The 57,671-nt window shown below is 41.2% G+C and carries 46 protein-coding genes and 2 tRNA genes (2 of these 48 cut by a window edge); 33 read left to right on the top strand and 15 right to left on the bottom strand.

Going from position 1 to position 57,671, the window contains the following annotated elements; genetic code table 11:
• Together B3E92_RS18245 and B3E92_RS18240 are read left to right on the top strand one after the other, a co-directional pair.
• A protein-coding gene (locus B3E92_RS18245; protein WP_070560995.1) for a DUF5686 family protein crosses the window boundary here: on the top strand, positions 1 to 265 show its 3' portion. The gene continues 2,210 nt to the left of window position 1, outside the view; only the last 265 of its 2,475 coding nucleotides appear in the window; its start codon lies off the left edge, out of view; its stop codon occupies positions 263 to 265.
• A 5-nt stretch (positions 266 to 270) separates the two neighbouring features.
• A complete protein-coding gene (locus B3E92_RS18240) occupies positions 271 to 1,050 on the top strand; it encodes an enoyl-CoA hydratase/isomerase family protein (protein WP_286897830.1) in 780 nt (259 codons plus the stop codon).
• Positions 1,051 to 1,215: 165 nt separating this feature from the next.
• Here the strand turns inward: B3E92_RS18240 and B3E92_RS18235 are convergent, their stop codons facing one another.
• On the bottom strand, positions 1,216 to 2,109 hold the full coding sequence (locus B3E92_RS18235; protein WP_070560999.1) for an AraC family transcriptional regulator: 894 nt from the start codon (positions 2,107 to 2,109) through the stop codon (positions 1,216 to 1,218).
• A 129-nt stretch (positions 2,110 to 2,238) separates the two neighbouring features.
• Here B3E92_RS18235 and B3E92_RS18230 point away from each other — a divergent pair, with 129 nt between their 5' ends.
• From B3E92_RS18230 to B3E92_RS18195, 8 genes are all read left to right on the top strand, one after another.
• On the top strand, positions 2,239 to 3,615 hold the full coding sequence (locus B3E92_RS18230) for a sugar porter family MFS transporter (protein WP_070561001.1): 1,377 nt from the start codon (positions 2,239 to 2,241) through the stop codon (positions 3,613 to 3,615).
• A gap of 63 nt (positions 3,616 to 3,678) precedes the next feature.
• On the top strand, positions 3,679 to 7,047 hold the full coding sequence (locus tag B3E92_RS18225) for a DUF5107 domain-containing protein (RefSeq protein ID WP_286897829.1): 3,369 nt from the start codon (positions 3,679 to 3,681) through the stop codon (positions 7,045 to 7,047).
• A gap of 6 nt (positions 7,048 to 7,053) precedes the next feature.
• Positions 7,054 to 9,837, top strand: a complete 2,784-nt coding sequence (locus tag B3E92_RS18220) for a sugar-binding domain-containing protein (RefSeq protein ID WP_286897828.1) — start codon at positions 7,054 to 7,056, stop codon at positions 9,835 to 9,837.
• 131 nt (positions 9,838 to 9,968) lie between these two features.
• Entirely contained in the window at positions 9,969 to 10,547 is a 579-nt protein-coding gene (locus B3E92_RS18215; RefSeq protein WP_112375096.1) for an RNA polymerase sigma factor, read from the top strand.
• Positions 10,548 to 10,751: 204 nt separating this feature from the next.
• Positions 10,752 to 11,924 (top strand): FecR family protein, encoded by a 1,173-nt coding sequence (locus B3E92_RS18210; RefSeq protein WP_286897827.1) that lies wholly within the window; start codon positions 10,752 to 10,754, stop codon positions 11,922 to 11,924.
• Between the two features lie 180 nt (positions 11,925 to 12,104).
• Positions 12,105 to 15,422, top strand: coding sequence for a TonB-dependent receptor (locus B3E92_RS18205; RefSeq protein ID WP_286752812.1), 3,318 nt, complete (start codon positions 12,105 to 12,107; stop codon positions 15,420 to 15,422).
• 11 nt (positions 15,423 to 15,433) lie between these two features.
• Entirely contained in the window at positions 15,434 to 17,275 is a 1,842-nt protein-coding gene (locus B3E92_RS18200) for a RagB/SusD family nutrient uptake outer membrane protein (protein WP_286834681.1), read from the top strand.
• 22 nt (positions 17,276 to 17,297) lie between these two features.
• Positions 17,298 to 18,644 carry a BT_3987 domain-containing protein gene (locus B3E92_RS18195; RefSeq protein ID WP_286897826.1) on the top strand — a complete coding sequence of 449 codons (1,347 nt, stop codon included), beginning with the start codon at positions 17,298 to 17,300 and terminating at the stop codon, positions 18,642 to 18,644.
• 155 nt (positions 18,645 to 18,799) lie between these two features.
• Here B3E92_RS18195 and B3E92_RS18190 read toward each other — a convergent pair.
• Both B3E92_RS18190 and B3E92_RS18185 read right to left on the bottom strand, forming a co-directional pair.
• Positions 18,800 to 18,871 (bottom strand) — tRNA-Glu (locus tag B3E92_RS18190).
• A 110-nt stretch (positions 18,872 to 18,981) separates the two neighbouring features.
• On the bottom strand, positions 18,982 to 19,623 hold the full coding sequence (locus B3E92_RS18185) for a 4'-phosphopantetheinyl transferase family protein (RefSeq protein WP_286897825.1): 642 nt from the start codon (positions 19,621 to 19,623) through the stop codon (positions 18,982 to 18,984).
• A 119-nt stretch (positions 19,624 to 19,742) separates the two neighbouring features.
• On the opposite strand from B3E92_RS18185, the gene dcd reads away from it, so the two are divergent.
• Positions 19,743 to 20,279 (top strand): dCTP deaminase, encoded by a 537-nt coding sequence (gene dcd, locus B3E92_RS18180; protein ID WP_046673098.1) that lies wholly within the window; start codon positions 19,743 to 19,745, stop codon positions 20,277 to 20,279.
• Positions 20,279 to 21,388 carry an MBL fold metallo-hydrolase gene (locus B3E92_RS18175; protein WP_286897824.1) on the top strand — a complete coding sequence of 370 codons (1,110 nt, stop codon included), beginning with the start codon at positions 20,279 to 20,281 and terminating at the stop codon, positions 21,386 to 21,388. Before dcd ends, B3E92_RS18175 begins: the two co-directional genes overlap by 1 nt.
• A 4-nt stretch (positions 21,389 to 21,392) precedes the next feature.
• Here B3E92_RS18175 and B3E92_RS18170 read toward each other — a convergent pair whose 3' ends face one another.
• A complete protein-coding gene (locus B3E92_RS18170; RefSeq protein ID WP_286897823.1) occupies positions 21,393 to 22,628 on the bottom strand; it encodes a glycosyltransferase family 4 protein in 1,236 nt (411 codons plus the stop codon).
• Positions 22,629 to 22,752: 124 nt separating this feature from the next.
• On the opposite strand from B3E92_RS18170, the gene B3E92_RS18165 reads away from it, so the two are divergent.
• From B3E92_RS18165 to B3E92_RS18140, 6 genes are all read left to right on the top strand, one after another.
• Positions 22,753 to 25,347: a phosphatidylglycerol lysyltransferase domain-containing protein gene (locus B3E92_RS18165; RefSeq protein WP_286897822.1), complete on the top strand. Its 2,595-nt coding sequence runs from the start codon at positions 22,753 to 22,755 to the stop codon at positions 25,345 to 25,347.
• A 21-nt stretch (positions 25,348 to 25,368) separates the two neighbouring features.
• Complete coding sequence (locus B3E92_RS18160; protein ID WP_112375090.1) at positions 25,369 to 26,037, top strand: AcvB/VirJ family lysyl-phosphatidylglycerol hydrolase; 669 nt, start codon at positions 25,369 to 25,371, stop codon at positions 26,035 to 26,037.
• 171 nt (positions 26,038 to 26,208) lie between these two features.
• Positions 26,209 to 27,249 (top strand): Atu2307/SP_0267 family LLM class monooxygenase, encoded by a 1,041-nt coding sequence (locus B3E92_RS18155; protein WP_201639991.1) that lies wholly within the window; start codon positions 26,209 to 26,211, stop codon positions 27,247 to 27,249.
• 71 nt (positions 27,250 to 27,320) lie between these two features.
• Positions 27,321 to 27,902 carry a tRNA-(ms[2]io[6]A)-hydroxylase gene (locus B3E92_RS18150; protein ID WP_046673102.1) on the top strand — a complete coding sequence of 194 codons (582 nt, stop codon included), beginning with the start codon at positions 27,321 to 27,323 and terminating at the stop codon, positions 27,900 to 27,902.
• 74 nt (positions 27,903 to 27,976) lie between these two features.
• Positions 27,977 to 29,077 carry a 23S rRNA (adenine(2503)-C(2))-methyltransferase RlmN gene (rlmN, locus tag B3E92_RS18145; protein WP_376781281.1) on the top strand — a complete coding sequence of 367 codons (1,101 nt, stop codon included), beginning with the start codon at positions 27,977 to 27,979 and terminating at the stop codon, positions 29,075 to 29,077.
• 41 nt (positions 29,078 to 29,118) lie between these two features.
• Positions 29,119 to 29,817, top strand: a complete 699-nt coding sequence (locus B3E92_RS18140; RefSeq protein ID WP_112375087.1) for a ComF family protein — start codon at positions 29,119 to 29,121, stop codon at positions 29,815 to 29,817.
• Positions 29,818 to 29,947: 130 nt separating this feature from the next.
• Here the strand turns inward: B3E92_RS18140 and B3E92_RS18135 are convergent, their stop codons facing one another.
• Positions 29,948 to 30,334, bottom strand: coding sequence for a VanZ family protein (locus tag B3E92_RS18135; RefSeq protein WP_083295776.1), 387 nt, complete (start codon positions 30,332 to 30,334; stop codon positions 29,948 to 29,950).
• A 154-nt stretch (positions 30,335 to 30,488) separates the two neighbouring features.
• Between B3E92_RS18135 and B3E92_RS18130 the strand changes: the two genes are divergently transcribed.
• From B3E92_RS18130 to B3E92_RS18120, 3 genes are all read left to right on the top strand, one after another.
• The gene (locus B3E92_RS18130) at positions 30,489 to 30,860 is read left to right on the top strand and encodes a PadR family transcriptional regulator (RefSeq protein WP_046673104.1); all 372 of its coding nucleotides are present in this window, start codon (positions 30,489 to 30,491) and stop codon (positions 30,858 to 30,860) included.
• Positions 30,853 to 32,523 carry a PspC domain-containing protein gene (locus B3E92_RS18125; protein WP_286897821.1) on the top strand — a complete coding sequence of 557 codons (1,671 nt, stop codon included), beginning with the start codon at positions 30,853 to 30,855 and terminating at the stop codon, positions 32,521 to 32,523. The genes B3E92_RS18130 and B3E92_RS18125 overlap by 8 nt, the downstream gene beginning before the upstream one ends.
• 138 nt (positions 32,524 to 32,661) lie before the next feature.
• Complete coding sequence (locus B3E92_RS18120) at positions 32,662 to 35,070, top strand: outer membrane beta-barrel family protein (protein ID WP_286897819.1); 2,409 nt, start codon at positions 32,662 to 32,664, stop codon at positions 35,068 to 35,070.
• Positions 35,071 to 35,153: 83 nt separating this feature from the next.
• Here B3E92_RS18120 and B3E92_RS18115 read toward each other — a convergent pair whose 3' ends face one another.
• The 5 genes from B3E92_RS18115 to uxaC all read right to left on the bottom strand — a co-directional run bounded on the left by B3E92_RS18115 (position 35,154) and on the right by uxaC (position 41,479).
• Complete coding sequence (locus B3E92_RS18115; RefSeq protein WP_204990872.1) at positions 35,154 to 36,773, bottom strand: NADP-dependent glyceraldehyde-3-phosphate dehydrogenase; 1,620 nt, start codon at positions 36,771 to 36,773, stop codon at positions 35,154 to 35,156.
• A gap of 71 nt (positions 36,774 to 36,844) precedes the next feature.
• Positions 36,845 to 38,287, bottom strand: coding sequence for an MFS transporter (locus tag B3E92_RS18110; RefSeq protein WP_376781282.1), 1,443 nt, complete (start codon positions 38,285 to 38,287; stop codon positions 36,845 to 36,847).
• 115 nt (positions 38,288 to 38,402) lie between these two features.
• Positions 38,403 to 39,047 (bottom strand): bifunctional 4-hydroxy-2-oxoglutarate aldolase/2-dehydro-3-deoxy-phosphogluconate aldolase, encoded by a 645-nt coding sequence (locus B3E92_RS18105; RefSeq protein WP_070561479.1) that lies wholly within the window; start codon positions 39,045 to 39,047, stop codon positions 38,403 to 38,405.
• Complete coding sequence (locus B3E92_RS18100) at positions 39,044 to 40,069, bottom strand: sugar kinase (protein WP_286897818.1); 1,026 nt, start codon at positions 40,067 to 40,069, stop codon at positions 39,044 to 39,046. The genes B3E92_RS18105 and B3E92_RS18100 overlap by 4 nt, the downstream gene beginning before the upstream one ends.
• 9 nt (positions 40,070 to 40,078) lie before the next feature.
• Positions 40,079 to 41,479: a glucuronate isomerase gene (gene uxaC, locus B3E92_RS18095; protein ID WP_070561475.1), complete on the bottom strand. Its 1,401-nt coding sequence runs from the start codon at positions 41,477 to 41,479 to the stop codon at positions 40,079 to 40,081.
• A 384-nt stretch (positions 41,480 to 41,863) separates the two neighbouring features.
• On the opposite strand from uxaC, the gene B3E92_RS18090 reads away from it, so the two are divergent.
• The 3 genes from B3E92_RS18090 to B3E92_RS18080 all read left to right on the top strand — a co-directional run bounded on the left by B3E92_RS18090 (position 41,864) and on the right by B3E92_RS18080 (position 46,023).
• Positions 41,864 to 43,165, top strand: coding sequence for a UDP-N-acetylmuramoyl-tripeptide--D-alanyl-D-alanine ligase (locus B3E92_RS18090; protein ID WP_112375083.1), 1,302 nt, complete (start codon positions 41,864 to 41,866; stop codon positions 43,163 to 43,165).
• Between the two features lie 330 nt (positions 43,166 to 43,495).
• Complete coding sequence (truA, locus tag B3E92_RS18085; protein WP_286897817.1) at positions 43,496 to 44,251, top strand: tRNA pseudouridine(38-40) synthase TruA; 756 nt, start codon at positions 43,496 to 43,498, stop codon at positions 44,249 to 44,251.
• 8 nt (positions 44,252 to 44,259) lie between these two features.
• On the top strand, positions 44,260 to 46,023 hold the full coding sequence (locus tag B3E92_RS18080) for an ABC transporter ATP-binding protein (protein WP_286897816.1): 1,764 nt from the start codon (positions 44,260 to 44,262) through the stop codon (positions 46,021 to 46,023).
• Here the strand turns inward: B3E92_RS18080 and B3E92_RS18075 are convergent, their stop codons facing one another.
• Positions 46,024 to 46,545, bottom strand: a complete 522-nt coding sequence (locus B3E92_RS18075) for a hypothetical protein (protein ID WP_286897815.1) — start codon at positions 46,543 to 46,545, stop codon at positions 46,024 to 46,026.
• A gap of 193 nt (positions 46,546 to 46,738) precedes the next feature.
• On the opposite strand from B3E92_RS18075, the gene B3E92_RS18070 reads away from it, so the two are divergent.
• Together B3E92_RS18070 and B3E92_RS18065 are read left to right on the top strand one after the other, a co-directional pair.
• The gene (locus B3E92_RS18070; RefSeq protein WP_286897813.1) at positions 46,739 to 47,221 is read left to right on the top strand and encodes a DUF4293 domain-containing protein; all 483 of its coding nucleotides are present in this window, start codon (positions 46,739 to 46,741) and stop codon (positions 47,219 to 47,221) included.
• Between the two features lie 67 nt (positions 47,222 to 47,288).
• Positions 47,289 to 47,753 carry a hypothetical protein gene (locus B3E92_RS18065; RefSeq protein ID WP_070561465.1) on the top strand — a complete coding sequence of 155 codons (465 nt, stop codon included), beginning with the start codon at positions 47,289 to 47,291 and terminating at the stop codon, positions 47,751 to 47,753.
• A gap of 68 nt (positions 47,754 to 47,821) precedes the next feature.
• On the opposite strand, the gene B3E92_RS18060 is transcribed toward B3E92_RS18065, so the two are convergent.
• Positions 47,822 to 48,361, bottom strand: a complete 540-nt coding sequence (locus B3E92_RS18060) for a DUF2892 domain-containing protein (protein ID WP_286897811.1) — start codon at positions 48,359 to 48,361, stop codon at positions 47,822 to 47,824.
• A 228-nt stretch (positions 48,362 to 48,589) separates the two neighbouring features.
• On the opposite strand from B3E92_RS18060, the gene ung reads away from it, so the two are divergent.
• Positions 48,590 to 49,264 (top strand): uracil-DNA glycosylase, encoded by a 675-nt coding sequence (ung, locus tag B3E92_RS18055; RefSeq protein WP_286752799.1) that lies wholly within the window; start codon positions 48,590 to 48,592, stop codon positions 49,262 to 49,264.
• 149 nt (positions 49,265 to 49,413) lie between these two features.
• Here ung and B3E92_RS18050 read toward each other — a convergent pair whose 3' ends face one another.
• Complete coding sequence (locus tag B3E92_RS18050) at positions 49,414 to 49,884, bottom strand: Lrp/AsnC family transcriptional regulator (protein WP_046673117.1); 471 nt, start codon at positions 49,882 to 49,884, stop codon at positions 49,414 to 49,416.
• Positions 49,885 to 50,216: 332 nt separating this feature from the next.
• Between B3E92_RS18050 and sufB the strand changes: the two genes are divergently transcribed.
• The 3 genes from sufB to sufD all read left to right on the top strand — a co-directional run bounded on the left by sufB (position 50,217) and on the right by sufD (position 53,856).
• A complete protein-coding gene (sufB, locus tag B3E92_RS18045) occupies positions 50,217 to 51,668 on the top strand; it encodes a Fe-S cluster assembly protein SufB (protein WP_046673118.1) in 1,452 nt (483 codons plus the stop codon).
• Positions 51,669 to 51,730: 62 nt separating this feature from the next.
• Positions 51,731 to 52,489 (top strand): Fe-S cluster assembly ATPase SufC, encoded by a 759-nt coding sequence (gene sufC / locus B3E92_RS18040; protein ID WP_046673119.1) that lies wholly within the window; start codon positions 51,731 to 51,733, stop codon positions 52,487 to 52,489.
• A 59-nt stretch (positions 52,490 to 52,548) separates the two neighbouring features.
• A complete protein-coding gene (sufD, locus tag B3E92_RS18035) occupies positions 52,549 to 53,856 on the top strand; it encodes a Fe-S cluster assembly protein SufD (RefSeq protein ID WP_201639994.1) in 1,308 nt (435 codons plus the stop codon).
• Between the two features lie 518 nt (positions 53,857 to 54,374).
• On the opposite strand, the gene B3E92_RS18030 is transcribed toward sufD, so the two are convergent.
• Both B3E92_RS18030 and B3E92_RS18025 read right to left on the bottom strand, forming a co-directional pair.
• Positions 54,375 to 54,447, bottom strand: a tRNA-Gly gene (locus tag B3E92_RS18030).
• A 59-nt stretch (positions 54,448 to 54,506) separates the two neighbouring features.
• Positions 54,507 to 56,051 (bottom strand): NAD(P)/FAD-dependent oxidoreductase, encoded by a 1,545-nt coding sequence (locus B3E92_RS18025; RefSeq protein ID WP_286897809.1) that lies wholly within the window; start codon positions 56,049 to 56,051, stop codon positions 54,507 to 54,509.
• Positions 56,052 to 56,216: 165 nt separating this feature from the next.
• Here B3E92_RS18025 and B3E92_RS18020 point away from each other — a divergent pair, with 165 nt between their 5' ends.
• The 3 genes from B3E92_RS18020 to B3E92_RS18010 all read left to right on the top strand — a co-directional run.
• Positions 56,217 to 56,795: a LemA family protein gene (locus tag B3E92_RS18020; RefSeq protein WP_046673163.1), complete on the top strand. Its 579-nt coding sequence runs from the start codon at positions 56,217 to 56,219 to the stop codon at positions 56,793 to 56,795.
• A gap of 155 nt (positions 56,796 to 56,950) precedes the next feature.
• Positions 56,951 to 57,379: a TPM domain-containing protein gene (locus B3E92_RS18015; protein WP_070561453.1), complete on the top strand. Its 429-nt coding sequence runs from the start codon at positions 56,951 to 56,953 to the stop codon at positions 57,377 to 57,379.
• A gap of 199 nt (positions 57,380 to 57,578) precedes the next feature.
• On the top strand, positions 57,579 to 57,671 hold the beginning of the coding sequence (locus tag B3E92_RS18010; RefSeq protein WP_286897844.1) for a TPM domain-containing protein. 657 nt of this gene lie beyond the right edge of the window; only the first 93 of its 750 coding nucleotides appear in the window; the start codon lies at positions 57,579 to 57,581; the stop codon falls past the right edge of the window.

Genomic DNA, 57,671 nt, shown 5'->3' with positions numbered 1-57,671 from the left:
AGTGACGGGATTTAAGGCTTTTTATGGAAAGTTAAGCGATGCCAACAACCCCTTTGTAACGCCCGAAAATATTCAGTTTGAAGCGGACAAAAATGGTATTATCCAAACAAAAGCAGTGCGTAACAAACCGTATGTAGAAGGGCTAGTGGGGGTGGATAATATCTTTAAATTGATTAGATTAGAGTATAAAAAGAGATTAAGCTATAGTGGTGGTGAAGGCATACCTTCTGATACCTTTACAGCATCCTTACATTTTAATTTTTAGCAATTATGGTCCAATATTCAAATTTAAATTATGTGATTAAAGATAGCATCGGCTATGTTATCATTAATCGCGAACCCCAGCTGAATGCGTTGAATCAGGAAACCCTTGACGAATTGCAAGATATCTTCATGCATTTCAATGCCGATGACCACGTAAGAGGTATTATCCTGACAGGCGCTGGGCTTAAAGCATTCGCTGCAGGGGCAGACATTAAGGAATTTATGGATTTATCTGTAATTCAAGCACGGTGGCTCAGTGAACGAGGACATATTATTTTTTCGGACCTTATTGAAGGTTCTCCGAAGCCAGTTATTGCTGCAATAAATGGGTATGCTTTAGGCGGAGGGCTGGAGATGGCTTTAGCCTGCCATATTCGTATAGCGTCTGACAATGCAAAAATGGGACTACCGGAGGTTTCTTTGGGACTGATTCCGGGTTATGGTGGTACGCAGCGTTTACCCAAGTTGATCGGAAAAGGACAGGCTATTCAAATGATTTTAACGGGTGATATGATTGACGCGCAGCGAGCCTATGAACTAGGATTGGTCAATGAGGTGATCGCACAGGATAAACTAATTGCCCGTGCGGAGGAAATACTCCATAAGATATTTACGCGCTCTCGCGTTGCAGTGGCAAATGCTATTACTGCTATTAACGCTGCTGAAGATAAACAACAAAACGGGAGTAAGGTGGAAATGGATGCTTTCGGACATCTGTTCGGAACAGAAGATTTCAAAGAAGGTGTTTCCGCATTTTTAGCGAAAAGGACACCCAATTTTGAATAATACCGCAGCATTTCGCTAAATGCTATATTGCCGTGTATTGTCAGGTTTGAGTATCGATGAAGAGGTAAAATAAGACCAAGAAAGGAGGTTCGGATTGAGCGCCAATCGTTTTGCGGCATTGGTTAAGATGGCTCATGAATCTGAATCAGAAAGCTTTAACCGACATTATTTTTGATATTTTTTGCGATATTCCTGTGGCGACATTTTCATTTCCCGTGTAAACGCTTTTGAAAAATGAAAGGGGTCATAAAAATGGAGTTTGAATGCGATTTCTTTAATCTTAAGTAGGGTAAATTGCAGATAGGAGCAAGCCCTTTGCATACGGAGTTGATTGTAATACACCATGGGTGGGTAAGATGTTTTCTGCTTGAACAAGTTAATAAGATGTGACTTGGAATAGTTGAAATGTGCTGAAATATCATCCAAGTTGATATTGTTTTCCAGATTGTCTTTCATAAATATAATGATGTCCTGTATGATATTATCTACTTGAATTCGGTTACCTTCTCTAAACTGAGCCTGATATTGAATGGACGCTAAAAAATATTGAAAGCAAAAACTCGTATACTCCAAATTTTCTGGACTATACCCCATTTCCAGGTTTTTGTAGATGCTCTCGAAGAGCTGGATGCGGTTGGCATGTTTGTTTGAATCCGCGTCATCTATATGAATCACTTCGCCCATGATATGTTGAAAAAGAACTGCATCTGTGCCGTCGAAATGAATCCAATAGATGCTCCAGGGATCATTTGATTTTGCTCCATAGCAATGAGCGCTATCTCTCGGGATAATGTATATATCGTTTCTTTTAAGGTTGTGCGTTGTTTCATCCTGTTTTATCCAACCGCTTCCATCTTCGCAATAAATCAGAATATATTCCTTACATCCTTCTTGACGATCACGGTAGTGTTTTTTAGCATTGGGATAATAGCCGATATGTGTGATGTGTAATTTTGATGTGATGTTGTTGCCTGTCAGGTAATTGCATACGGCATAGGGAAGGACAATCGCCTTTTCTCCTTTGAATCCTTCAGCGATGACATCTTGGTTTTGTTTCATAGATCGAGCTTATTTTTGGTTATTCGTATAAAAATAGTAATATTTTACATGTTTATCGTGTTCACTTACATGATTCTCCCCAAGTATTCCATTAATTTTACCTAAGTAAATCTAAATATGTAAACTCTTATGCAAAAGACTGCGACGACCTATCTGCTATTGATCACTTTTGTGGCTGCTATCGGTGGATTTCTATTTGGGTATGATTGGGTAGTTATTGGTGGTGCAAAGCCATTTTACGAGGCTTATTTTCATTTGGAGTCCGATCCTGCCTTGCAGGGGTGGGCCATGTCTTCGGCGATTGTGGGAAGCTTCGTTGGTGTACTACTCTCGGGGGGATTGGCCGATCGCTATGGCAGAAAACCGCTGATTTATACTGCTGCAATTTTATTTATAATGTCTGCAGTGGGAACCGGTATGGCGTCCGAACTGGACACTTTTATTATCTATCGGATTTTGGGCGGGATAGGTATTGGTGTAGCCTCCAATTTGGCACCGATGTATATTGCTGAGATCGCCCCTGCAGAAAGTCGAGGGAAATTTGTATCGATCAATCAGTTGACCATTGTACTGGGCATCCTTGCAGCACAAGTGGTCAATTGGCTCATTGCAAAGCCGGTTTTAGCCGGAGAATCTATGCTAGAAACCTGGAATGCGCAAGAGGGGTGGAGATGGATGTTTTGGGCAGGAGCGATCCCGGCAGTCATTTTTTTATTGCTACTTTTCCTGATTCCTGAAAGTCCGCGCTGGTTATATACAAAAGGGAAGCACGAACAGGCAAAACGTGTGTTTTTACGCATGGGTGGAGAGGAGTATGCAGCAGAAAATATACGTTCTATTGCCGAGGCGGCTGAACTAAGTCAGGCTAAATCCCGAAAGAGAAATTTATTTCAGGGGAAACTGCTGCGGTTGCTACTGCTAGGGAGTTTTATTGCGGTTTTTCAGCAGTGGTGTGGGATTAATGTTATTTTTAATTATGCCCAGGAAATCTTTACAGCTGCTGGATATACGGTTTCGGGGATGCTTTTCAATATTATTATCACTGGCGTGATCAATGTCATTTTTACATTCATTGGCATGTATCTGGTTGATCGAATTGGTCGTCGCGCATTGATGCTTTTCGGATCAGCAGGCCTTTTTGTGATTTATATTGCCTTAGGAGCATGTTATTATTTCAATTGCAGCGGCATTTTTGTGCTTCTCCTTGTACTGGCCGGAATTGCGGTGTATGCGATGACCTTGGCTCCTGTAACTTGGGTAATTATCGCCGAAATATTCCCTACCGCTGTAAGGGCGCAGGCCATGGCGATTGCAACATCGTTATTATGGATTGCATGTTTTGTGCTCACCTATACGTTTCCTTTACTGAATCAAAACCTGGGAGCAGCTGGTACATTCTGGCTGTATGGTGGAGTCTGTTTTATCGGTTGTCTGTTTCTATGGAGCCGATTGAAAGAGACCAAAGGAAAAAGCTTAGAAGAAATTGAACAAGAACTGGAAGGATAATTGGCACCCGGATAATCAACTGAATCAACTCGACCTATATAAACCTATTAGCGTATTAAGAAAATGACAGAATTGACTCGTTACCTCATAAAATCAACAGTGGATCAAAAAGGGATCGTAAAAGCATGGGAGGAGCAAGTTGCTATTCCAACATACGAGATTGGAACGATGGAGAAGAATCCCATATTTGCAGAAAAACGCGTATATCAAGGTAGCTCAGGGGTAGTATATCCCTATCCAATCATAGAGAAAATTAGCGATCAGAAGCGAAACAAGATCTATCAGGCGCTATTTCTTGAAAATGAATATATTAAGGTAATGATTCTTCCAGCCTTAGGTGGGCGGGTTCATATGGCTTATGATAAAGTCAGAGAACGGCATTTTGTTTATTATAATGAAGTGATCAAGCCGGCTTTGGTAGGGCTTACTGGCCCTTGGATTTCGGGGGGGATTGAATTCAATTGGCCCCAGCATCATCGACCGACTACTTTCATGCCAACAGAGCATTTAATCGAACACAATAGCGATGGAAGCATTACGGTTTGGTGCAACGAAATCGAACATATGTTTCGGATGAAGGCCATGCAGGGATTTACTTTGCATCCCGATAAAGCATATCTAGAAATTAAGGTTCAGGTATATAATCGGACAGCATTGCCACAAACCTTTCTGTGGTGGGCCAATCCGGCTGTTGTTGTGAATGATGACTATTTTTCCGTCTTCCCTCCCGATGTCAATGCCGTTTTTGATCATGGAAAGCGAGAGGTTTCCTCTTTTCCGATTGCTACGGGGACCTACTACAAGTACGATTACTCAGCTGGTGTTGATATAGCACAATACAAGAATATTCCTGTTCCGACATCCTATATGGCCATTCAATCGAAATACAATTTCGTTGGCGGCTATGAGGCCGGTGAGACCAATGCGGGGATGTTGCATGTGGCCGATCATCACATTTCACCCGGGAAAAAACAGTGGACCTGGGGAAATGGTGATTTTGGTGTCGCCTGGGATAGAAATTTGACCGATGAAAATGGACCGTACATAGAATTGATGGCCGGTGTATATACCGATAATCAGCCTGATTTTGCTTGGTTACAACCCTATGAAGTGAAATCCTGGTCTCAGTATTTTATGCCTTACGCAGAAGTCGGACAGGTGAAAAATGCAACAAAAGATGTGGTGCTCAATATGGAGGTTAGGGAGCAGACCGCTCACATTGTCTTATATACAACGGGGACGTATGAAGGTATACGTATTTTGTTACGCAATACGGCAGGTAAAATCTATTTGGACGAACAAACGGACTGTTCTCCTCGGAATATTTATACCCAAAGTGTTGCTGGATTGGACAGTGATCCAACCGAACTCCTATTGACTGTGTACGATAAAAATAACCATGAAATATTGGTCTACCAGCAAGAGGAGGCAAAGGATGCTAAAGACATACCCAAACCAGCACAGGCAGCATTGCTACCCGAAGATATTCGTTCTATCGAAGAATTGTTTTTGACGGGACAGCATTTGGAACAGTACCGACATGCAACTTATAATCCATTGGATTATTATAAGGAAGCGCTGCGACGTGAACCGAACGATATCCGATGTAATAATGCAATGGGTGTTTTCTTGTTGCGAAGCGGTAAGATAAAGGAGTCTATTCCTTATTTTGAGACCGCTATCGCACGCGCTACGGAGCGTAATCCCAATCCTTATGATGGAGAACCTTATTACAACCTAGGTGTAGCTCTGCAACTATCTGGGGATTTGAATGGAGCTTATGCAGCTTTCTACAAAGCAACATGGAATGCAGCCTGGAAGGACTCTGGCTATTTTGGTTTGGCACAAATTGATGCAAAGAGAGGCGATTGGAAAGCTGCTTTGGAAAAAATAGATCACTCATTGAGCCGAAACTGGTATCACCACAAAGGACGACAGCTGAAGGCCTCTATTTTAAGAAAACTTGGGGCAAAAGATGCCGCTTTAGCATTTATTCAGGAATCAATGGAATTGGATCCCTTTAATATGGGCTGTCGATTCGAATGGTACCTGTTAAATAAAGAAGAATCCATTTTTTCTCCTATTCTCGATTTAGCGCGGGTTAATATTCATAGTGTGATTGAGTACGCATTGGATTTTGCGCATGCCGGTCTGTATGAAGAAGCATCGTTACTGCTGGAAAAAACCATTGAAGACGTAAGCTTAGTATACCCTATGGTATATTATACACTAGGTTATTTTGCGACCCAGTTAGGCTTGCGCGACAGGGCAAAGAGTTACTGTGATCAGGCCATGACTATGGATCCTACCTATTGTTTTCCAAATCGTTTGGAAGAGATTGCAATTCTCCGACATGCCATCGGTTTAAATAGTGCTGACGCAAAAGCCTCGTATTATTTGGGCAATCTTTGGTATGGAAAAAGACAGCATCAGGATGCGGCAGACTGTTGGGAGCATGCGATCCAATTGGATGGAGAGTTTCCTACCGTTTTTCGCAATTTGGCTTTAGCTTATTATAATCGGATAGGTAAGAAGAAGGAAGCCGTGACTTTATTGGAGCAGGCATTTTCATTGGATGAAACTGATGCACGTTTACTCATGGAGCTTCATCAGCTTTACAAAAAGGAGGGCCGTCCTTACAAAGAGAGGTTGGCGTTACTCGATCGATATCCGGATTTGGTGACGCTTAGAGATGATCTATTCTTGGAGCGGATCACCCTGTTTAATCTGTTGGGCGAATACGAGCGCGCGAAAACATTGCTTGCTTCCCGGCAGTTTAAGCCCTGGGAAGGAGGAGAAGGTAAGGTCTCTCGTCAATACACGATATGTCAGCTGGAATTGGCCAAAAAATCGATATTGCAAAATGAACCGCAGCAGGCGCTTTCCTTGCTAGAGGCAATTGATTATTATCCACATAATCTTGGTGAAGGTAAGCTGATTACCATGGAGCAAAACGACATTCACTATTATAAAGGGCTTGTCTATCGTTTATTGGGTCGGGAAGAAGAAGCTAAGGTTTATTTCTATAAAGCAACAGAAGGTGCTGATGAACCCCAGCAAGCCCTTTTCTATAATGATCCACAACCAGATAAGATATTCTATCAAGGTTTAGCCTGGCATGAGCTTGGTGATCCAGGGCGAGCTGAGCAACGCTTTCAATGTTTAATAGATCATGGAAAGTTATTTATTGACAAGCCCTTTAAAATAGATTATTTTGCAGTTTCCTTACCTGATATGGATATTTGCGAGGAAAATCTGGATGATAAGAATAAAATACATTGTCTGTATGTCATGGGATTGGGGTATTTGGGGAATGGGGATCGTGCTCTGGCAATGGATTATTTTGCACAAGTTCGGCAGTTGGATCCCAATCACCAGGGGAGCCAGGCTATCATGCATTCTTTCTTAGGTGAAACTTCTTTAAAGAATTAATTTCGTATGTATCGCTATATCATAGTATTCGTCATTCTATTTCAAAGTTACATGGTCTCGGCAGATGGACTAAATCGGCTTGACCTTGCAGGTGAGTGGAAAGTTCGGCTTGATCCCGAAGATGTCGGTATCGATCAGGGCTGGGCTGGTAAATCGTTCGAAACATCGATCAAATTACCAGGAACAACAGATGATGCGGGTTTAGGAACCTTAAATACGTTGACACCTGCTCTTGCCAAACCTCAGCTTTCGCATTTAACGCGAGAACATCGTTATGTGGGGGCAGCATGGTATACGCGGGAACTTTCAATTCCGGCAGGTTGGGCTGGTAAGGAGATGATCTTAACCCTCGAGCGTGTTCTTTGGGAGTCCATGGTTTGGATCGACGGGGTAGCAGTGGTACAAAAGCAACGTAGCCTTGTCAGTCCGCATGAGTTTGACCTAAGCTCACTTCTGAAAACTGGGAAGAAACATCGGTTGACAATCCGCGTAGATAATAGAAAGAAGCTTCCAATCAGCGTTGATGATATGGCGCATGCTTATACCGATCACACCCAAATTATTTGGAATGGTATTCTTGGAAAGATTGCTATTCAAGCCTATGATGCGGTGCGTCTGAAGTCGGTGTACGCTAGCCCTAATCTAGCGAAGAAGGAAATCAATCTGCAGATCAATCTCCGTAATAAACTAGCAAAAGGCATTGTCAGTAAACTGAAAATAGCGGTAAAAGACAATAGGGGTTCCCTACCACCGGTTGAAAAAACTATTCAGCTCTCGCCGGGGGATTCAACGATCAACCTAAGCTACCTTCTTGGGGACAAACTGAAACTTTGGAGCGAATTTTCGCCGCATTTGTATGACATCGGTCTGGAATTGAAAGCTGCAGATGCCGTATCAACGTTTCGTACCTCAATAGGTATGCGTGAGCTTTCTACTGATGGGACAATCCTAAAAGTCAATGGTGAGCCTTTATTTTTGAGAGGAACATTGGAATGCAGTATTTTCCCGTTAACGGGACGTCCGCCAATGGATAAGGCCGGTTGGCGGAAAGTCTTTCTGACAGCGCGCGAATGGGGGCTAAATCATCTCCGGTTTCATTCATGGTGTCCTCCGGAGGCGGCCTTTGCTGTTGCCGACGAATTGGGATTCTATCTTCAAATTGAGTTGCCAATCTGGGAGAATAATATTGGTAAAGATGAAGGAGTGATGAGTTTTCTCTATGAAGAGGCCGATCGAATAATGCAGACTTACGGAAATCATCCGTCCTTTTGTTTTTGGAGTATGGGTAATGAGTTGAGTGGTGATTTCAATGCGCTGAATACTTTGGTAAAACACCTAAAGCAGAAAGACAGACGGCATCTTTATACGGCAACTTCTTTTACATTCCAGCAAGGGCATGGTGTGAAGGAAGAACCTTATGATGATTATCTGATTACCCAGTGGACAGCTAAGGGCTGGGTACGGGGACAAGGTGTATTTAATAGCGAAGCACCCACATTCAATAAAAATTACAGCAATTCTTTGGAAGGAATTTCGATTCCGGTCGTGACGCATGAAATTGGACAATATGCTGTCTATCCAAATCTCGCCGAAATCAAAAAATATAAAGGTGTTTTAAAACCGCTAAACTTCATTTCTGTAGCAGAAGATCTGAAACAAAAGGGATTATTACATAAGGCCAAAGCATATACGATGTCTTCAGGAAAATTGGCTGCTATTCTATATAAGGAGGAGATGGAAAGAGCGTTGAAGACACCTGGTATCAGCGGGTATCAGCTCCTTGATCTTCACGATTTCCCTGGTCAGGGAACGGCGCTGGTAGGCTTATTAGATGCTTTTTGGGACAGTAAAGATATACTTCCTGCGGCAGAATTTCGACAATTTAGCGCTCCTGTCGTGCCTTTGCTCCAGTTTGCGAAAGCTGTATATACCAACAATGAAACGTTCGAAGCTTCTATCGATGTGAGTAATTACGGCCAGGAGGTTTTGAAGAATCAGGGGATTAGCTGGTTTCTGAAAGATGGAGGAAAAATAATCGCACAAGGACATTTTCAGTCGACCATTGGAAAGGGACATCAAGGCCATGTGGGGCATTTAGAAGTGCCATTACAAGCAATTGGACAGGCGAAGAAATTGACGATTCAACTTAAACTGGAAGGTACATCCTATGAAAATCATTGGAATATTTGGGTATACCCTCAACAGCTCGCTGTTGATTTTGGGGACGTGAGTTATACGCGCGATCTGGCGGAAGCGATGCGCTTGCTGAAAGATGGGAAAAAGGTGCTTTTAAATCCCGATTGGAAGAAAATAAACGGTATTGAAGGGAAGTTCGTTCCTGTTTTTTGGAGCCCCGTACATTTTCCAAAACAGGCCGGTACCATGGGATTGCTTTGTGACCCTAAACACCCTGTATTTGCCGATTTCCCAACAGATAATCACACAGACTGGCAATGGTGGGATCTCCAAATTAAATCGACTACGCTAATTACGGATGAGATCAAAGGCGGAAATGCAATTGTAGAGCTCATTGACAACTTTACCAATAATAGGAGATTAGCATCTCTTTTTGAAGGGACAGTCGGGGCGGGCAAACTGATGATTGCTTCGTTTGATCTGGAGACAGATCTAGCCAACAGACCCGTGGCAAGACAGCTGTTGGGCTCTATCTTAACGTATATGAACAGTACAAAGTTTAGGCCTAAAGTGATCGAAAATCCAGCTATACTATCGCAGGTATTACGCTACAAAGAAGCACAGGAAAAATCCGAACCTAAAGCGATCTATTAACGATAAGATCGCTTTGGAAAAATTTAATATGCTTGATTAATATGTAGAAATAATTGTTAACTTGGCCTTGTAATCTAATTGTTACCTGAAAAGCACAATGACCAATAAATTGAAGATTGGGAGCTTTAGTTATGAGAAAAGAAAATGATGAAGCCAATTTGATCCAGGCGCTCTCTATAGGGAAGCAGGCTGTTTTACCAAAACTTTACGAACGATATGCAGACCGCATTTTCGATGTATCTTTTCACTTGCTGAAAGATACAGGTTGGAGCGAGGATGTTGTGCAGGAAGTTTTCGTGAAACTGTGGACCAATAGAGAAACTATAAAACAGGATGTGGATCTCTGGCCGTTCCTCTATGTATTGACTAAAAGAGAGTGTCTCAATAAACTAAGAAGCATCAAACGTTCTCATTCGGCCTTTGAGCTTCTATATTACCATATTGAACATCATTCGGATAGGGCCGATGGTTTAATAGAACGAAAGGAACTTGCCGATGAAATAGAAAATTACCTTGCTCAACTTCCTGAACAACAAAAACTTGTTTTTACATTAAGCCGAATTGAAGGAATACCCCACAATCAAATCGCAGCGGAACTCAATCTTTCTAAGAACACAGTAAAAAACCATCTTGCGAGAGCATCGAAACATTTAAAACAAGTCCGTTCTGGACGAAATCGGCTATTATCCTTATTTTTCTATTTTTTTTGAAAAGGATTTCATGGATTGATGGAATCCTCCTAACTGCTTATCGATATGCTAAACAGTTGGACTGAAGTTCCATTGGAAATTTTATACCTATAACAATTTCATAAGGATCTAAAAAAAAATAAAAAAAATATCTCTTCCTGTAGTCCTTTTCTGTTTTTGCGGTGTACTGAAATAAATACTTAGAAAGTACGAACCAATTTGACCATGCAAGAAGAAAGACTACGCTATTTGCTAACCCATTATTTTAGGAATACAATCTCTCGTTCGGAATTGAAAGAGATGCTCGATCAATTAGATCAGCTGGAAGAAGCTGAGTTCTCCGATCTTTTTGAACGTATGGGCGAAAGAGTTCCTGAACGCTCGGAGCTATTTAACAGGGATCAGGTTTTAAATCAGATCTCAAGTCGAATAGGCGGACATCATAAAGAGATAGGAGATGAAAGAAAATCAAAGCTGCGCTACATCAAATGGGGGGGGATTGCTGCCGCAATTGTTGTCTTTTGTTTTTCAAATCTGTTTCTGGTCCAACAAAGCGCGAAGGAAGGAACTTCTCAACAAGCCGTCTCACCAAGGGAAATCGCCTTGCCAGAAAACGGTGCGCCTATACTTAAACTTTCCAATGGTGACCAATATTCAATTTCAGAAGATCATCCTGAAACCTTGGATAAAAACGGTCTGAGCATCATTAAAGCAACAGATGGTACAGTAGTATATCAAGTTAAAAATAATGTCGAGGGCAAATCTGAGATGAGAACTTTCCTGAGTCCAAAAGGTAGCGCATTGACCGTGAAGTTGGTTGATGGCACACAGGTTCAACTAAACTCGGGCGCGAGCTTGACCTATCCAACACATTTTGATGAACATACCCGAACGGTATTCTTGGATGGTGAAGCTTATTTTGATGTCACTCATGACAGTAGAAAACCATTTATTGTTCAGACGAAACAAACCCAGGTCAAAGTGTTGGGAACACAATTCAATATTGCCTCTGATCTCAGCAAAACTAAAATCCTGACCACTTTAATCAAAGGTAAGGTTGCTGTAAGTGCGGGGCATAATCAGCAGATTTTAAGCCCTGGAATGCAAGCACAAACCAATCTGCATACGAAACAAATTTCCGTACAGGAAGCCGACCTAAAAGAGGTTCTCGCTTGGCGGGATGGCTTCTTCCGCTTTACAGAAGATAATATTGAGACTGTCTTGCAAAAAGTGGGCGAATGGTATGATATCAAAGAAGTGAAGGTGAATTCATCGTCCACCGATAAATTTACGGGGATGATAAAGCGGACCAAAAAGCTCTCGGATTTACTCCGGCAGCTGGAAAAAATATCCAATTATAAATTTAAAATTCAGGATGGGAGGGTCCTTGTTATGTAACAATGAGACTTTGAGCTAAAAGTAATCGGAAGTGCTCGCAACACTCCCGATCGTAGTTTAGCAATTAAATAAACCTAATTGAGTTATAAACCATTTAACACCAAACCTATACAAATGTATAAAAGGAATAGCAAAAGTTGCTTTTTTACACAAAAATTCTTTGTAAAAGCATTTATCAGGATGAAAGTATGCATACTAATCCTCATCATCTCCATGGTGCATGTTCATGCATCTAGCTTTGGTCAACAAGTGACATTGGATATAAAAAATGGACGTTTGGTGGACGTCCTGGATGAGATTCAAAAACAAACGGGGTACGAGTTTTTGTACAATAACAGTTTGATTAATAAACAGAAAAGAGTGACTATTAAAGCAAATCACAAAAACTTTAAAGAGGTCCTACAAGAGTTTCTGTCGGAAAGAAACCTGACTTACGAATTGAATCTGAACACGGTATTGATTATGGCCAAAGTGGGTTCTCCGCAAGTTGCTTCCAGCACCGCGGTGTTCTTGCAGCGGCGTAGAATAACAGGAGTTGTGTCTGATACGAAGGGAGCGCCATTGGAAAGTGTCACGGTTTCGGTTAAGGGGACAACTATTGGAACGAAGACCGATGCGCAGGGGCAATTTGCCTTGGAAATTGAAGATCAGCATAAGGTGCTGCAGTTTTCGCTCGTAGGATTTCAGTCGTTTGAGCGGAATATTAGTGCGTCAAATCAGCTGAAGATCACTTTGGAGCCTGCGGTAAGCGATCTGGAGGAAGCTGTAGTTGTTGCTTATGGAAAGCAACGTAAAATTAGCGTAGTGGGTGCAATTAGTAGCGTTTCCCCGCAACAATTAAAAACTCCCGTTGCTAAGATCAGCAGCGCATTGGCGGGACAGATGGCAGGTGTTGTTACGGTTCAAGGTTCGGGAGAGCCCGGCTCTGCAACGTCATTTTGGATACGTGGGGTGAGCAGTTTTGCGGGGGGGACCGGTCCACTGGTATTGGTGGACGGGATCGAACGTCCCATGGACCTCGTAGACCCCGAGGATGTCGAGTCATTCTCTGTCTTGAAAGATGCAACTGCCACAGCCGTGTATGGCGTAAGGGGAGCAAATGGTATTGTGATCATTACAACAAAAAGGGGAAAGAAAAGTGTTAAACCGAGTATCAATGCACGTGTTGAGCGCGGTATGTTGGAACCTGTTGTCCTACCGAAATTGGCAAATGCTGCTCAATGGTTAGATTATTATAACGATATCAATTTTGAAGCTTCTGGAAAAGCCCCATTGACACAAGAAGAGATAAATAAATATGTGAATAAAGTAGATCCAGATGTCTATCCAAATGTGGATTGGATGCAAGAGATCTTTAAAAAGAGAACATCAAATGAACGTTTGAATGTAAATGTGACTGGAGGAGGAGATTTTATTAAATATTACGTTTCGGGTTCTTATATGAAAGAGAATGGGATCTTTCAGCCTCGAAAAACATCGAATTATGATCCATCTGTGAATTTCGACCGGATTAATTTTAGATCGAATGTTGATATTAGACTGTCTCGATCGACTGAAGTAAACCTAAACCTCTCCAATCAATACGAAACAAAAAACCGATTAGGTGTAAATTTGGGTGATATGTATGATATTGTGCTCCACACCACACCAGTGGCAACACCTACCCAGTTTTCAAATGGCGCCTATGCACAGCCACAAGGAGGACAAAATCCCTATTATTCGCTCAATACTACTGGATTCTCGAAGGATTTCTGGAATAATGCGCAGTCGTTGATTGGTATCACTCAAGATTTTTCGGAGTTGATAACTCCCGGTTTAAAAGCGAATGTTAAATTTTCCTGGGATGCAAAGAACTCTTCGACATTAGACAAAAGAAAGGCACCAACCACCTATTATGTTGACAAAACAAAACCGCGGGACAGCGAAGGGAATCTTATTTTAAAAGATAACGGTAATGGCAGCGATTATCTTGCTTTAGCCGACTATCATTCGGGAGAGCGTGCGACTAATTTTGAAAGTTCCCTGATGTATGACCAGTTGTTTGGAAACAAGCATCGCGTCGGAGGACTATTTTTATTCTCCATGCGCGAGCGGACAAATAACTTTCCAGAACGGGATTATATCGCAGCATTCCCCTATCGTAATACGGGGATTGCTTCACGTTTGACCTATTCCTACCAGGACCGCTATTTTATCGAAGGTAACTTTGGCTACAATGGATCTGAGAACTTTGCGCCAAAGAAACGTTTTGGTTTCTTTCCTTCCCTGGCTATGGGCTATGTTATTAGTAATGAAGCGTTCTTTAAGTCGCTATTGCCTGTCGTTAACTTTCTGAAAATTCGGGGATCAATTGGTCGGATTGGTAGCGATAAAATCGGTGGTTCACGTCGATTTGCTTACAATTCAGAAATGAAGCTCGATGGTGGCTATTCTTTCGGCATTGGTGGCAAAAATTATCTTCAGGGTATAGCAACCGGTTATCCAGGGAATCCACTGGTTGCCTGGGAAAGTGCATTAAAGCGTAATATCGGGCTTGAGTTAAGCCTTTTCAACAAATTGACCATACAGGCCGATTATTTTGCGGAGAAACGTGATGGAATTTACATTCTTCAGGAAAGTGTGCCTTCCATCGTGGGAATTAATGTAAAACCCTATGTTAATATTGGACAGATGCAAAATAAAGGGGCCGAAGGATCCTTGGAGTTTAATCATCGCCAGGGAGAAGTCGGCATACAGGTCCGGGGTAATCTAACTTACAATCGAAATAAAAAATTATTTGATGACAAGCCGATTCCAAGATGGGCATATCAGTCTGAAATAGGACAACGCTGGGGACAACAGCGCGGATTAATTGCTTTGGGGCTGTTTGAGTCAGAAGAGGAAATCGCGCATAGCCCGATTCAACGCTATGGCGATGTGATACGTCCCGGTGATGTAAAATATCGGGACATCAATGGAGACGGCGAAATTACAGAAGAAGATAAAGTAGCGATAGGTGATACAGATATGCCGCAATGGAATTATGGATTTGGCGCCAGTGTATCTTGGAAAGGATTTGATCTATCGGCTTTTTTCCATGGCGTTGGACAAATATCCCGGATTATAGCGGGAGGACCTCTATATGGTCAAACTGGCAACATCTGGGGCTATGGACAGATCTATTCGGATGTCGCTGATCACCGCTGGAGTGCAGACAACCCTAATCCAAATGCAACTTATCCACGGCTCTCATTTAATATTGCCAATAACTCTCAGGCTTCCACTTTATGGCAACGCGATATGAGCTTTATCCGTTTGAAGAATTTAGAATTGGGCTATACGTTGCCAAAGCAGCTCACGGAAAAATGGAAAATGTCAATCGTGCGTATTTATGCACAAGGCGTAAATGTGTTCACATTCAGTAAGTTCAAGTTGTGGGATCCTGAATTGGAAACAGTTTCAGGAAGCAGCTATCCTCAAATGCGTGTATTTAATGTTGGTTTAAGTGTAACACTTTAATCTGAAAGATAATGATGAAAAAGTATATATACTCGATTTCCTGCCTATTACTGGTATTTTCCCTCGGGGCATGTAGCAAATATCTCGACGTGGATCTAGAAAATCAAATGACTTTAGAAGAGGTTTTTAATAAACGGAAAACCACGGAACAGTATCTGGCTCAGGTGTATGGCTATTTGCCTATAGAACATGATATGTTCAATGGTGAAGGCGGAAATGTTCCGCTGAGTGATGAAGCCTTATTTTCATGGGTAGCCTGGGTTCCATGGCTTAACTTTGCGAATGGGGCATGGGGCGTGACAACCCAGGATTATACAACTTGGGAACAGAACTATAAAGGGATTAATCAGGCAACCATTTTCATTGAAAATATTGATAGAAATGTGGAATTGAGTGCTGCTACTAAAGATATTATGAAAGCCGAAGCCCGTTTTTTAAGAGCCTATTTTTATTATCTGCTTTTAAAAAGATATGGACCTGTATTTGTATGGGGCGATCGTGCTCCCGATAGTAAAATTGATCCAACGACAGTAGATCGTATGTCTTTGCAGACAAATGTGGATTTCATAGTTTCTGAATTTGATAAAGCAAGTGCCGTATTGCCACAGGAAATAACTGATCAAGCCTGGTATGGTCGATTGACAAAAGGGGCTGTGATGGCCGCAAAATCTGAATTACTGCTGTATATGGCTAGGCCGCTATTTAACGGAGCGAAACTTTATATAGGAATAAGGAATAAAAGCGGTGAATTCTTATTTCCACAAACCGCAGATCCCAATAAATGGGAGCTTGCGGCCAAATCTGCCAAGGCGTTGATTGATCTGAATGTGTATGCACTTTACCAAGATAACAAAGAGACGAACTCTTTTCGACGTGCAATTAAATCCTACATGGGTATTTATTTTGATAAGTGGAATTCGGAGATTATTTGGGGAAGATGGTCTGATGACGGCTTCAATTATAACGTCCGTACGGCTCCACCGCGAGTTGTGACGATGGGCTGGGGCGGTTATGCACCTTCGCTAAAACTGGTCGACACCTATCCGATGGCAAGTTCAGGACGCTACCCGATTACAGGTTACAGTAGCAATGGACAGCCTATAATTGATGAAAAATCAGGATACCAAGAAACGGGGTTTACAGATAACTATGTGCATCCCTTGGACAATTTTGCCTCTTTTAAGGCGCACAACAGTTGTGTCGGAAGGGATGCACGTTTCTACGCATCCATTTTGGCAAATGGAATGTATTGGACCAATCCAAAACCTCAACCCAGACAGGTGACATTCTTTGATGGCGGAACATCTTCGTATACGAAAACAGGGGACTGCGTAAAATCAGGCTACTTGTGGCGGAGAATGAGTGACCCAACAAATGATATCGAAGCGGGTAACTGGGGGCAGTTTGCATGGCCCTATTATCGTCTGGCTGAGATCTATCTAAACTACGCGGAGGCTTGCAATGAAAAACCTGCTCGTGATGAAGTGGAGGCGTTAAAATTTATCAACCTGGTGCGTAAGCGGAGCGGCTTGAACGACTTGGAAGTTGCTTATCCAGAGGTTCGGGGAAATAAAGAACTCCTGCGGGTATTGCTGCGAAAAGAAAGAATGGTCGAATTGGCATTTGAAGGCCATCGTTACCCCGATCTGAGAACCTGGATGATTGCAGAGGAAGAAATGAATGAGCCCTATTATACCCGTAATGTTGCCGCAACTTCTTATGAATCCTCTTGGGAACGGACCAAAGATGTTTTTCCTGGAAAGCGAAGTTTTCAGGCCAAACATTATTTCTTCCCGATACAGCAAAAGCAACTGAGCGAGATGATCAACATTACACAGAACTATGGATGGTAGTACTTATTAAATAATACTGAAAATGATGAGAAATTATATATCCTATTGTGTTCTTCTGTTGACACTTTTCCTGATGAATGGATGTCAAAAGGATGATCGAATGAACAACATGGTCGACGACACCATTTATTTCAGAGATTTCAAAGAGAATAAAATAACGGTATTTGACTGGGGAAAATTTGATTATAATGTAACTGTTGTTAAGGCTGGAATTGGACAACAGGAAGCAAAGATAAACTTCAAGATTGACGAAGCGTACCTAGCAGCCTATAACGCGCAGCAAGGGACAAATTATAAGCTGCTTCCCACTGATTGCTATAAAATTGCAAATACAACACTAGCCTTTGAAAAAAAGGATTATCTGCAGGATATCGCAATTGCTTTTGATACTGAGCGCATAAAAGTGTTGCAAGGAAAATATAAGGAATTATATGTGCTTCCTTGCCGCATTGAAGCAGAGGGTGGGGTGTTGCATGCACTGAAACCTGAAATGGCAACGACATTGTTGATTCCTAACGTTAAAGACCCATTTTTGGAATTCACTTCACCGGGCCTGCAGCTTGATCAGATCAAACTGAGCCCCACGGGAGCTGAACAGGTCGTAGGGAAAGCGACATTGGTCACCAATTATCCCAATCAATGGAATCTTGACTATGAAATTGAAGTGGATCCCGTGATTTTGGATAATTACAACGGAACGGTATCAGACGATAAGAAGTTGAAATTACTACCAAAAGCGGCCTATCAGCTTTTACCCGCGCCTTATAAAATTGCTGAAAAGGAGAATAAAACGAGTTTTTCATACACTATTCTGAAAAAAGGACTTATTGATGGAACAACCAATTTATTTGGGGAGTATGCGTTGCCTTTACGGATTAAGTCTGTTTCAAAAAATGGTATTAACCCTGATGCTTCCACAATATTGGTTCCAGTGTCCTTTCAACCGCCAGATATCCCCCGTAGTGGCTGGAAAGTAATTGCGGCTTCTTCCGAATGGATTGGCGGAGGTGAAAAGGAAAATATATTGGACGGGAACCCCGATACCTACTGGCATAATATCTGGATGGGAGGAGAACCCCCATTACCGCATTATGTCATAATAGATTTTGGAAAGGAATATAATGTGATGATGATTGAATTAACAAGAAGGTTATGGAATAATGACTTAAAAGTCGTTGAGTTTTCGACTAGTAATGACAATAAAACATATGTTCCAATAGGGAAGATTGATTTCGGAACAAACAGTCCCAAATCGACGTTGGCCGTGAATGTTCCGACGACAAAAGCCCGTTATTTAAAATGTACGGTAACAGCAAGTAATCGTCCGCCTTCATCCGCTATAGCAGAAGTATATGTCAAAGGATTATAAAATGCATCCGAGATTAGACATAATACAACTTCAAGTATAGTCTAGCTTGCAATCTGGTAGAGCTGAAAGTCACTCCATTTTCCGGAGTGACTTTTTTGCTTTTTTAATATTTGTTCCTAAAATAAAAAAAGCGACTCTTTTGAAGTCGCTTTTTGTAGCCCGTAGGGGAATCGAACCCCTGTTTCAAGAATGAAAATCTTGCGTCCTAACCCCTAGACGAACGGGCCATATCGTTTTCGATGATGCAAATATAGAAGCTTTTTCAAAAAGCACAAAAAAAAAGTGCTGTCTGTGTGCTAATTCATTGAAATTGAGAAAAATTATTTTTTTAAAGAAACTATTCTACAGCGTAAGCGAGCATATATTCATTGAACTTCTCGTAATGCACGTCATATAGATGTGTATGTTGATCGCTGTGGAGTTCGAGTTTTAATATGCCCTGCACCTGATAGTCGAATGGTTGTATGGTCATGTTATTCAAGAAGGAGACACCTGCATTTCCCTGAAGTTTATAAATCGCTTCTTTAGCACACCAGCAAGCATAAAGCTGCTCATATCGGTTCTCATCCTGTGCGATGAATGCAAGCTCCGCAGGTTTTAAAAACTTATGTTGGATGCGCTCTACTTTTGTTTTGATGATTTCCATGTCGATACCCACCTCTCCTTTTGTACTGATCATAGCTGCGGCATAATCAAATGAGTGTGAAAGTGAAATTTTTTGGGGGAAATTGGCGAGATAAGGCTTGCCATTTGCATCAGATGGACAATCTATATAACGGGATGTGTTTAATAAGGTGCGCAACAGCACACGGGTGGCAAGCCAATGTAACCGTCTTTTCCCTTTGTTGAAAGACCCTAATTTCGCTTTTTCACGTTCATCCAATTGAAGTTTTGACAGTAAATCGTCGTCCGATTCCTCAATTCGCCAAATTGCAAATTTGGTTTGGCTATCAATTTCACGTAGATACACTAGACTCATACCCAAATTTAAAAAACAAATCGCAGATTTTTGTTTTGAAAAATGAAGTAAAATTAGTGGGAGAACTGTATTTTTGAATTTGTATAGCGTGGCCTGATGCTTTTGCTATTTTGATACACATGATTTTATCTGATAAAAGAATTCTCGAAGAGATTGAAAATGGCAGCATTGTCATTCAACCATTTGATCGTAAATGTTTAGGAACAAATTCCTACGATGTGCATTTGGGGAAATATTTGGCAACGTATGCAGACCGTGTACTTGATGCCAAGAAGCACAATGAAATTCAGCATTTTGAAATCCCGGAAGAAGGTTTCGTCTTGGAGCCCAACACCCTTTATTTAGGTGTTACGCAAGAGTATACCGAAACACATAAGCATGTTCCTTTTTTAGAGGGCAAATCGAGTACTGGTCGCTTAGGGATAGATATCCATGCAACTGCAGGAAAGGGCGATGTCGGTTTCTGTAATACCTGGACCTTGGAAATTTCGGTTGCTCAGCCTGTTCGGGTTTACGCAGGAATGCCAATTGGACAATTGATCTATTTTGCTGTAGAAGGCGATATCGAGACATTTTATAACACCAAAGGTAACGCAAAATACAATGGCAAGACCATCCGTCCGGTGGAGTCGATGATGTGGAAGAATAACTTCTAATGAAAACGATTGGATGGATTGTATTAGCGACGCTATTGATTGCGCTCATCAGTAGCGTGCTTTATTATTTTGTTCATCCAATGTTTGGTGGAAGTTTCAAGGGAGCTCGGCTTGAACGTATGAAACAGTCCCCCAATTTTAAAAATGGTATTTTTCATAACCTCGAAGTAACGCCATCGTTGAAAGGCGATGTGAATATGGTCTCTTTGTTGTGGGATTTCCTTTTCAACAAGAATCCCCACTTAAAACCTATCAGTGTATTGCCCGCTATGGAATGCGATTTAGCACATCTTCCCGCAGATGATGTTCTGATTTGGTTTGGTCACTCCTCCTATCTATTGAAGTTAGATGGAAAATTAATAGTGGTGGATCCAGTATTCAGTGCAAATGCTTCTCCCGTCCCAGGGAGCAATAAAGCATTTAAGATGTCGGTCGACTATGCGGCGATGGTTTTTCCGAAAATTGACTATTTGTTTATCTCGCATGATCATTACGATCATCTGGACTATGAGACCGTTGTGAAATTGCGGGATAAAGTCGGTCAGGTGATCTGTGGTCTCGGAGTAGGGGCGCATTTTGAATCTTGGGGATACAAGGCCGATCAGATCATCGAGGGTGATTGGTATGACCAGATAAAACTGGCGCCCGATTTTCAGGTAACCTTCACACCCGCAAGGCACTTTTCGGGACGTAGATTTACACGGAATAATACCTTGTGGACATCTTTTGTATTAAAAACTTCTAAGTACAGCATTTTCTTGGGGGGAGATAGTGGGTATGGTAAGCACTTCAAAAAAATAGGTGACCAATTCGGTCCATTTGATTTAGCGATCTTGGAAAATGGCCAGTATAACGATGCCTGGCATTATATCCATTCTTTACCTGATGAATGGGCTGCTGAAACGAAGGATCTGAAGGCCCAAGCTATTTTGCCCGTTCACTCTTCTAAATTCGCGTTGGCGATGCACGATTGGAAAGAGCCCATGGAGAAGTTTTACGAGACGGCGAACAAAGAACAGATCACACTGCTTACGCCAAAAATAGGGGAAATGATCCATTTGAATAAATTAGATACCGTATACGCCCCTTGGTGGCGGGAAGTTAACTAAGGATCTATTTATTTTTTTCCTCGATCCATAAGGACATATATTTTGTGCTCTGCATCGTGTGGTGCAATAATATCTGACTAATAAAGTTTTGTTGACGATGCCTGTCAATCTGTACTTTTAATAAAGATAGATTAGTCATAAAATCGGACTGATACTTTCGTTTTTCATAACGTTCGTTGATAATACGGATACCATGTTCTTGGGCCGTTTTCCAAAGATCTTCATTTTCGTAGAGCTCAACTGTCTTTCGGCAGAACGTTTCGGGATCGTCTTCGATAAAGCCATTCCAGTCCAAATTGCCCTTCATGGCTTCTGCACCAACTTTCGTGGTGACAGATGGTGTACCTGTCTGCATGGCGTCGATAAACTTCCCTTTCACACCGGCACCAAATTGAATTGGAGCCACCAGTAGACGGTAACTTTCCATGGTCAGACGAGCAGATTCCGCTCGGCCCTTGATCAGGAAATTCTCTTTTGGGTTGTTTAACTGAAGTACTTTTTGGGTTGCATAGGCGCCATAAATGTGTAATTCCACTTTGGGGAGCATCCTCCGTAATTGCGGCCAGATTTGTGTTTTTAGGTATTGTACCGTATGCCAGTTGGGCTCATGAATGAAATTTCCAATAAATAATAAGTTCTTGCGCTCTTCGAAGGTGTTCCATTGCTCCACATCTGCTGCAGTGATCTCATCTTCAAGAAAAGGGAGATAATAAAGGATATCGGGTGAAATGCGAAATTCTTCGATAAGAATCTTCATTTCGGATTCGGAAATGATCAGCGAGAGGTCGCTGCGCAATATCGCGGCAATTTCCCGTTTGGCCGTATCGGTAAATAACTCTTGAAAGGAAAAATCACCGTTATTTTTGACGGATGTCTGTCTCGCCTGACGCAAAAAATGCAAATCTTCCGTGTCAAGTACGCGGAGTGCATTTGGACAATGCTGTGCAACACGCCAACCATATTGCTCCTCTACCATAAAGCGGTCAAATACAACAATGTCGGGCTTAAGCTGAGCAATAAATTCATCAAAGCTATTGCTATTCAGCACGATGGCCTGTTCCCGGATCCCGAGAGACTGTAAAGGTGCACTATACGGCGATTTGGCAGCAGCAGAAGCAAATGTAATCTGATAAGAGCGATTAACAAACGTCTCAATTAATTGCATCATACGGAAGCCCGCTGCTGAAGATGTTGGCTCTGGCCATACCAGTCCGATGAACAAAACCTTTTTCTCTTTCATGCCGGAAAATTACTGATTAATGTGAAAAGAATTGACGAAAAATTAACAATTAGTCATTTTCAAACGATTAGCTTTATTTCGTGTTTATACTATATCTCAAGGTTATTCATCATTAAACGATTATATGGCCAAAACTATTGCGCAACGGATTCGACATTTTTCACCAAAGACCTATTGGAAGGAACTAATAGCTGTTTTGGTTATTTTGTTGGCCTTTGTATTTTTTAGAAATGAACGAAAAGAGCTTGCTGCCATCATTCCACATTTGCGTGCGGCCAATCTAACCTGGGTTTTGGTCGGCGTAGGAATTACTCTCGTCTATATTGTACTTCAGGGATTGATGTATGTGCAGAGTTTTAAAGCGATAGGCCTTTCTATTAACCTGAGAATCGCTATTGATCTTTTCCTCAAGCGAAATTTACTCAGTGTGTTTCTGCCTGCGGGTGGGATTAGTTCTTTGGCATATACAACAACGCAGTTGCGAAAAAGAAATTTGAATACGACGCAAATTCATCAAGCAGGGGCGCTGTATGGCTATGTCGGACTACTGACGGTCTTTCTGATCGGAGTACCTGTTATATTGTATACGATTTGGCACAATAAAAATTTTGGTAATGCCTGGATCTCATTGGTGGTTTTGGGGCTGCTTCTGGGTGTCGTATTTTGGCTCGTTTGGTCTTTTAGAACACACAAAGGCGTCTATCGCTGGGTTGAATTAAAATTTCCTGCTGTAGCCTCTAATATCGATGAAATATTCTCAGGAGAGGTCAAGCTAAAATATTTGTTGGGTACCATGCTGGCATCGATGGTCGTTGAATGCTGCGGTATTGCCCATGCTTTTGTAAGTATGTATGCCCTTGGTTTGGACCACTCTTTCGAGGCTGCGGCTATTGCCTATACTGTTTCGGTGGTATTGATGATTGTTTCTCCTTTTCTACGGGGGCTTGGGGCTGTAGAGTTGACTATGCTGTATATTTTTAAAGCGTACGGCTACTCGCAGGCAGAAGGATTGGGCATTACAATTCTCTACCGGGCATTCGAATTTTGGTTACCTTTAGTCCTGGGGCTTCTGGCTTTTGCATGGCGTGGGAAACAATTGCTGGCACGTATTGGCCCAGCGCTGCTTATCTTCTTCTTGGGCATGGTAAATCTCGTATCTGTATTGACGCCTCCTTTGGCCGACCGGATGAAACTTGATCGTTTCTATTTGCCTTTGGAAGCAATTCACGCGTCCAAATTTATGGTGTTAGTGTTAGGCTTAGGGCTGTTGGTGACCTCGGCGTACTTGATCAAAGGTTTCCGAATTGCATTTTGGATCGCCGTGGCGTTTAGCGCCTTGTCGCTTTTTGGGCACGTGTTTAAGGCATTGGACTATGAAGAAGCTTCGGTTGCTTTATTGACCTTGATTTTACTGGCCGTGAGCTATAAGCAATATCGGATCAAGAGTAATATTCGCTGGGTGCGAATCGGGTTTATCACATTTTTTGTTGCTCTCCTAGCCATATGCCTGTTTGACGTATTGAGCTTCTACTTCATTGATAAACAGCATTTCGGTGTCGACTTCACCTGGCGACAATCTATCTATCATACAGCACGAAGCTTCCTCTTGTTTGCTGATGATGAATTGATGCCCCAAACGGCATTTGGACAAGAATTCCTGCGGATTACGCAAGTACTTGGACTATTTTGTTGGCTCCTACTAATCTACGCGTTAGCTCGTCCCCGTCTCCTCGCAGATGAAGACTCCAGCCAATCTGAATTGGAACGTGCAGAACAATTATTGATTGAGTTTGGTCAGTCTCCCATGGATTTCTTTAAATTGGGAAAAGATAAGAGTTTGTTTTTCTCAGAAGTCTCGGAGGGATTTACCGCTTATCGCTTGGCGAATGAATTTGCTATTGTATTGGATGAGCCTGTCTGTGAACAGGGGGATAAGGAAGAGTTGGTCCAGGAATTCGATCAATACTGTTATGCGAATGGTTTAAAGGCCATTTATTACCGTGTTGATGAAAATAGTTTGGTTCATTTTTCATCCCTACGTAAACAGAAGATCACCATTGGACAAGAGGCTGTATTAGAATTGGAAACATTCAAGCTCGAAGGAAAAGAACGTAAGTCATTACGCAATGGACTTAATGCAATTCAAAAAAAGGGTTTTACAACAGAAGTGTTGAAAGCGCCGCAGGAAAAGGCAATTATAGATCAGTTAAGGATAATTTCCAACGAATGGTTAAAAGAATTTGATAAAAAGGAAATGGTTTTTTCGCAAGGGATGTTTGATGAAAATGAGCTTATTTTGCAAGATATCATTGTACTGAAAAATGAGCAGAATACTATCGTAGCCTTTCTGAATATCATCCCCGACTATGCGAAAGATGAGTGCACCTACGATATGATTCGGAAGTCTCTTGATGCACCGGGTGGTAGCATGGATGCATTGATTGTTGAGCTTATTGCGTATGCTAAGGCCAAAAAGTACGTCTATCTAAATTTGGGCATGGTACCGATGACGGGGTTGGGGGCGACAGATAGTCCCGCAGAAAAGATTATGAAATTTGCCTCAACACGATTGGGTAACTTTAAACATTACCATAGCCTGCGCGACTTTAAAGAGAAGTATGCGACATTTTGGGAAAATAAATACCTTATATTTGATAATGATTTTGATCTCATACAACTTCCTGTAGCACTGGTCAAAGTCATGAAACCGAACGAATAGCTTCATGTAGATGCTGTACAGATGAAAAAAATAGCTACCTTATTAATAATTGCTGGCATGGCGTTTCATGCGTTTGCACAACAGCGTTTGATTGACATGAAATATTGGAACAATAAAGCTGCATTACCTTTGGTTCTCTATCTGAGTGGCGATGGTGGATTTAATTCATTCTCTAACAAGCTTTGTGAGCTGATTGCTGGAGTAGGATATACTGTGGCAGCGATCGATTCGAAAACCTATTTCTGGAAGAAGAAAAGCCCGAGTGAGATTGCTGCCGATGTTTCGAATACACTGAAAAACATACTCTTAGCACGGCAAAATATACATCTTTTTGTAGTGGGGTATTCATTTGGCGCAGACGCGGTTCCTTTTATTATTAATCGCCTGGATCCCGTCATTAAGAAGAACCTAAAGAGTGTTGTCCTGCTGGAACCATCTGTGTCAACAGATTTGGAGATCCATATAGCGGATATTTTGGGTCGGAGTAATACAAAACGGAGTCTTGACGTGATCGCGGAAATCAATCGAATGGGTGCAGTCAAAACGGGCGTTATTCTTGGTGATGATGAAGCTGATTTCCCGATACAGAAGATAACACTTAAGAATTTTACAAAAAAATACCTCTCCGGCGGGCATCATTTTAGTGGCAATGCAGACCAGGTCGCGAAGAATACTGTTGCACTCTTTTAGCCGAGGAGCCTAGTATAACTTTGTTGATGGCCAGATCAAGTAAGCGACCAAATAGACAGCTCTTTATTTTTTTGTGATCCAGGGTATGGTGCGGTATCATTTTCTTATCCTAGATCAAATAATTCAGGGAAAGAAGGTGTTACTTTTGAATGACTTATAAAATAGATAAAAATGGAATTAGGAATAGGAATGTTTGGCGACTCGAGGATAGATCCTGTTACAGGTCAAATCCAGGCAGCACAAGATAGAATGAAAGAAATTATTGAAGAGATCAAGCTTATGGATCAAGTAGGATTGGATTTCTTTGGAATAGGGGAGCATCACCGTGCAGATTATGCGGTTGCAGCACCCGAAATTATCTTGGCTGCGGCTTCTACCGTTACCAAAAATATTAAATTGGGCAGTGCAGTTTCGGTATTAAGTTCTGCCGATCCGGTTAAATTATTTCAGGATTTCGCAGCCGTCGATCTTTTATCCGATGGACGTGCTGAGCTCATGGCAGGAAGAGGATCCTTCATTGAATCTTTCCCTTTATTTGGTTATGATCTAAAAGATTATTCCGAGTTGTTTGAGGAAAAACTAGAGCTTTTGCTTCGTCTGAACAAGCAAAATCCAATTACTTGGCGCGGTAATTTTAGAGCACCATTAATCAATCAGGAAGTTTTCCCAAGACCTAAAAATGGATCACTACCGATTTGGGTTGCAGTAGGTGGCACAACATCTTCTGTGATCCGTGCCGGAAAGTTGGGCTTACCGGTTATGTTTGCCATCATCGGCGGGATGTATGAAAGCTTCGATCATTTATTTGACATGTACCGTCAAGCATATGAGGATAATGGGCATGATATGGCTAATTTTCAGGTCGGGGTACATATGCATGCGTTCTTTGGCGATAACAACGCGCAGGTAGCAGACTACTATTATCCGATTTATTCGGCACAGATGGATCGTATCGGTGCAAGTCGTGGATGGCCGCCATACCAACGCACACAATATGACTTCGGAAGATCTTCCAGAGGACACCTTATTGTTGGGGATGCTGCTTATGCCGTAGATAAAATATTGCAAATACAGGAGAAATTTGGATTGACACGCTTCTCTGCACATATGGATGTGGGCGCCCCTGGGCATAAAGAAATGCTGCGTTCTATAGAGATTTTTGGTGAGAAAATAGCACCTGAAATTCGAAAGGCTCTTCATAAAGATGCCTAAAGAGCGATTATCATTTTTTTAACGCTCAGATATTCGCTACCTTTGTGTCGTAAATCATTTTAGAGAGTAAGATGCTTGGATTAAAGTTGTTGACAGATCCGCGATGGGCAAACATTGCAGAAGGAAATTTAGAAGAGATTTTGACAGATCATGCCTGGTGTGAACAAAAGGCTGCTTCAAATGCCATATCCTTAATTACCAACAACTCAGAACACGAAGATTTGGTGCATGAGCTGACAGCAATCGCAATCGAAGAAATGGAACATTTTAAGATGGTTATTGATATCATCAAAGAACGTGGTTATACCTTGGGTCGTGAACGAAAAGATGATTATGTCGGTCAATTGATGAAATTCTCTAAAAAAGACGGCAGTAGAAATATGGCTTTTATTGACCGTTTATTGTTTGCGGCGATGATCGAAGCCCGTAGCTGCGAACGTTTTAGAGTACTTTCACAAAATATTCAAGATAAAGATCTTGCGAAGTTTTACTATGATTTAATGGTGTCTGAGGCAAATCATTATACCACATTTTTAAATTTTGCACGCAAATATTCCGTAGACGTCGACGTAGAAAAGCGTTGGAAGGAGTGGTTGGAATTTGAAGGGAAGCTAATTCAGTCGTACGGAAGTAAGGAAGCCATTCATGGCTAATTGAACCTCGCTCCTACCTATTTTAAAACACATACATAACAGTTGTCCCGTTCTATTTCTTAGAACGGGATTTTTTGTCACTTATTTATTCTTATCTTTGTACCGTGATTGAAAAAAGTAAAATAATAGATATCAGGAGTTTGTCTTTGGATCAGATCAAAGATCAACTTACCGCGTTGGGGGAGCAGGGCTTTCGTGCGAAGCAGATTTATGAATGGATTTGGGTGAAATCTTGCGTAGATTTTGATCAGATGAGTAATTTGAGTAAGCCCCTTCGTGAGAAGCTGAAAGCGAATTTTACGATCAATGCAGTTACAGTCAAAGAATCTCAGATCAGTTCAGATAAAACAATTAAAAGTAGTTTTTGGCTCTATGACAACAACATCATTGAAGGGGTGTTAATACCTGCTCCGGAACGAATGACCGCTTGTGTCAGCTCACAGGTGGGCTGTAGCTTAACCTGTAAGTTCTGTGCAACAGGTTATATGGACCGTAAACGTAACCTCAATGCCGATGAGATCTATGATCAAGTCGTTCTTATCAGCAAGCAAGCCGAAGAGCACTATGGGCAGCCACTGACAAATATCGTTTATATGGGGATGGGCGAGCCCTTGTTGAATTATGCCAATATGATGAAGTCTGTTGAGCGCATTACAGCGCCGGATGGATTGAATATGGCCGCCAAGCGGATCACGGTGTCCACAGCGGGTATCGCAAAAATGATTAAGAAATTGGGTGATGATCAGGTACGTTTTAACCTAGCACTTTCTTTGCATGCGGCAAATGACAAAAAACGGAATGAAATTATGCCTATCAATGAGCAGAACTCACTAAAGGCACTGGCCGAAGCACTCAAATATTTTTATGCGAAAACAAAGAACCCCATTACATTTGAATATATTGTCTTTAACAATTTCAATGATGAGCTGGAGGATGCAAAAGAACTGGCCAAGTTCTGTAAACACGTTCCTTGTAAGGTCAACCTGATTGAATACAACCCTATCGCATTGGCCGATTTCCTGAATGCTGAAGCAGATAAAATCGAGGTATTTGCAAATTATTTAAAAAGCCAAGGTATCATCACGAATGTGAGACGTAGCCGTGGTAAAGATATCGATGCAGCCTGCGGACAGTTAGCAATCAAGGATAAGGAAAAAGAGGAATCCGAAGCATAATCTGAAGGATAGTTCCTATCTTTAATAGGGGAATTAACCAGATGAAATCCGAATTAAATAAGGTGTTTAGCGATTTTATAGCCATATTTTTTCCAAGGGAATGTGGCTGTTGCGGCTGTGTGCTAAAATATCAGGAAAAGTTTGTCTGTACAGCATGCGATTTCCATTTACCCTATACTAACTTTCACGAATATTCGGATAATGATACCGCACGACAGCTCTGGGGGAAAGCTCCGGTGGAAGAGGCCTGTTCATTCTTATTATTGCAAAAGGATAGTCGCGTAGAGCGCCTCATTTATCAGATTAAATACAACAACCAACCTTTTCTTGCAGAATATTTTGGTTATCTATACGGCTTAAAATTAATCAAAACAAAGGCCTATCAGGATATCAATTGTATTGTTCCTGTGCCATTGCACCGTAGCAAATTCCGAAAAAGAGGCTACAACCAATCCACTTACTTCGGAAGAGGGTTGTCCAGAGCAATGGGAATCCCCTTGCGGGAAGATATTTTAGTCAGGAAGAAAGCGACAATGAGCCAAACGGGTAAGGGGCGGATCGACCGGTACGACAATGTAAGTGATATTTTCGATTACAAAGGCACTATGTTGCCGGCTAACGTACATATCCTTGTGGTTGACGATGTATTGACCACGGGAGCAACGGTTGTTTCAGCAGCATTGACACTCTTAGATGCAGTTGATTGCAGGGTATCTGTTGCTACGCTGGCAAGAGCCTAGTTCGAAAGTCTATCCCATAACTTATATCCTTCTCCGTCCGGATAAAGCGAATTCAATAATTACGGTAACCACTATTACGAGCAGGCCATGCCTTCAATAGTAATGACCAGGTCAAAACGAATTCAACACGTTATTTGCGACGTCGGTTGACATAGTTTAGGAGATAGGCAAATCCTGCCATGCCGATTCCGATGCTGTCTGCAAATAAATCCCACCAGTCACCGCTGCGATACGTAAAAATATAAAGCTGAAGTAACTCTGTCAGTCCTGCAAATAAAAAACCAAGGATGGAAACGACAAAGATTGGAAGCCAACGGGTCGGTTTACCGTGGAATTGCTGGATTACACCGTTGTATAGCAATGTACAGAAAACAAAGAACATCCCACAATGGACTAATTTATCCATACCTGGATAGGCGGGAACTGCATCAAAATTATTGCCCGGGAGGGTGCATAAAACAATAACTATTATGGCCCAAATAAAACACCACTTATAGTCTAATAAGATTTTAATCATGGCGATAAATATCCAAAAATTTCCTGATAGAAATAAAAATATTATTTATTTAAAAATTATTTCACTGTAAATCAGTTGTTTAGTTATGTTGTTTTGTTTTATATGGTACTATGTATTGCATGGTACCATAAAATACATATATCTTTGTATTGTTATGATAGCTGAAAATACACAAATCCAAATGAGGAAGGGGATACTTGAATATTGTATCCTATCCATAATTTCTCGAGGAGAAATTTATGCCTCCGATATTATCAGCGAACTGAAGAAAGCTCAATTATTGGTTGTGGAAGGAACCTTATATCCGCTTCTAACACGTCTAAAAAACAATGGACTGTTAAGCTATATATGGAAGGAGTCAACTTCAGGTCCGCCTAGAAAATATTATGAAATTACCCAAGAAGGGTTAGAAGTCCTTTCGCGACTAGATGTTACCTGGAATGAGCTCGTGTTTGCTGTAAACACGTCATTGGTGGGTAGAAACAATGATTCAACTAAACCAGTTAAAGATAATAACGATGAATAAGACAATAATTATCAACATAAATAGTATCGTCTTCCATATTGAAGAGGATGCTTATGAGGTGCTTCGCTCCTACATGATTGATATAAAGAAGCACTTTGGACAATCGGAAGATAGTAAGGAGATTTTGGAGGACATCGAAAATCGTATTTCTGAAATGTTTACCGAGAAGATTCAGGCTGGCAGCAAAGAAGTTCTGAATATGGACGATGTTAATGCCGTTATCGAGCAAATGGGGAGCGTCAGCGATTTCGAGTCTGAGGATCAGGATGGTTATGCGTCTTTTCAGCGCCAGCCAAATGCAGATGGTTTTAAAGTAGGGAAGAAGCTGATGCGCGATCACGATGACAAAGTTTTCAGTGGAGTATGTAGTGGATTGGGGCACTTTTTTGGTATTGAGGCGAAATGGGTACGCTTACTCTTTGCTTTATTTGTTGTGATCGGTGGATCGGGCGTATTGGTCTATGTTATCCTATGGATCGTAATGCCGCTCGCTGTAACCCGTGCAGATAAGATGGAAATGCGTGGTGAAGCACCGAATATTCAGAACTTCAAACGTTCTTTTGATGAAGAAATGAGCGGGGTAAGGGACTCGTTCTCGAGGGGAATGGACCGCACCGGAGATGGTGTTGCTAAATTATTGCAGGTCTTTGTGAAAGTTATCGGCGTATTCTTTGTTATTATCGTCGGGTTAACGCTCATCGGATTGATCATTGGACTTATCTTCTTTGCACTGGCTATTGTGAACGTAATTCCTGACGTCATGGACGATTCTGGTCCTTTCTACCTCATGAATCCGAGCGATGTACCTTTCGCTTTGATCGCGGGTTTCTTGGCCATTTTTATCCCTTTCGCCGGCTTGTTCTATTTGCTTCTCCGTGTTCTCTTCGAGAAAAAACCAATGAACAACTATTTGACAACCACCTTGTTTTTAGTCTGGTTGGCATCGATAGGCGGTATCATCTACTACGCTACATCGGTAGCAAAGGAATTCAAAGAGTCTAGTACGATTGTTGAAGAGAAGCCACTGCAAAAACAAGCTGTTTATTACTTAAATGAAAATGATATTCGGGTAATCCGCTTAAAAAATGGCGTAAAAAGCGGTTTGGGGATCAGGAATGAAAACCTTTCGACCTATCTGCGACGTAATATTCGTATCCGTGTCGAACGTATCGACTCCCTACAGGAACCTTATGTACGGTATGAGTATTCGGCTAAAGGAAATTCTTATAAAGTTGCAACAGACAGAGCGGGTAAAATTAATTATGCGTTGAGACAAGATAGTACGTCATTAACATTTGACAACGCGTTTCAATTGAATGAAGGCGAACTTTATCGGGATCAAGAAGTTAATATTACTTTATTCCTGCCTGTGGGCACAAAATTGGTCATTAATGCTCGTCTGGAAGATAAATTAAGAGATATATCATTCTACGAGTGCAGAGATCGCTATAAGGAAGATTTAAATGATGTAAAAGACGTCGAGTTTGTGGTCACATCACTCGGGTTGAAATGTGCCTTGCCGCCCGAAAAGCCAGATGACAGTGAAGAAACAGATACCGAGAGGAATGAGGTAGTTGCACATGATACGTCTGTTGTCATCCGTCGGGATACCATTATTAATCTCAAAAAAGATGGTGTTACCATAGAGACAAAAAAGAAATAACATAAACCAAGTCTTCCGCCTTCAGGCGGAAGACAAATTATTACCGCTATAACCAATCGAAAATCAGTACTGACCTTCGTGTTATAAGCCTATTTAATACCATTAAAAGTAAATGCTATTACACCTATTTATAAACGAATGAAAAGATATTTTTACCTCTTACTCTTAAATTTTTTAATTACTTCATTTGCCTATGCGCAAGTGAAAGTTACAGGCAAAGTACATGTGGAAAATAATGTGCCTTTGGCCTCGGCAACTGCTTATCTGATGAAGGCAAAGACGACTGTCATTCTGAAAGCCGTTGTTACTGATGAAAATGGAGAATACCAATTTTCGGATATACAAGCTGGAAGTTATTATGTCGAGGCGAAAATGGTCGGGTATACCACCAATAAGAGCAATGTTTTTGATATCAGCAAATCAGACCACAAGGTCCCGGCGATCCTGCTGAACACGGATACACGAAAATTGCAAGAGGTCGCCGTAGAGGGTAAGCGGCCGATGGTTGAAAGCAAGCCTGGTAAACTGGTTTTAAATGTGGAAAATTCGCCTTTGGCCGCAGGGAATAATGCCTTAGATATTGTACAGCGGGCTCCTGGAGTGAGTTTAGATAACAATAATAACCTACAGTTGATGGGGCAATCTGGTGTATCCGTGACCATTGATGGTCGGCAGACCTATATGTCCGGTGAACAGTTGGTGAATTTTTTGAAGAGTACGGATGGCAATCAGATTAAGTCCGTCGAAGTGATTACTACGCGTGCAGCAAAAGATGACGCTGAGGGGGCAGTGGGTACAATTAATATTGTACTCAAAAAAAATCGGATGGAAGGTTTTAACGGAACCTTTAACATGACGGCAGGGAGGGGAGAAAAATTCAGAGGGAATAGCTCCTTATCCTTAAACTATAAGAAGAACAATACGACAGTATTTGGATCGTATGCGTATTCGGATGAGAAAAGCCACCGGAAGCTTCTGCTTGATCGTGTTATTCAGAATAAAGGTGAAAAGACCTATTTTAAACAAAGGTCGATATTGGACGAAAAGGAACAGAACCATTCCTATCGCTTCGGTGTTGAGCAAAGGACATCGGCCAGAAACACCTTAACCCTGCAGTTTAATGGATCGAATAATATCGAATACAACGATAACGATAGTAAAACCAATGTAGGAAAGTCTTTTACAACATTGGATTCGCTTTTGATTTCAACATCGCAATTCAAAGAATTATTTGATCGTTACTCCGCTAATTTAAACAATGAGTTTAGAATTGATTCGAATGGCAGAAAACTTACCCTTGACCTGGATTGGAGTAAATTCAAAAGCAGCAAACGCGTAGGTTATAATAACCAATATTTTGATGGTCAGATGGATGCGATTACGCCCGAAGAGATCCAACGCAGTAGAATGCCTATCGGAATCGATATCTATGTCGCCAAACTGGATTATGAACAACCGTTATCGAAGGTCTCCAAGCTTGAGATGGGGGCTAAATATTCTAACGTTACGTCGGATAACGATTTAACCTTTGAAGACTTTTTGAACAATTCCTGGATTAATAATGAAAAGCGTACGAATCATTTTGTGTATAAGGAGCAGATCGCCGCTGGATATATAGACTATAATAATACCATAGGGAAATGGGGCCTGAAGGTCGGCGCGAGGGGAGAATATACATTTTCTGACGGGAACTCGTTGACCTTAAATAAGCAAGTGAAACGGAATTACTTTAAACTTTTTCCGAATGCAAATCTGACGTATACACTCCATGAGAATCATATCCTTTCCTTAGGTTACGCAAGGAAGATCACGCGTCCTAATTACCGACAGTTGAATCCTTTTGATTATTTTATTGATAAACTAACCTTTGAACGTGGTAATCCTTATCTGAATCCGCAATTTTCCAATGAATTCACCCTAAACTATACCTTGATGCAACGTTATAATGTGACATTGGGTATTAACGATGTGCGGGATGCGATTGTAGAGAGCATGGGGCAAGATTCGGTGCTAAAACAAACGTGGGTTATACGTGAAAATTTAGGTAAAAATTTGACGGCTTATCTGAATCTGAACATCCCGGTTACGGTATCCAAGATTTGGAGCATGAATAACAATATTACAGGCATCCACTTTAACTTTGATGGCATGGTGAGTGGTTATCCGCTGAAAAGGACCTCCTTTCTTTTGCAGGCTACATCGATGCACAATTTAAAACTGGCGAAAAGTCTGTCCGCTAATGTCAATTTGAGGTATTTCTCGCCGTTCAACTATAATGTATACGATATGAAGGCCCGTTGGGATATGGAGGTAGGAGCGACCAAGACATTTAAAGATCAACGTAGTTCGTTGAAGCTGGCGGTGAGCGACTTGTTTAATACAGGGAATCAGAATCTGAAAACCAATTTCGGCGATTTTGACTCCAGTATCAGGCAATACCAAGATCGTCGCGTGGTTCGATTGACCTATTCGTATAAATTCGGAAATTTAAAAAACAACTATCGTAAGAAAGATACAAGTAATGAGGAGAAAGAAAGAGCGCTATAGGCCCTTGAATTTTCTAAAAAAAGCGACACCGCGAGATGATCTAAAATCATCCTGCGGTGTCGCTTTTTTTAGAGATAATGCTATTAGAAAATGTATTTGGTACTTAAAAAGTTCGATTCATTTTCACTAACAATGTCATTCAACAATTTCTTGTTTTCATCGGTGAACTTTGCCGCGACCAGCGATCGTATCGAGAATGAACGCAAAGCATCCACAACGGATAATGTTCCCTCAGCGCTATCTTTTCTTCCGGTGAAAGGGAAGGTATCTGGACCACGTTGACATTGGCAGTTGATATTGACACGACTTACCTGATTGACCAATGGATCGATTAAAGACGACACAACAGCCGCATTGTTACTAAAGATACTGACCTGTTGTCCATGCGAAGAGCCGATCAGGTACTCGATAGGTTCCTCAAGGTCATCAAATGGCACAACAGGGATAACTGGACCAAATTGTTCCTCTCTGTAAAGTTTCATTTGAGAATTGACCGGATAAACGATCGCTGGGTAGAAGAAAGATTCTGCTACTTGTCCACCATTTTCGTTAATCACCTTTGCACCATACGCTTTTGCATCTTCGATACATTCCGTCAGATAAGCTGGTTTGTTAACCTCTGGAAGAGGTGTCAAAGACACGCCTTTTTCCCAAGGCATACCATACTTTAGTTTAGCAACTTCCGCAGAAAGACGTTTTAGGAACTCTTGTGCCAAGCTGCGGTGTACATAGATAATTTTAAGTGCGGTACAGCGTTGGCCATTGAATGAAAGAGAACCCAGTACGGTTTCAGAAACAGCAAGATTTAAATCGGCATCCTTCGTGATGATTGCCGCATTTTTTGCGTCAAGACCAAGAATTGCGCGTAGACGGTTAACTTTAGGATGTAATTTCTTAAGTTCGTCAGCAACACGGCTTGAACCGATCAACGTCAACACATTGATCTTTCCAGACTGCATAAGACTTGGAACGATCTTGTTTCCACGACCATAAATTGTATTGACAACGCCTTTCGGGAAGCTTGTTTTGAAAGCCTCTAATAAAGGGTAATGTAATAATGTACCATGTTTAGGTGGTTTGAACAACATCGTGTTCCCCATGATCAAAGCAGGGATCAACGTTGTGAAGGTTTCATTCAATGGATAGTTGAATGGTCCCATACATAAAACAACTCCTAGTGGAGATCTTCTGATTTGGGCTATAATACCTTGTTCGATCTGAAAACGGGAAGAATCGCGGTCAATATCTTTCAATGCGTCGATCGTTGCGTAGATATACTCTACCGTACGGTCAAACTCCTTAACAGAGTCAGCATAGGATTTGCCAATTTCCCACATAATAAGCTTGACAACAATGTCCTTCTTGGCAATCATCTTTTGTGTGAAATTTTCAACACAAGTAATACGATCGGCAACGCTCATTGTCGGCCATTCTCCACGGCCATTGTCGTATGCTTTTACAGCAGCTTCCAAGGCTTCCATGGACTCTTTTTCAGTACAAACAGGGAAACTACCGATGCGCTTACGTTTCAAGCCGTCCTTAGTCTTTACACAGATAGGTGAAAATACTTCGTTTACTTGACCCGTCCAAGAAATCATTTCTCCATTGGAAAGGAACTCTCTTTGATCGACCTGTTCGTCTAGCGTAAATTCTGCGGGTATGTCTTTCTCCTCGTAGAAGATACCTTCTAAGTTTAAGCTCATTGTTTTTAAAAGTGGTTTAGATTGATATTTATAAAGATATTGCTAATATACTGTAAATATTACAATATTTGTTAATTTCTTATTAAAATAAGTTTAGGTACTAGTGTTTTCATTACAATCCATGCAATTAAATATGCGATTGAACAGAACGAAAAAATAATAAAATATCCCGCTTCTTCTCCCTTGAAACCCATAAAGACAAGTTGAGTCTCTTTGGCATAGTCGAATAGCCAGCCCGAAGTTTTATTGATAATAAAGGCTCCTACACCGCCCGCAAGCCCGCCGATTCCTGTAACAGTGGCAATGGCACGTTTTGGAAAAGAATCGCCAATAGTGGAAAAAATATTGGCCGACCACGATTGATGTGCCGCACCTGCAAAACCAATTAAAATAACGGGGATCCAATAGGAAATATGCCCCAAGGGTTGTGCAAAGAGTACGACCAACGGGACGAAAGCAAACAGCAACATAGCTTTCATTCGACCTTCATAGGCATTCATTCCCTTTTTCTCCACAAAATACGTCGGCAACCAGCCGCCGTAAATTGACAGCATGGTGATCGCATATAAAACAAATATGGCCAATTGCCCTTCTGTATCAGAAGACTTTATGTCGTAAACGGCTGATAGATAGGCTGGCATCCAGAATAAGAAGAACCACCAGACGCCGTCGGTCATGAATTTTCCGAAGACAAAAGCCCAGGTTTGTTTGTACTTAAGGCATTCTGCTATGGTGGTCTTGGGCTGTTTTGTTACGCTAGACTGCTCCGTTTGATGTTCATGATCATCTTGGTGAATGTAAGCCAATTCAGCCGCATTTACTTTTGGATTTTCGTGCGGTTTTTTATAAAGAAAGATCCAGAAACCCATCCAGACAAATCCAAGGGCACCTATAATGATGAAAGACATCTCCCACCCCCAATGTGCGGCGATAACTGGTATCGTCAGCGGTGCTGCTAGGGCGCCAATGGTCGCTCCAGAATTGAAGATACTCGTCGCTAAAGCACGATCTTTCTTTGGAAAATACTCTGCGGTCGCTTTAATGGCAGCTGGGAAATTTCCAGCTTCACCGACAGCCAATACAAACCGGGCGAAAATAAATAAGTTTACACTAACGCTGATGATTAAACCGGCATTGTTCATATGAGAAATGGCTTCTTTTGCGTCTTCAAATCCAACAAACCACTCGCCAGCGACAATTCCTGAGGTTGCAATACCACAAAAAGCATGTAATATGGCACCAATGGACCAAACAGCAATCGCCCATAGAAAACCTTTTTTTGTATCCATCCAATCGACAAAACGTCCGGCGAAAAGCATGCTGATGGCGTAAAAAATAGAAAATAAAGCGGTAATGTTCCCATAGTCCGTATTGGTCCAGTGGAATTCGGGACTGATAAAATCTTTCCAGGTTAAGGATAATACCTGGCGATCCAAGTAATTGATTGTGGTAGCAAAAAATAGGAGGGCACAGATTACCCAACGGTAATTACCCTTTTTCTCTGTATTAATCATAATGGGTTTAATTGTTTATTTTTCTTGAACCTATCGCTTCAAATGACGAATAATGAACGCTGTATGCCTTCCTTTTACGATGCTCGTGGAAGGCATACAAGCAATTTTATTGTTTTTAACGTGCTTTTGAGACAAGATCAAGTGCTTTTTGTGTATTTTCGAATAAATTGCTGGTGTCCTTTGGATCAATCAGTTTACTGCCCATACCTACCGCACATACACCTGATCTGAACCATGCTTTTAGATTTTCTATTTCGATGTCTACACCCCCCGTTGGTATAAAGTTCTGACCTTTAAAAAGATCCCGAATAGATGACATAAATGCTGGTCCCAAAATATTTGCAGGGAATAATTTTATCAATGCGGCCTGTTGCTGTTGAGCCGTGTAGATTTCGGTCGGTGTCATGCAGCCCGGAATCCACAACTTATGGTGCTCATGTACAAGCGAGCCAACCAAAGGATTCACTAAGGGTGCCACAATAAAATCAGCACCGGCCTGGAGAAACTGTTGTGCATCGTCCACCGATTTGATGGTGCCAATACCCAAGTAGAGGTCTGGCATCTCAAGGTCCCTCGTTGCAACAAGGCGCTCAAAAACAGCCAACGCCTCGGGGCCACGATTTGTAAATTCAAAAACGCGTACACCCGCTCGGTATAATGTTCGTAGAATATCGATACTTTCTTCCTGATCATGATGGAAGAATAAAGGAAGTGTTCCTTGTTCGATAATTTTATTTAATACAATCTCTTTTAAATTCATGTTGTTAATCTCTTTTTAATATCGTCCACTGTACTTGTTGTTGCATCGCTGGCGATAAAAAGTTTATCGAATGCCGCGCTTGTTGCAAATTCCAACGTCTCCTGCGGCGAAAGGTTGGAATACAATCCATAAATCAGACCCGCCATAAAGCAGTCGCCACTTCCTACTTTATCCAAAATCTCTTCCGCTATATAGGTTGTGGATTTAATCAAACGATCTTTATCAAATAATGTGCTGTAGTATTCTATCCCTTTGATATGGTGGTCAAAACGGAAGGTATTGGCGACATACTGGCACATGGGGTTGGAAGCAATGATTTCTCGGCTTGTCCGATCTGCTTGCGCGAGTAACTCTTCTTCGGTGTATCCTGACGTGTGTGTTAAGAATTGTTCGTCAAGCGGTGTACCCAGCATCTGATGCGCGGCCCATATATTGCCCATAATTAAATTGCAATATTGGGCAATTTCGGGCATAATTTCTTTCGGTGCCTTTCCATACTTCCAGAGTTTAGCGCGGTAATTAAGGTCCAATGATACAAAGATTGCCTTCTCTTGTGCTTTTTTTACCGCCTCCAGGCATAGGTCTGCTATATCTTGGCTAATTGCAGGACAGATAGCTGAAAAATGAAACCATTTGACATCCTTCAAGGCTTTGTCCCAATCAATACTGCCGACTTTGAGGCTTGCAAAAGATGAATTGGCGCGATCGTAGATAACCCCCGCATTTTTTAGATCTTTACCTTTGGGGAGATAGTAAATGCCCAAGCGCTCTCCGCCCCATTGCATCGCCGATGTGTCTATGTTTCTACGTTTCAAATAGACATCTATACCTTCACAAATGGCATTTTGCGGTATCGCAGATAAGTAGGATGATGGCACGTTCCATAGGGCCAAAGCTGTAGCGACATTTAATTCTGCTCCTCCAACGTAGAAAGGCAATTGGTGCTGTTCAATCCAATTGTCTTCAATATCCGGACAGATCCGTAACAGCAATTCCCCAAAGCTTAAAACTTTACCCTGCATGTTCATTTATTAAAATTCAAAATATTCTTTTGCGTTATTGTAGCTGATATCCTGTATGATTTTCCCGACCCATTCGATATCATTTGGTATTTCTCCTTTTTCGATGTCCTGTCCAAAGATGTCACAGACCAATCTTCTGAAGTATTCATGTCTTGGAAAAGAAAGAAAACTTCTGGAATCGGTCAACATGCCTACAAGACGACTTAACAAACCCATATTCGACAAGGTATTAATCTGTTTTGTCATTCCGTCTTTTTGGTCCAAAAACCACCAAGCTGAACCAAACTGAATTTTTCCTTTGATAGAACCATCATTGAAATTCCCAATCATTGTCGCAATAAGTTCATTGTCGGCTGGATTGAGATTATAGATAATTGTCTTGGTTAGTTTATCTTGGTTATCTAATTTATTCAAAAACTTTGATAATGCACGTCCCTGACTAAAATCCCCAATGGAGTCCCAGCCTGTATCAGGACCGATCAAGCGATGCATGCGGGAGTTATTGTTACGTAAAGCGCCCAAATGGTATTGTTGCACCCAGCCTTTTTCATGATCCCATTCTGCAAAATAGACTAACATGGCCGATTTAAACTTCAGGCTCTCATCAAAAGTTATTTCTTTGCCTGCACGAATTTTATCAAAGATGAATGCGATTTCAGTTTCGGTGTAATCTTCAGCATAGATCTGTTCCAAACCATGATCTGAGACTTTACAGCCGTTGGTCGCAAAGAAGTCGTGCCTTGCCTTCAAGGCCTTGAGGTAGTCGCTTAAACTGCTTATCTGCATATTGCTGACTTCTTCAAGCTTATTGATGTATTGGTTCAATGCAGGCAGGTCATCGCAATTCATTGCTTTATCCGGACGAAATGCCGGAAGCATTTTAAATGATTCACGCTCTTTCGCAAACTGCTGATGAAATTCCAGACTATCGATTGGGTCGTCTGTTGTGCAAACGACTTCAACATGCATCATCTTGAGTAGTCCGCGGACAGAATGACTATCTTGTTGCAGTAAAGCACTGGTATCTGCATAGATCTTGGCCGCGGTTTTTGGAGACAATACATCTGTTATGCCAAAATAGCGTTGTAATTCAAGGTGTGTCCAATGGTGTAGTGGATTACGCAAGGTATAAGGGACAGTTTCTGCCCATTTGATGAATTTTTCTTCATCTGAAGCGTCTCCGGTCACATAATGTTCGTTGACACCGTTGGCACGCATGGCCCTCCATTTGTAATGATCACCATGTAACCAAACCTGACTAATATTATCAAACTTGACATTATTTGCAATCTGTTCCGGGATTAGGTGATTATGGTAATCAATAATCGGCAGATGTTTTGAATAATTATGGTACAGCTCTTCAGCCGTTTTTGTGTTCAATAAAAAGTTGTCGTCTAAAAAAGTTTTCATACAATGTATTGATTTGTAGGTTCATCTGTTTTCTATCCTCTTTTGCTTGTCAAACTTTTTATTGCTGAAGTAATCGGACATAAAAAATGCAAAAAGGGGTGAAAGTACGGTCGCCTGAATTTCCCAAACTGTTTAAATGGTCAATGAAATTACCAATATTCAGGTCATACTTAAAGGAAATTCAATAAAATAAATGCGCAAACGTTATCGGTAGCGTTTAAGGCAATCGGGTTATACCGCATTTTCTACGTTTTCTAAGCACGTTTTCGCTATCGCAGATTGCTTGAAATTTTGAATAAGTCCCGAATAATATGATCTGCTAAAGCGTAATTGTATTGCATATAAAAAGCAATTTCTCTAAGTTTGTTCAACAAATTGCTCAACATGGATATCCAATCACTTTATCAGATTTATAAACAGTATCCGAATATTACAACAGATACACGTAAAATTGAAAAAGATAGTCTATTTTTCGCCTTAAAAGGGGCCAATTTCAATGGGAATACTTTCGCCGAGAAAGCGCTTGAAATGGGTGCTAAATACGTTGTTATTGATGACGAGACCTACCGAAAAGGAGAAGCGTATATTCTTGTTGATGATGTTTTAAAAACATTACAGCAACTAGCGAATTACCACAGACAGCAATTGGATATTCCAGTTATTGGAGTGACGGGAACCAATGGAAAAACCACGACAAAGGAATTGTTGTACGCTGTTGTTTCGCAGAAATACAAGGCCTATGCAACAAAAGGAAATTTGAATAATCATATTGGTGTTCCATTGACATTATTGGCCATAGATAATTCTGTTGAGCTAGCAATCATCGAAATGGGGGCAAATCATTTGGAAGAAATTGCTTTTTTGTGTGGGATTGCCGAACCGACACATGGTTTGATTTCTAACGTTGGCAAAGCACATCTAGAAGGTTTTGGATCTTTTGAAGGAGTAAAGAAAACCAAGGGCGAGCTGTACGATTGGCTGCAGGACCATCAAGGGGTATTATTTTTGCAGGCAGATAACCCACATCTTAAAGAGATGGCTTCCGCCCGCAAGATAGCCAACATTGTCACTTATGGTTTTTCGGAAGGTAATGATGTGATTGGAAAGCTTCTTAGGGCAAATCCCCTTTTGCAAATTGAATGGCACAAGAAAGGCACGGCCGAATCTTATGTTGTCGATACCCATTTAACAGGATCTTATAATACCGAAAACTTTCTTGCAGCTATTGCAGTAGGTTTGCATTTTGGCGTTTCTTCTGCGTCAATCAATCGGGGTATTGAAGGATATACCCCTACGAACAATCGTTCGCAGGTTATGAAAACTGCCCACAATACGCTAATCTGCGATTATTATAATGCAAATGCAACAAGCATGGCTGCTGCATTGGATAATATTCGGATTATTGAAGCGGATAAGAAGGCTATTGTATTGGGTGATATGTTTGAATTGGGGACAGAATCATTTGAAGAACATAAAAAAATTGTCGAGAACGTAAGAGCTATTCCTGCAGATCGCAAAATTTTTGTAGGAAAAGAATTTTTCGCACATCGTTATGAAGGTGGAGCATTTTATGAAACTACTGCCGAAGCAAAACAGGCAATCAGCGGAAATCCTATTGTGGACAGCACGGTCTTATTGAAAGCGTCAAGGGGTATGGCCTTTGAAAATCTGGTCGAACTACTGTAGCCTTTTTAGCTTTATGCTATGCACAACGAGGGGATAAGTTCGGGGTGCGAACATATGGCGACCATGGTGCTCCCGCATTGAATGTACTTAAAAAGGTGGACTCAACGTGGACTCACTGTGGACTTACCGTGGTTGCGGGACGAAGTTGATAGGATGTTGCGGAAACCTTCGTTCCACTGAATCCCGAATGACTCGCCCAGTAGCATCGAGCGAAAGGAAGTGCAAAACAAACAGTTTTGTCATGTAAGGATTAAATAATAAGGAAAATGAGCAAATTCGTTCTACGGAGAAATGATGCTCATTTGGAAAAACGTACCTTTGTTGCATATAATGGATAAAAGACGTTTTTTTTTAGAAATAGCCTATTTTGGACAGGCTTATCATGGTTGGCAAATTCAGAATAATGCAATTTCCGTGCAGGAAGTGCTGAATAAGGCGCTTGAAACCCTGTTGCGGGAACCCATTGAAACAACTGGAGCTGGCCGTACAGATACAGGTGTTCATGCCAAGCAATTGTATGCACATTTCGATGCAGCCCCTGTGGGTATTCTACAAAAAGCTGATCGTTTTATTCATTCGCTCAATGCACTATTGCCCTTTGATGTGGCCGTAAAGCGCCTGATCGAAGTGGAACCCGAAGCACATGCTCGCTTCGATGCGACACAAAGATCCTATGAATACCATCTTCATTTTCATAAAGATCCTTTTATCTATCCCTATTCATGTTTTATGCGCGATCGTCCGGATGTTGAAAAGATGAATGAAGCTGCACAATTTTTATTGGGTAAACAAGATTTCGAATGCTTTAGTAAGTCTCATACGCAGGTGTTTACAAATATTTGCGATATTCGTAGAGCCGAGTGGGTATGGCATACCGAACAACATTTGGTCTTTCATATTACCGCTGATCGCTTTTTGCGCAATATGGTGCGTGCTATTGTGGGTACATCGTTGGAAATAGGCATAAAAGGCAAACCTGTTTCATTTATGCAAGAGGTTATCCAAAGCAAAGACCGGGGGAAGGCAGGTGTTTCCGTGCCGGCACATGGGTTGTATTTAACAGAAGTAGCATATCCTTATATATAGAATTTAACGTGAGTCAAGATAAAATAACTGGTAAAACCTACGATATCAATTTGGTGAAACGCATGAGTCGCTATATGCGTCCATATCATATGGCATTTTGGATATCGGTCGTCCTAACGATATTGCTGGCTGCAGTAGCCCCCGCTTTGCCTATGCTGATCCAGCATACGCTGGATAACTATATCCTAAACTTCGATACCAATGGATTGTCCCTCATGCTGATTGCAATGTTGGCATTGGTCATCCTGCAGACTTTGATCCGTTATTACCATACCTTAATGACAAATACTCTGGGGCAGTCGGTTATCCGTGATATTCGGATTCAGGTATTTAACCACATTGTTCAACTCAGGCTGAAGTATTTTGATCGCACAGCACTGGGAAAATTGATTACCCGTACCATCTCTGATTTGGAGACTCTTTCCAATATTTTTTCTGAAGGTTTGATTCAGATTATCGGCGATTTATTGCAGTTGGTCGTTATTCTGGTTGTGATGTTTTATTCCGATTGGAAGCTGACATTGATTGTTTTAATTCCGATGCCTTTGATGGTGGCAGCGACTTACGTATTTAAAGAGGCGATGAAGTCTGCCTTTATCGATGTGCGGAAATGGGTTTCTAACTTAAATACCTTTTTGCAGGAACACATTACGGGAGTCGGTATTATCCAATATTTTGCGCGTGAAAAGCAGGAAATGGATAAATTTAAGGAAATTAATGCGCAACATCGTAATGCCCATATTCGGACCAATTGGTATTTCTCCATCTTTTTCCCTGTTTTGGAAATTATCATGGCCATTGCTTTGGGATTGTTGGTCTGGTTCGGTTCCAAACAAATTATGGGTGATGTGATCTCTCCGGGTGTAGTGGTGGCCTTTATCATGTATATCAATATGATCTTTAGGCCCATTCGGGAGCTTATTGACAAATTCAATACGCTTCAAATGGGCATGGTTAGCGCTGAACGGATTTTTGAAGTGTTGGATACCGATGAAAAGACCCCAAATTTGGGTACATTGAAACCTGCACACATCAAAGGTGAGATTGCGTTTCGCGATGTTTGGTTCGCCTATAATGAGGAAAACTGGGTCCTAAAGGATGTTAACTTTAACGTTAATCCGGGTGAGACGCTGGCTTTAGTTGGGGCTACTGGTGCTGGAAAATCTTCTACCATCAATATTCTAAGCCGTTTTTATGAAATCAATAAAGGTGAAATTCTGTTGGACGGCCGTAATATCCGCGATTATGATCTCGATTATCTGAGAAATACCATTGCGACGGTATTGCAGGATGTATTCCTCTTCTCGGATAGCGTCATCAATAACATCACATTAGGTGATCCTGCGATATCTAGAGAGCAGGTCATTGAAGCCGCAAAAGAAGTGGGGGCGCATGATTTTATTATGCGACTACCTGGGGGCTATGATTATGATGTGAAAGAGCGGGGTGCAACCCTATCTGCGGGGCAGGCCCAATTGATTTCTTTTATACGGGCCTTGGTACACGATCCCCGGATTCTAATTTTAGACGAGGCGACATCTTCAGTAGATACCGAAACGGAAGAAATGATCCAGCATGCAATCGATAACCTCATGAAAGGAAGAACATCGATTGTTATTGCCCACCGCTTGTCCACCATTCAGAAGGCGGACAAGATTATTGTGTTGGATAAAGGCGAAATCAAGGAATTTGGAACGCATCAGGAATTGCTATCTTTTGATGGGTATTATAAAAAACTATACGACTTGCAATTTCACTCCGCGGGGATTTAATTAAGCGATTATACTCTCTTTGGGGATCGTTTCTTCATCTTCGATCCGTGTATTTGCTTTAATCTCTGAACCTCGCCCTACGAGAACGTTTGCTCCGATTGAGACATTTGGTCCGATGTTGACAAAATCTTCAATAATGGTATTGCTTTCGATAACAGCAGAACCGGCGATAACGCAATGGTTGCCTATCTGTACATCGGGGGCGATGGAAGCGCCGGGGAGGATAATGGTGCCTTCACCAATCTCCGCTCGTTTTGATACGTAGGCTTTGGGATGGATGAGGGTCTGGTAATTCCAGTCTGCATTTTCCGATACAATCCGTTGGCGAAGGCCTGGGTTCTTGACTGCAATAAAGAAATCTTCCTCCGTGCCTTTTACTTGATGGTGAAGTTGAACCTCATAATCGAATACATCTTCAATGAGCAATGATTTGTCAATAAGACCAACAATTTCAATCGCTAAATCTTCTGCTACATCTACCGCAGTTTTAGCGTGAGCAGTTGCACCGTATATATATAACATGGTATTTTTTTTTCGCAAAGATAAAACTTTCTAAAATGAAGCCCTTTGGTATCGTGTAAAAAAATGCAACAAAATATAGGGTTTGATTGTTTTGCTGTTTAATGAGCTGTAAGGTTGATTGTTTTTTCGATCGCAATTATATTGCATATAAAAATCAATTTATCTAAGTTTGTTGGTATACAAAAATTAAACTATGATTCAACGTATCCAAACTGTTTATTTGCTGATAGCAGGATTAGTCATATTCGGCTTGTTTCTATTTCCCTATGTTAATTATAGCGATTTAGTTGGTTTAGGAAAGAATGTGAAGGTGACCGGTGTGTATAGTGTTGCTGCGGGTCAGCCGGTACACGAGGGGGGATTTGGTTATATTCTCCAGACTGTGGCCGCCGTATTATTAGGCGGGCTTCCCCTGTTCACGATATTTAAATTTAAAAAGCGTAAAGTCCAACTTTTGCTTATTTGGGTAGAGGTTGTCGCAATTATCTTATTTGCAGTATGGCTATATTCTTCTGCAAGTACTCATCTCGCTACGGTGAACCAATTTTTGGGTGCTGGGAATATCGGCGTAGGATTCTTTTTGTTGCCTATCTCGATTATTTTCTGTGCGTTGGCCATGGGCGGAGTACGTAAAGATGAAAAGTTGATCCGTTCTGCCGATCGATTGAGGGCATAATTTTGAAAGAATAATCCAATAATAGTTAAAGCCACGAAGACCGTGGCTTTTTTAAATATAATATGATATGAACGTTTTTTTTAGATATGTTGTTGTCTTGATGCTCTTCCTTGTCGGTGGGTTTGTAAAGGCGCAGTCGGCAGATTCATTGTTGGTTGTTGACGATATCCAATTCGATGTAAAGGAATTTCACGTAGATGAGCCTAAGCATGAATTGGTGATCAATTTGTTTGCTATATCGTATAGTAAGAATCCTCGGGAATATAAAATGAACACCTTTTCCACGCAAGTGTTGGATCAGAAGAAACAGCCCCATTTCTTTTCCACGATTCAGATGGGAAATGTATTGGTTAAATTTGAAGATAAGCAGAATTATCTGCACTATTTGCTAGAAGAAGATAAGCCTGTGGATATACAGGTCGTTGTAAAGGATTGGAAGAAAACGGATAAACCGGTTATGGTTAAACTGGTCTTTGAGAGCAGTACAGAAGAGGGGGAGTTTTTGGAGGTTCCTATTTCATTAAAGAAATAATTGATTTTGTCTCTTGACAAAAAAAGCTTCGAAGTTATAACTTCGAAGCTTTTTTTGATTATTCAATATTATCGATTGTATCTGATCTGCTGTTTGTCCATCATGCCCATCTGGTCTTTCATCATTTTGATCTGATCAGCTAACAACTTATTTTTATCTGCTTTTTTAGCTTCTTGAAGAAGTTTTTCGGCTTCACGTTTATTGCGCTTCGCCATGGCTACACCGGCTAGGCTCAATTTTGCTAAGGCGATGTTATGGTCCATATGTAGACCCAATGCCAATGCTTTCTTAAAATATTTTTCAGATTGCATAGGTGCACGTTGTGATTCGATCAGTCCGATCAGCATGTTGTAGTAACCATGCTGTTGTGGGATCAATTGCTTTTCGTAGTTGGTGATTTTACCTAGCCATTTTTCAGCTGCGGCCATATTTTGTTTACGCATATGCCATTGCGCAATCAGCATATATTCATGGAAAAATACAGTAACGAAGCCTAAGATCATGATCAAGATCCCTAAAATTCCCCATCCCCAATTTCCGGTCCAGAATAAGGCAACTGTTCCGATAAGCAATGCACTGCAAATAATGATTCTAACGAGATTTGACATAAATCTTTGTTTAAAATATTTGTATTCAATTTAATTCTGCAAATATCCGTTAATTTCACCGTTTAAGCAACTCGTTCAGGTTGTTATTTTGTAAAAATGTGTTTTTCTAGAAAATGGTAGCTTTTATGTTAATCGATGTGTTCTGATAATCTTGCTTTGGTATAACGCCGAATAGGTGGGCAGCCGGATAAATTTGCCTTTATATGCAACTTTGTCTATGTTTGAATTATGGAAAAGCAATACGATGATTCTTGGGCTCCTGTGTTAAGGCCTTTGTTCGCTCAGCCCTACATGAAACAGTTATCTACTTTTGTGCAAGCAGAGCGTCAGAAAACGAAAGTGTTTCCACCGGCAGATCTGGTGATGAATGCTTTTAAGCTGACGCCATTGGATCAGGTGAAAGTGGTTATTTTAGGGCAGGATCCTTACCACAATGACGGGCAGGCACATGGGCTGTCTTTTTCAGTTCCGGCAGGGATTGCCTTGCCCCCATCTTTAAAAAATATTTTTAAGGAATTGCAAGATGATATCCCTGGTTTTGTTGAGCCGCATGCTGGCGATTTGACTTCTTGGGCCAAGCAGGGGGTATTATTGTTAAATGCGACCTTGACAGTTCAGGCGCATTTGGCTGGTTCTCATCAAAAGAAAGGCTGGGAGATTTTTACAGACAGTATTATTCATGCCATTTCGGAGCGTTGTGAACATGTGGTGTTTTTGTTGTGGGGAAGTTATGCCCAAAAGAAAAGTGTGCTCATTGATGCGAAGAAGCATCTTATTCTAACGGCGGTTCATCCCTCACCGTTGTCTGTCTATCGTGGTTTTTTTGGTAGTAAGCATTTTTCACGCGCAAACCAGTATTTGACGGCACATGGTAAAACCCCAATTGATTGGCGCCTGATTTAAGTTGTGGCTTGGGTTAAATTTTGCGAAGCGTTTGCTGTCCAATAGCTTAAAGTAGATAAATATCATTGCCGGTGATCCGCGCATGGCGCAAATGCGTCCAGGAGCGAGATTCCGGTAATGATATTTTTGATTGGGCTTAATTCCCTCGCTTAATATTCTAAAGGAATAATGGGTTCTTTTTTGCTGGTCGACATAATCATCATGGTTTGGAATGTCTTTACAAAAGGTATTTTGGATATTTTTTCCATGATGACGCCTTCATAAGCTTTGATATCTTTTACGTAAACCTTGAGGATGAAATCACAATTGCCTGTAACGTGATGGCATTCGGTTACTTCAGGTATCATTTTGACTGCAGCTACAAATTCAGGAATAGCGTTGTGGGTATGGAAATCGAGTGAGATCTGTATGAACGACTTGATCCCAAGCCCCAGTTTCTCCTCGTCCACAAAGGCATGGTAACTTTTGATGAAGCCGGAGTTTTCCAGTTTTCGCACACGCTCTAAGGTTGGCGCGGGGGACAGTCCGATGCTAGATGCGAGTTGCAAATTAGTTATACGACCATTCTCTTGTAATAGTTTAAGAATTTTTAAATCTGTTTTATCCGGTGCAAAGGGCATATCTTAAGTCTTAATAATCAATAGTATTTGTAAATATACAAAATTATATTTGGAAATTTAAAAATATACAAAATTATTGGTGATAAATAGATTTTAGTTATATCGTGTTTTTATAATTATAATTTTAATCGATGCAAAATCATTTGACTGTCATAATCGATTGAAATGTGCTCATTTTAATGAAATGGAGTGATAAATGTCATTTTTTTATTAAAAATGCCTTCGTAAGGTGCTATTAAATGCTGTTTTATTGGCTTTGAAATTGTAACTTTGCAGTTCGATAGGTGCGGAGGTGAAGCCCTCCCAAATTAGTTAAACCGTGAGAGCGCAATATGAGTACTAAAGACGACGATTTGTTAAAAGAGCTAGAGCTCGAAGAATATAAATACGGGTTCACGACAGATATCGAAATGGAAATTGCAGCCAAAGGCCTTACTGAGGATACGGTTCGTTTTATTTCGGCAAAAAAGAATGAACCTGAATGGCTATTGGAATGGAGATTAAAAGCTTTCCGTCATTTCTTGACGTTAAGAATGCCTACTTGGCAGAATTTCAAAGCTCCCGAGATTGATTTTCAAGAGATTTCCTACTATGCAGCCCCGAAAGCAAAACCGCAGCTTAATTCGATGGATGAGGTTGACCCTGAGTTGATTTCCACTTTCGAAAAGTTGGGAATTCCTTTGGATGAGCAAAAAATATTGGCGGGAGTTGTGGCTGTAGATGCTGTCTTCGATTCGGTATCTGTAAAAACAACGTTTCGTGAGAAATTAAAAGAGCAAGGAGTTATTTTCTGTTCATTTGGTGAGGCCGTGCAAGAGCATCCTGACCTGGTGAAAAAATATTTGGGTACAGTGGTTCCGCAGACAGATAACATTTATGCAGCATTAAATTCTGCAGTGTTTTCGGATGGATCCTTTGTTTACGTTCCAAAAGGCGTTAGATGTCCAATGGAATTGTCTACCTATTTCCGTATCAATGCACAGAATACTGGGCAATTCGAACGCACGTTGATCATTGCGGATGAGGGGGCTTATGTTTCTTATTTGGAGGGATGTACTGCACCTATGCGTGATGAAAACCAGCTGCATGCGGCAGTGGTTGAATTGATTGCCGAACGTGATGCTGATATTAAATATTCTACCGTTCAAAACTGGTACCCTGGTGATAAAGAAGGAAAAGGTGGTATTTATAACTTTGTAACCAAGCGTGGAATCTGTAAGGGCGATAACAGTAAAATCTCCTGGACACAGGTAGAAACCGGTTCTGCAATTACATGGAAATACCCGGGTGTGATTTTAAAGGGTGATAACTCTATTGGTGAGTTTTACTCTGTAGCCATGACGCGTAATCATCAGGTAGCTGATACAGGAACGAAGATGGTTCATTTGGGTAAAAACACAAAATCTAAAATTATTTCTAAAGGTATCTCCGCCGGTAAGAGCCACAACAGTTATAGAGGTTTAGTGAAAATCGGTCCAAATGCCGACAACTCGCGTAACTTTACACAATGTGACTCCTTATTGATCGGTGATAAATGTGGGGCACATACATTCCCTTACATCGAAAATAGAAATAAGACGGCCAAATTAGAGCATGAGGCGACTACTTCCAAAATCGGTGAGGACCAGGTGTTCTATTTGAATCAACGGGGTATAGATTCTGAGAAAGCTGTTGGTTTAATTGTCAACGGGTATGCAAAAGAAGTATTAAATCAATTGCCGATGGAGTTTGCTGTAGAGGCTCAAAAATTATTGGCAATTTCATTAGAAGGTTCAGTAGGATAGATAAAAAATCATTGGGAATGTAGTTTAAGTCGCTACATGACACCATACTCAATACGAATAAAATGTTAAGCATTAAAAATTTACATGCGTCTGTAGAAGACAAACAAATATTAAAAGGGTTAAACCTAGAAGTAAAAGCTGGCGAAGTTCATGCGATTATGGGACCAAATGGTGCTGGTAAAAGTACATTAGGGAATGTATTAGCAGGACGTGAATCCTATGAGGTAAGTGAAGGTTCCGCACTATTGGACGGTGTGGATTTATTGGATCTTTCCCCTGAAGACCGTGCGCGTGAAGGGCTGTTTTTGGCTTTTCAATATCCTGTTGAGATTCCGGGCGTATCGAATATCAATTTCTTGAAAACGGCTGTAAATGATATTCGTGAGTACAAAGGTCTTCCGCCAATGGAAGCGAAGGAATTTTTACAAATGGTAAAAGACAAGCAAAAATTGGTTGAGTTTTCAGCTAATTTGGCTAACCGCTCTTTAAATGAAGGATTCTCCGGTGGTGAGAAAAAGCGTAACGAAATTTTTCAATTGGCGATGTTGAACCCGAAATTATCTATTTTGGATGAGACAGATTCTGGTTTGGATATCGATGCACTTCGTATCGTTGCAAATGGTGTGAATCAATTGCGCTCTAAAGACAATGCTTTTATTGTTATTACACACTACCAACGTTTGTTGGATTATATCGTTCCAGATTTTGTTCACGTATTGTACAATGGCCGTATCGTGAAATCGGGACCTAAAGAATTAGCTTTGGAGCTCGAAGAAAAAGGATACGATTGGTTAAAAGAATATGATACACAAAACGCCTAATCTTTTACCTGAGTAAATAGGATTAGAGGAGAATTTTGGCGATTTGATTAAAAAATAACATGAGTACATTAGTTTCAGAATCATTACTTCAACAAGTGTTGGGAGCTTTCAAAGAGCAAGGCGTTTCAGACGAACCTTCGTTTTTCGTGGAAGCCCGCCAACTTGCATTCGAGCGTTTCGAAGCAGCAGGCTTTCCCACCGTTAAGAATGAAGAATGGAAATATACAAACATCCACAGTATTATCAATAAGCCTTATGCGCTTGATGTCGATGTGGATATCGAAGGCTTAGACTTTAGTGCAGGTGAGATTCCGCAGTTGGATGCCTACCGCATTATTTTGGTGAATGGTCAGTATGTATTAGCAGTAAGTGAATTAGAAAATGTAAAGGGACTGTCGGTTATTCCAATGGATGAAGCCACTTCAGAGCCTGCATTTGAGTCCCATTTTGCTAAATATGCGGATAAGTCAGACAATATTATGGTCGCTTTGAATACGGCTGCTTTTACCAATGGTGTTTTTATCCATTTGAAAAAGGGAGTTGTACTTGATAAACCAATACAGATTATTCACGTCGCTACAGGGAAAGAGGATTTCTTTGCACAAACACGTAATTTGATCGTTGTCGAGCCAAATGCAGAACTTGAATTGATCGAAAGCTTTATCACTGCAGAAGGTACCGCAAATAATGTGCACAATAAGGTCTCTGAGATTATCGTCAAAGAGAATGCTAAAGTACAACATTATTATTTGCAGCTCGCGGAATCTGTAAGCCGTTACTTTAATCATACAGAGGTATATCAAGAAAAATACAGTCTTTACAATAATTACAACTGTAATTTTCCAGGCGCTTCGTTTATCCGTAACAATATCAACGTCCGTTTGGATGCCGAGCATGTGGAGAGCCATTTATATGGAATCAACTTAACGGCTGCCGATCAATTGGTCGATAATCATACCATCGTAGACCACCTGAAACCACATTGTGAGTCCTATGAATGGTATAAAAATATTACACAGGACAAGTCCGTTGCGGTTTTCAATGGAAAAATCTTTGTGCGCGAGGATGCGCAGAAAACGAATGCTTTTCAACAGAATAATAATATGTTGATGTCAGACAATTCGGCGGTTTATACCAAACCACAGTTGGAAATCTTTGCCGATGACGTAAAATGTTCACACGGGTGTACCATCGGTCAGTTTGATAATGAAGCGCTGTTTTATCTGAGAGCAAGAGGAATTGGCGAAGAGTCTGCCCGTATCCTGTTGGTGCACGCATTTGCATTTGACGTAACGACACGTTTCTCAAATGAGGTTGTTCGCAAATATGTTGAAGAGCTTGTAGAAGAAAGCCTAAGAACAAATTAAATCCATTTAGGATCATATAGCTTTTAAATATGGCGTTTACTGAATAGGTAAACGCCATTTTTTTTCATAGACCAATACATCATAGCCTTCGTATCAAGCGCCAAGTTGCGTCTTGTTGCTCTTGCTTGGACGGAAGAGCGTTTAATCGTATTGGGAGAAGCGCTTAAAGTTATCATTGTTTGCTGTAGGGTAGACCCTAGTAATTTTGGATATCAACTTCGTCATTTTCACGGTATAACAACGGATCTTAATCGGAGCTACAACGCTATTTGTTCGCTCACAACCGAAGAAGCACCGAACAAGTACCGAACAAGCTCCGAAGAAGCACCGAGGAAGCTTCGAATGGAACCAACGTTGAAACTAATCCGTTCTTGGTACTTGCTTTAAATTGTGCTAATAATTTTTTCGGCAATTTTAGTTAAAATCAAACAAAGATAAAGGTGATGAAGGGCTGAAATGTAGGGAATAACAGAGCACTATTAAACGAAAAAAGCTTCCAAATTTTGGAAGCTTTTTTGAGCGAAAGACGAGATTCGAACTCGCGACCCCAACCTTGGCAAGGTTGTGCTCTACCAACTGAGCTACTTTCGCGTTGATGTTACAAAAGTAAGGCATTTATTCGTATTCTGCAAGAGGAAAAGCAAAAAATATTAACTTAAATTGATCGCATCAACACAATTAATACCGTCTATAGCCGCCGAAATGATACCGCCGGCATAACCTGCCCCTTCACCACAAGGGTAAAGTCCTTTGACCTGAGGGTGTTGTAAATCTTCTTTATTTCTAGGAATCCGAATCGGTGAAGATGTACGTGACTCTACACCGACTAAAATGGCTTCATTGGTATAATACCCTTTCATCTTTTTGCCAAAGATGGGCAACGCACCGCGTAATGCTTCGTGAACAAAAACAGGTAGCACTTCGGTGAGATCTGCAGATGCTGTTCCGGGCTTGTACGAGTTTTCTGGCAGATCCATAGATACACGTCCTTCGACAAAGTCGACCATGCGTTGCGCCGGAGCAACGAGCTTACCGCCACCTACGGCAAAAGCCTTTCGTTCGATCTCTTTCTGAAAATTCAGTAATGCAAATGGATCCTTATGTGCATTGGCAACGTCCTCAAGGTTGATCTGAATAACGGTGCCTGAATTGGCGTGCGGATTATTTCGTTTGGATGGTGACCATCCGTTGACAACGATTTCATCTAAATCTGTTGCACAGGGAGCAATGACGCCGCCTGGGCACATGCAGAATGAAAATACACCACGGTCATTCACCTGTTCAACCAGGCTATAATAGGCTGGCGGCAAATGCTCGCTTCTTACCTGGCAGTGGTATTGCGCCTGATCAATGATTGCCTGCGGGTGCTCGATACGCACGCCCAAAGCAAATGCTTTGGCTTCGATCAGCCAATTGTTGCGATGAAAAAGCTCGAAAATATCCCGCGCAGAGTGCCCTGTTGCTACAATGACATGATCTGCCTTAATTTCTTCACCATTGGCTAATTTGACACCGCGTACTTGACCGAAGGATTCTAAAATGTCATCGACACGTTGGTCAAAATGAAATTCGCCCCCAAATTCAAGGACGCTCTCGCGCATGGCCTCAATAATATGCGGCAATTTATTTGTACCGATATGTGGCCGTGCATTGACCAGAATATCCGTCGTGGCCCCATGGGAAACGAAAAGTCTGAGTACTTTGTCTACGTCACCTCGCTTATTGGAACGTGTATATAATTTTCCGTCTGAGTACGTTCCAGCTCCACCTTCGCCAAAGCAGTAGTTTGACTCAGGGTTTACGATGCCTTCCCGGTTCAACTTAGCTAGATCGCGTCTACGGTCTTGGACCTTTTTACCGCGTTCGATTACAATTGGTTTGAGACCACGTTCAATACAGCGTATTGCTGCAAACAGGCCGGCAGGGCCCGCGCCAATAATAATAACGGGTTTTCCGTCTTTAACGGACTTAAAATTATTTTCGTAGAGTTCTGGAACAGGATGCTCGTCAATGTAGTAAATAACACGAGCTCGATAAACAACCTGCTTGCTTCGGGCGTCAATGGAACGTTTACGGATTTTATAACCTTTGACTTGTTGAGGTTGGACTTTCAGGGCTTTGATCCCTTGCTGTAGAATATACTGATCGTCCTCGATTCTTTCTGGAAGTATCGCAATTTCAATTTCTTTTTGCATAGTATGAGGGCTGGGTTTTTATCCCAAAACCGGGACAAAGTTAATGAATATTGGCTATTTGGAGATTTGGAAATAAAAATATTCTTATCTTAGTAAGAGCTTGGTATATGCTTTGATAGTGTAACCGTATAATTTGAATAGTATTTAATTCTTTGAACAATGAAAATTAAAAGATTTTTGGTCGCCCTATGTGGTTTATTTGCATTAGTATCATTAAACTCCTGTGGCTACAATACGATGGTCTCACAAGATGAGAATGTTAAAGGAAAATGGGCACAAGTTGAAAATGCGTATCAACGTCGTGCGGATCTAGTTCCAAATTTGGTTAATACGGTAAAAGGAGCGGCAAAACACGAAGAAAGTACATTGACAGCTGTTGTAGAGGCAAGAGCTAAAGCTACTTCGGTGACGATTAATGCCGATGACTTGTCTGAGGAGAATATTGCCAAGTTTCAAAAAGTTCAGGATGAATTCAGCGGTTCGTTGAGTCGTCTTTTGGCGTCTGTTGAAGCTTATCCTGATTTGAAAGCCAATCAGAACTTTTTGGAATTACAAGCACAGCTGGAAGGTACTGAAAATCGTATTTCAACAGAACGTAGATCTTACAATGAAGCGGTACAGCAATATAATACCACCGTACGCAGCTTCCCGAATAATTTAATGGCGGGGATGTTCGGATTTAAGGCAAAAGGTACATTTACTGCGGCCCCAGGTTCGGATAAAGCGCCAACGGTATCATTCTAACAGCAAATTGTTAGGAATGAACAGGATGATGGATGATGCGGCTTTCGTAGAAGCACATCATCCATTTTTTTATCGTGTTTTAATTAGTTTAGACCCTTTGAATCTGGAATAACCGGTATGGTAATCTAGTTTTGGAGTGCAAACGTATACAAACTATGGCATTAAATTCTGAAGAACAAGAGAAGATCGTTCACGCGATTAATGTAGCTGAAAATGAGACTTCTGGTGAGATTCGTGTAGTGGTCGAAAATCATTGCCCCGACGAGGTACATGATCGTGCAACCTATTATTTTTCCAAATTGGGCATGCATAAGACTACATTGAAAAATGGTGTTCTTATCTATATCGCGCTGGAAGACCATAAATTTTCCATTATCGGCGATAAGGGAATTCACCAACGTGTAGAAGGTGATTTTTGGAACAGTACCAAAGATCTAATGGTGGCGGAGTTTCGGGTGGATCGCATTGTTGAGGGCTTGGTCAAGGGGATCGAACATGCGGGTAAACAATTGGCAAAATTCTTCCCGCGTGAACACGATGACATCAACGAGCTTCCAAATGATATTGTTTTTGGAGACCGTTAGTTGTTAAGTGACCAGAAACAGTCCCGAAAAGCGATTTCCTGTCTCACAAATAAACTGATAAAGATCGTGATAAACCCGATTTCGGGATTCACCGAACGCCATTTGCATGAAAACTGCTCAAGGCAAATAAAAATGAATAAAAGAGAATTATAGGATGAAATTTGTATCGAGATTATTTTCTCGGGTTCGGATCCCTGCTATGGCTATGTTGCTTTGTTTGCTGTCGGCAGCCACAGTATTGGGTCAAGATTTCCCAGAAACATCAAATAGGCTTGTCAATGATTATACAAAC

Origin of the sequence: Sphingobacterium sp. UBA6317 (assembly GCF_002440385.1) — a bacterium.
In the GTDB taxonomy this organism is placed as follows: Bacteria; Bacteroidota; Bacteroidia; order Sphingobacteriales; family Sphingobacteriaceae; genus Sphingobacterium; species Sphingobacterium multivorum.
This window is presented reverse-complemented; position numbering and strand designations above follow the sequence as displayed.

Excerpts from the sequence above, each read along its gene's own strand:
- B3E92_RS18240 (WP_286897830.1), top strand. The coding sequence starts at position 271 with ATGGTCCAATATTCAAATTTAAATTATGTGATTAAAGATAGCATCGGC.
- B3E92_RS18235 (WP_070560999.1), bottom strand. The coding sequence starts at position 2,109 with ATGAAACAAAACCAAGATGTCATCGCTGAAGGATTCAAAGGAGAAAAG.
- B3E92_RS18230 (WP_070561001.1), top strand. The coding sequence starts at position 2,239 with ATGCAAAAGACTGCGACGACCTATCTGCTATTGATCACTTTTGTGGCT.
- B3E92_RS18225 (WP_286897829.1), top strand. The coding sequence starts at position 3,679 with ATGACAGAATTGACTCGTTACCTCATAAAATCAACAGTGGATCAAAAA.
- B3E92_RS18220 (WP_286897828.1), top strand. The coding sequence starts at position 7,054 with ATGTATCGCTATATCATAGTATTCGTCATTCTATTTCAAAGTTACATG.
- B3E92_RS18215 (WP_112375096.1), top strand. The coding sequence starts at position 9,969 with ATGAGAAAAGAAAATGATGAAGCCAATTTGATCCAGGCGCTCTCTATA.
- B3E92_RS18210 (WP_286897827.1), top strand. The coding sequence starts at position 10,752 with ATGCAAGAAGAAAGACTACGCTATTTGCTAACCCATTATTTTAGGAAT.
- B3E92_RS18205 (WP_286752812.1), top strand. The coding sequence starts at position 12,105 with ATGAAAGTATGCATACTAATCCTCATCATCTCCATGGTGCATGTTCAT.
- B3E92_RS18200 (WP_286834681.1), top strand. The coding sequence starts at position 15,434 with ATGATGAAAAAGTATATATACTCGATTTCCTGCCTATTACTGGTATTT.
- B3E92_RS18195 (WP_286897826.1), top strand. The coding sequence starts at position 17,298 with ATGATGAGAAATTATATATCCTATTGTGTTCTTCTGTTGACACTTTTC.
- B3E92_RS18185 (WP_286897825.1), bottom strand. The coding sequence starts at position 19,623 with ATGAGTCTAGTGTATCTACGTGAAATTGATAGCCAAACCAAATTTGCA.
- dcd (WP_046673098.1), top strand. The coding sequence starts at position 19,743 with ATGATTTTATCTGATAAAAGAATTCTCGAAGAGATTGAAAATGGCAGC.
- B3E92_RS18175 (WP_286897824.1), top strand. The coding sequence starts at position 20,279 with ATGAAAACGATTGGATGGATTGTATTAGCGACGCTATTGATTGCGCTC.
- B3E92_RS18170 (WP_286897823.1), bottom strand. The coding sequence starts at position 22,628 with ATGAAAGAGAAAAAGGTTTTGTTCATCGGACTGGTATGGCCAGAGCCA.
- B3E92_RS18165 (WP_286897822.1), top strand. The coding sequence starts at position 22,753 with ATGGCCAAAACTATTGCGCAACGGATTCGACATTTTTCACCAAAGACC.
- B3E92_RS18160 (WP_112375090.1), top strand. The coding sequence starts at position 25,369 with ATGAAAAAAATAGCTACCTTATTAATAATTGCTGGCATGGCGTTTCAT.
- B3E92_RS18155 (WP_201639991.1), top strand. The coding sequence starts at position 26,209 with ATGGAATTAGGAATAGGAATGTTTGGCGACTCGAGGATAGATCCTGTT.
- B3E92_RS18150 (WP_046673102.1), top strand. The coding sequence starts at position 27,321 with ATGCTTGGATTAAAGTTGTTGACAGATCCGCGATGGGCAAACATTGCA.
- B3E92_RS18140 (WP_112375087.1), top strand. The coding sequence starts at position 29,119 with ATGAAATCCGAATTAAATAAGGTGTTTAGCGATTTTATAGCCATATTT.
- B3E92_RS18135 (WP_083295776.1), bottom strand. The coding sequence starts at position 30,334 with ATGATTAAAATCTTATTAGACTATAAGTGGTGTTTTATTTGGGCCATA.
- B3E92_RS18130 (WP_046673104.1), top strand. The coding sequence starts at position 30,489 with ATGATAGCTGAAAATACACAAATCCAAATGAGGAAGGGGATACTTGAA.
- B3E92_RS18125 (WP_286897821.1), top strand. The coding sequence starts at position 30,853 with ATGAATAAGACAATAATTATCAACATAAATAGTATCGTCTTCCATATT.
- B3E92_RS18120 (WP_286897819.1), top strand. The coding sequence starts at position 32,662 with ATGAAAAGATATTTTTACCTCTTACTCTTAAATTTTTTAATTACTTCA.
- B3E92_RS18115 (WP_204990872.1), bottom strand. The coding sequence starts at position 36,773 with ATGAGCTTAAACTTAGAAGGTATCTTCTACGAGGAGAAAGACATACCC.
- B3E92_RS18110 (WP_376781282.1), bottom strand. The coding sequence starts at position 38,287 with ATGATTAATACAGAGAAAAAGGGTAATTACCGTTGGGTAATCTGTGCC.
- B3E92_RS18105 (WP_070561479.1), bottom strand. The coding sequence starts at position 39,047 with ATGAATTTAAAAGAGATTGTATTAAATAAAATTATCGAACAAGGAACA.
- B3E92_RS18100 (WP_286897818.1), bottom strand. The coding sequence starts at position 40,069 with ATGCAGGGTAAAGTTTTAAGCTTTGGGGAATTGCTGTTACGGATCTGT.
- uxaC (WP_070561475.1), bottom strand. The coding sequence starts at position 41,479 with ATGAAAACTTTTTTAGACGACAACTTTTTATTGAACACAAAAACGGCT.
- B3E92_RS18090 (WP_112375083.1), top strand. The coding sequence starts at position 41,864 with ATGGATATCCAATCACTTTATCAGATTTATAAACAGTATCCGAATATT.
- truA (WP_286897817.1), top strand. The coding sequence starts at position 43,496 with ATGGATAAAAGACGTTTTTTTTTAGAAATAGCCTATTTTGGACAGGCT.
- B3E92_RS18075 (WP_286897815.1), bottom strand. The coding sequence starts at position 46,545 with ATGTTATATATATACGGTGCAACTGCTCACGCTAAAACTGCGGTAGAT.
- B3E92_RS18070 (WP_286897813.1), top strand. The coding sequence starts at position 46,739 with ATGATTCAACGTATCCAAACTGTTTATTTGCTGATAGCAGGATTAGTC.
- B3E92_RS18065 (WP_070561465.1), top strand. The coding sequence starts at position 47,289 with ATGAACGTTTTTTTTAGATATGTTGTTGTCTTGATGCTCTTCCTTGTC.
- B3E92_RS18060 (WP_286897811.1), bottom strand. The coding sequence starts at position 48,361 with ATGTCAAATCTCGTTAGAATCATTATTTGCAGTGCATTGCTTATCGGA.
- ung (WP_286752799.1), top strand. The coding sequence starts at position 48,590 with ATGGAAAAGCAATACGATGATTCTTGGGCTCCTGTGTTAAGGCCTTTG.
- B3E92_RS18050 (WP_046673117.1), bottom strand. The coding sequence starts at position 49,884 with ATGCCCTTTGCACCGGATAAAACAGATTTAAAAATTCTTAAACTATTA.
- sufB (WP_046673118.1), top strand. The coding sequence starts at position 50,217 with ATGAGTACTAAAGACGACGATTTGTTAAAAGAGCTAGAGCTCGAAGAA.
- sufC (WP_046673119.1), top strand. The coding sequence starts at position 51,731 with ATGTTAAGCATTAAAAATTTACATGCGTCTGTAGAAGACAAACAAATA.
- sufD (WP_201639994.1), top strand. The coding sequence starts at position 52,549 with ATGAGTACATTAGTTTCAGAATCATTACTTCAACAAGTGTTGGGAGCT.
- B3E92_RS18025 (WP_286897809.1), bottom strand. The coding sequence starts at position 56,051 with ATGCAAAAAGAAATTGAAATTGCGATACTTCCAGAAAGAATCGAGGAC.
- B3E92_RS18015 (WP_070561453.1), top strand. The coding sequence starts at position 56,951 with ATGGCATTAAATTCTGAAGAACAAGAGAAGATCGTTCACGCGATTAAT.